General features: G+C 35.8%; 55 protein-coding genes, 1 tRNA gene and 1 riboswitch (2 of these 57 cut by a window edge). Of the genes, 27 read left to right on the top strand and 29 right to left on the bottom strand.

From position 1 onward, the window contains the following. From G532_RS14515 to G532_RS0100565, 5 genes are all read right to left on the bottom strand, one after another. Positions 1 to 390, bottom strand: partial view of an EAL domain-containing protein gene (locus G532_RS14515; RefSeq protein ID WP_051189000.1) — the beginning only. It extends 1,581 nt beyond the left edge of the window; 390 of the gene's 1,971 nt are visible here — the first part of the coding sequence; its start codon is at positions 388 to 390; its stop codon lies beyond the left edge, outside the window. A gap of 30 nt (positions 391 to 420) precedes the next feature. Continuing rightward, the gene (locus tag G532_RS0100580) at positions 421 to 1,797 is read right to left on the bottom strand and encodes a TrkH family potassium uptake protein (protein WP_035512338.1); all 1,377 of its coding nucleotides are present in this window, start codon (positions 1,795 to 1,797) and stop codon (positions 421 to 423) included. 176 nt (positions 1,798 to 1,973) lie between these two features. Then, complete coding sequence (locus G532_RS0100575) at positions 1,974 to 2,399, bottom strand: YwpF family protein (protein ID WP_027963022.1); 426 nt, start codon at positions 2,397 to 2,399, stop codon at positions 1,974 to 1,976. Positions 2,400 to 2,499: 100 nt separating this feature from the next. After that, the gene (locus G532_RS0100570) at positions 2,500 to 3,030 is read right to left on the bottom strand and encodes an HD domain-containing protein (RefSeq protein ID WP_027963021.1); all 531 of its coding nucleotides are present in this window, start codon (positions 3,028 to 3,030) and stop codon (positions 2,500 to 2,502) included. 122 nt (positions 3,031 to 3,152) lie between these two features. Beyond that, positions 3,153 to 4,505 (bottom strand): MFS transporter, encoded by a 1,353-nt coding sequence (locus G532_RS0100565; protein WP_027963020.1) that lies wholly within the window; start codon positions 4,503 to 4,505, stop codon positions 3,153 to 3,155. Between the two features lie 148 nt (positions 4,506 to 4,653). Between G532_RS0100565 and G532_RS0100560 the strand changes: the two genes are divergently transcribed. From G532_RS0100560 to nfsA, 3 genes are read left to right on the top strand one after another with little or no spacing between them, the layout of a single operon-like run. Further along, positions 4,654 to 5,271: a hypothetical protein gene (locus tag G532_RS0100560; RefSeq protein ID WP_027963019.1), complete on the top strand. Its 618-nt coding sequence runs from the start codon at positions 4,654 to 4,656 to the stop codon at positions 5,269 to 5,271. Then, on the top strand, positions 5,261 to 6,130 hold the full coding sequence (locus tag G532_RS0100555; protein WP_027963018.1) for a methyl-accepting chemotaxis protein: 870 nt from the start codon (positions 5,261 to 5,263) through the stop codon (positions 6,128 to 6,130). Before G532_RS0100560 ends, G532_RS0100555 begins: the two co-directional genes overlap by 11 nt. After that, positions 6,127 to 6,864, top strand: coding sequence for an oxygen-insensitive NADPH nitroreductase (gene nfsA, locus G532_RS0100550; protein WP_027963017.1), 738 nt, complete (start codon positions 6,127 to 6,129; stop codon positions 6,862 to 6,864). Before G532_RS0100555 ends, nfsA begins: the two co-directional genes overlap by 4 nt. A gap of 45 nt (positions 6,865 to 6,909) precedes the next feature. Here the strand turns inward: nfsA and G532_RS0100545 are convergent, their stop codons facing one another. After that, positions 6,910 to 9,294 (bottom strand): penicillin acylase family protein, encoded by a 2,385-nt coding sequence (locus G532_RS0100545; RefSeq protein WP_027963016.1) that lies wholly within the window; start codon positions 9,292 to 9,294, stop codon positions 6,910 to 6,912. Positions 9,295 to 9,444: 150 nt separating this feature from the next. Between G532_RS0100545 and G532_RS0100540 the strand changes: the two genes are divergently transcribed. Beyond that, positions 9,445 to 10,101 carry a hypothetical protein gene (locus G532_RS0100540; RefSeq protein ID WP_027963015.1) on the top strand — a complete coding sequence of 219 codons (657 nt, stop codon included), beginning with the start codon at positions 9,445 to 9,447 and terminating at the stop codon, positions 10,099 to 10,101. A gap of 277 nt (positions 10,102 to 10,378) precedes the next feature. Here the strand turns inward: G532_RS0100540 and G532_RS0100535 are convergent, their stop codons facing one another. The 6 genes from G532_RS0100535 to G532_RS0100505 all read right to left on the bottom strand — a co-directional run bounded on the left by G532_RS0100535 (position 10,379) and on the right by G532_RS0100505 (position 17,441). Next, positions 10,379 to 12,370, bottom strand: a complete 1,992-nt coding sequence (locus G532_RS0100535) for a methyl-accepting chemotaxis protein (protein ID WP_027963014.1) — start codon at positions 12,368 to 12,370, stop codon at positions 10,379 to 10,381. Positions 12,371 to 12,515: 145 nt separating this feature from the next. After that, the gene (thiT, locus tag G532_RS0100530; protein ID WP_027963013.1) at positions 12,516 to 13,085 is read right to left on the bottom strand and encodes an energy-coupled thiamine transporter ThiT; all 570 of its coding nucleotides are present in this window, start codon (positions 13,083 to 13,085) and stop codon (positions 12,516 to 12,518) included. Positions 13,086 to 13,165: 80 nt separating this feature from the next. Next, positions 13,166 to 13,266, bottom strand: a riboswitch (TPP riboswitch). Positions 13,267 to 13,666: 400 nt separating this feature from the next. Continuing rightward, positions 13,667 to 14,362, bottom strand: a complete 696-nt coding sequence (locus tag G532_RS15545) for a PepSY domain-containing protein (protein WP_027963012.1) — start codon at positions 14,360 to 14,362, stop codon at positions 13,667 to 13,669. Positions 14,363 to 14,502: 140 nt separating this feature from the next. Then, a complete protein-coding gene (locus G532_RS15540) occupies positions 14,503 to 15,333 on the bottom strand; it encodes a PepSY domain-containing protein (protein ID WP_156882502.1) in 831 nt (276 codons plus the stop codon). 73 nt (positions 15,334 to 15,406) lie between these two features. Beyond that, positions 15,407 to 16,756: a sensor histidine kinase gene (locus G532_RS0100510; protein WP_027963010.1), complete on the bottom strand. Its 1,350-nt coding sequence runs from the start codon at positions 16,754 to 16,756 to the stop codon at positions 15,407 to 15,409. Beyond that, entirely contained in the window at positions 16,740 to 17,441 is a 702-nt protein-coding gene (locus G532_RS0100505; RefSeq protein ID WP_027963009.1) for a response regulator transcription factor, read from the bottom strand. Before G532_RS0100505 ends, G532_RS0100510 begins: the two co-directional genes overlap by 17 nt. Positions 17,442 to 17,542: 101 nt before the next feature. Here G532_RS0100505 and G532_RS15735 point away from each other — a divergent pair, with 101 nt between their 5' ends. Both G532_RS15735 and G532_RS0100495 read left to right on the top strand, forming a co-directional pair. Next, the gene (locus tag G532_RS15735; protein ID WP_084500450.1) at positions 17,543 to 17,842 is read left to right on the top strand and encodes a TIGR04104 family putative zinc finger protein; all 300 of its coding nucleotides are present in this window, start codon (positions 17,543 to 17,545) and stop codon (positions 17,840 to 17,842) included. A gap of 14 nt (positions 17,843 to 17,856) precedes the next feature. Continuing rightward, on the top strand, positions 17,857 to 18,255 hold the full coding sequence (locus G532_RS0100495; RefSeq protein ID WP_027963008.1) for a thiol-disulfide oxidoreductase DCC family protein: 399 nt from the start codon (positions 17,857 to 17,859) through the stop codon (positions 18,253 to 18,255). A gap of 49 nt (positions 18,256 to 18,304) precedes the next feature. On the opposite strand, the gene G532_RS15535 is transcribed toward G532_RS0100495, so the two are convergent. The 4 genes from G532_RS15535 to G532_RS0100475 form a co-directional block, all read right to left on the bottom strand. After that, positions 18,305 to 19,042 (bottom strand): CAP domain-containing protein, encoded by a 738-nt coding sequence (locus G532_RS15535; protein ID WP_027963007.1) that lies wholly within the window; start codon positions 19,040 to 19,042, stop codon positions 18,305 to 18,307. An 88-nt stretch (positions 19,043 to 19,130) separates the two neighbouring features. Then, positions 19,131 to 20,330 carry a cystathionine gamma-synthase family protein gene (locus G532_RS0100485; RefSeq protein WP_035512337.1) on the bottom strand — a complete coding sequence of 400 codons (1,200 nt, stop codon included), beginning with the start codon at positions 20,328 to 20,330 and terminating at the stop codon, positions 19,131 to 19,133. A 76-nt stretch (positions 20,331 to 20,406) separates the two neighbouring features. Beyond that, positions 20,407 to 21,612 carry a M24 family metallopeptidase gene (locus G532_RS0100480; protein WP_035512387.1) on the bottom strand — a complete coding sequence of 402 codons (1,206 nt, stop codon included), beginning with the start codon at positions 21,610 to 21,612 and terminating at the stop codon, positions 20,407 to 20,409. 175 nt (positions 21,613 to 21,787) lie between these two features. Further along, positions 21,788 to 23,467 carry a PucR family transcriptional regulator gene (locus G532_RS0100475; protein ID WP_027963004.1) on the bottom strand — a complete coding sequence of 560 codons (1,680 nt, stop codon included), beginning with the start codon at positions 23,465 to 23,467 and terminating at the stop codon, positions 21,788 to 21,790. Between the two features lie 203 nt (positions 23,468 to 23,670). Here G532_RS0100475 and G532_RS0100470 point away from each other — a divergent pair, with 203 nt between their 5' ends. Both G532_RS0100470 and G532_RS0100465 read left to right on the top strand, forming a co-directional pair. Then, positions 23,671 to 24,669 carry a permease gene (locus tag G532_RS0100470; protein WP_027963003.1) on the top strand — a complete coding sequence of 333 codons (999 nt, stop codon included), beginning with the start codon at positions 23,671 to 23,673 and terminating at the stop codon, positions 24,667 to 24,669. 12 nt (positions 24,670 to 24,681) lie between these two features. Then, a complete protein-coding gene (locus G532_RS0100465) occupies positions 24,682 to 25,758 on the top strand; it encodes a TIGR03943 family putative permease subunit (RefSeq protein ID WP_027963002.1) in 1,077 nt (358 codons plus the stop codon). Positions 25,759 to 25,820: 62 nt separating this feature from the next. Here G532_RS0100465 and G532_RS0100460 read toward each other — a convergent pair whose 3' ends face one another. Further along, positions 25,821 to 27,215: a tyrosine phenol-lyase gene (locus G532_RS0100460; RefSeq protein ID WP_027963001.1), complete on the bottom strand. Its 1,395-nt coding sequence runs from the start codon at positions 27,213 to 27,215 to the stop codon at positions 25,821 to 25,823. A gap of 194 nt (positions 27,216 to 27,409) precedes the next feature. Between G532_RS0100460 and G532_RS16220 the strand changes: the two genes are divergently transcribed. Beyond that, the gene (locus G532_RS16220; RefSeq protein ID WP_027963000.1) at positions 27,410 to 27,874 is read left to right on the top strand and encodes a hypothetical protein; all 465 of its coding nucleotides are present in this window, start codon (positions 27,410 to 27,412) and stop codon (positions 27,872 to 27,874) included. Positions 27,875 to 27,947: 73 nt separating this feature from the next. On the opposite strand, the gene G532_RS0100450 is transcribed toward G532_RS16220, so the two are convergent. Then, on the bottom strand, positions 27,948 to 29,315 hold the full coding sequence (locus tag G532_RS0100450) for a dipeptidase (RefSeq protein WP_027962999.1): 1,368 nt from the start codon (positions 29,313 to 29,315) through the stop codon (positions 27,948 to 27,950). Positions 29,316 to 29,480: 165 nt separating this feature from the next. Between G532_RS0100450 and G532_RS0100445 the strand changes: the two genes are divergently transcribed. Continuing rightward, positions 29,481 to 30,422, top strand: a complete 942-nt coding sequence (locus G532_RS0100445; RefSeq protein ID WP_169513886.1) for a glycerophosphodiester phosphodiesterase family protein — start codon at positions 29,481 to 29,483, stop codon at positions 30,420 to 30,422. 89 nt (positions 30,423 to 30,511) lie between these two features. Here the strand turns inward: G532_RS0100445 and G532_RS0100440 are convergent, their stop codons facing one another. Beyond that, positions 30,512 to 31,042, bottom strand: coding sequence for a YceI family protein (locus tag G532_RS0100440; protein ID WP_027962997.1), 531 nt, complete (start codon positions 31,040 to 31,042; stop codon positions 30,512 to 30,514). A 137-nt stretch (positions 31,043 to 31,179) separates the two neighbouring features. On the opposite strand from G532_RS0100440, the gene G532_RS0100435 reads away from it, so the two are divergent. Both G532_RS0100435 and G532_RS0100430 read left to right on the top strand, forming a co-directional pair. After that, complete coding sequence (locus G532_RS0100435; RefSeq protein WP_027962996.1) at positions 31,180 to 31,491, top strand: winged helix-turn-helix transcriptional regulator; 312 nt, start codon at positions 31,180 to 31,182, stop codon at positions 31,489 to 31,491. A gap of 306 nt (positions 31,492 to 31,797) precedes the next feature. Beyond that, positions 31,798 to 34,218, top strand: coding sequence for a S8 family serine peptidase (locus G532_RS0100430; protein ID WP_027962995.1), 2,421 nt, complete (start codon positions 31,798 to 31,800; stop codon positions 34,216 to 34,218). A gap of 46 nt (positions 34,219 to 34,264) precedes the next feature. Here the strand turns inward: G532_RS0100430 and G532_RS0100425 are convergent, their stop codons facing one another. Both G532_RS0100425 and G532_RS14495 read right to left on the bottom strand, forming a co-directional pair. Continuing rightward, complete coding sequence (locus G532_RS0100425; protein WP_027962994.1) at positions 34,265 to 35,707, bottom strand: alanine/glycine:cation symporter family protein; 1,443 nt, start codon at positions 35,705 to 35,707, stop codon at positions 34,265 to 34,267. 26 nt (positions 35,708 to 35,733) lie between these two features. Then, positions 35,734 to 36,003: a GIY-YIG nuclease family protein gene (locus G532_RS14495; RefSeq protein WP_035512336.1), complete on the bottom strand. Its 270-nt coding sequence runs from the start codon at positions 36,001 to 36,003 to the stop codon at positions 35,734 to 35,736. Between the two features lie 136 nt (positions 36,004 to 36,139). On the opposite strand from G532_RS14495, the gene G532_RS0100415 reads away from it, so the two are divergent. From G532_RS0100415 to G532_RS0100400, 4 genes are read left to right on the top strand one after another with little or no spacing between them, the layout of a single operon-like run. Then, on the top strand, positions 36,140 to 37,339 hold the full coding sequence (locus G532_RS0100415) for a hypothetical protein (protein WP_027962993.1): 1,200 nt from the start codon (positions 36,140 to 36,142) through the stop codon (positions 37,337 to 37,339). Positions 37,340 to 37,357: 18 nt separating this feature from the next. Beyond that, entirely contained in the window at positions 37,358 to 38,521 is a 1,164-nt protein-coding gene (locus tag G532_RS0100410) for an ABC transporter permease subunit (protein ID WP_027962992.1), read from the top strand. Positions 38,522 to 38,536: 15 nt separating this feature from the next. Next, the gene (locus tag G532_RS0100405; protein WP_027962991.1) at positions 38,537 to 39,427 is read left to right on the top strand and encodes an ATP-binding cassette domain-containing protein; all 891 of its coding nucleotides are present in this window, start codon (positions 38,537 to 38,539) and stop codon (positions 39,425 to 39,427) included. A gap of 18 nt (positions 39,428 to 39,445) precedes the next feature. Beyond that, positions 39,446 to 40,132, top strand: coding sequence for a hypothetical protein (locus G532_RS0100400; RefSeq protein WP_027962990.1), 687 nt, complete (start codon positions 39,446 to 39,448; stop codon positions 40,130 to 40,132). A gap of 99 nt (positions 40,133 to 40,231) precedes the next feature. Here the strand turns inward: G532_RS0100400 and G532_RS0100395 are convergent, their stop codons facing one another. Next, positions 40,232 to 40,420 (bottom strand): hypothetical protein, encoded by a 189-nt coding sequence (locus G532_RS0100395; RefSeq protein WP_027962989.1) that lies wholly within the window; start codon positions 40,418 to 40,420, stop codon positions 40,232 to 40,234. A 90-nt stretch (positions 40,421 to 40,510) separates the two neighbouring features. Between G532_RS0100395 and G532_RS0100390 the strand changes: the two genes are divergently transcribed. Together G532_RS0100390 and G532_RS0100385 are read left to right on the top strand one after the other, a co-directional pair. Next, positions 40,511 to 40,582: transfer RNA gene (locus G532_RS0100390), tRNA-Val, on the top strand. A 177-nt stretch (positions 40,583 to 40,759) separates the two neighbouring features. Then, the gene (locus G532_RS0100385; RefSeq protein ID WP_027962988.1) at positions 40,760 to 41,116 is read left to right on the top strand and encodes a DUF4870 domain-containing protein; all 357 of its coding nucleotides are present in this window, start codon (positions 40,760 to 40,762) and stop codon (positions 41,114 to 41,116) included. Between the two features lie 87 nt (positions 41,117 to 41,203). Here G532_RS0100385 and betB read toward each other — a convergent pair whose 3' ends face one another. Next, on the bottom strand, positions 41,204 to 42,679 hold the full coding sequence (gene betB, locus G532_RS0100380) for a betaine-aldehyde dehydrogenase (RefSeq protein ID WP_027962987.1): 1,476 nt from the start codon (positions 42,677 to 42,679) through the stop codon (positions 41,204 to 41,206). A 243-nt stretch (positions 42,680 to 42,922) separates the two neighbouring features. Here betB and cudC point away from each other — a divergent pair, with 243 nt between their 5' ends. The 3 genes from cudC to G532_RS0100365 all read left to right on the top strand — a co-directional run bounded on the left by cudC (position 42,923) and on the right by G532_RS0100365 (position 45,331). Further along, the gene (gene cudC / locus G532_RS0100375) at positions 42,923 to 43,471 is read left to right on the top strand and encodes a choline uptake/conversion transcriptional regulator CudC (protein ID WP_035512335.1); all 549 of its coding nucleotides are present in this window, start codon (positions 42,923 to 42,925) and stop codon (positions 43,469 to 43,471) included. A 23-nt stretch (positions 43,472 to 43,494) separates the two neighbouring features. Next, positions 43,495 to 44,427, top strand: coding sequence for a glycine betaine ABC transporter substrate-binding protein (locus tag G532_RS0100370; RefSeq protein ID WP_027962985.1), 933 nt, complete (start codon positions 43,495 to 43,497; stop codon positions 44,425 to 44,427). A 181-nt stretch (positions 44,428 to 44,608) separates the two neighbouring features. Then, positions 44,609 to 45,331 carry a 3-ketoacyl-ACP reductase gene (locus tag G532_RS0100365; RefSeq protein ID WP_027962984.1) on the top strand — a complete coding sequence of 241 codons (723 nt, stop codon included), beginning with the start codon at positions 44,609 to 44,611 and terminating at the stop codon, positions 45,329 to 45,331. A gap of 82 nt (positions 45,332 to 45,413) precedes the next feature. Here G532_RS0100365 and G532_RS0100360 read toward each other — a convergent pair whose 3' ends face one another. The 5 genes from G532_RS0100360 to G532_RS14485 form a co-directional block, all read right to left on the bottom strand. Next, positions 45,414 to 45,680, bottom strand: coding sequence for a hypothetical protein (locus G532_RS0100360; protein WP_027962983.1), 267 nt, complete (start codon positions 45,678 to 45,680; stop codon positions 45,414 to 45,416). A 116-nt stretch (positions 45,681 to 45,796) separates the two neighbouring features. Next, the gene (locus G532_RS0100355; protein WP_027962982.1) at positions 45,797 to 47,146 is read right to left on the bottom strand and encodes an MFS transporter; all 1,350 of its coding nucleotides are present in this window, start codon (positions 47,144 to 47,146) and stop codon (positions 45,797 to 45,799) included. Positions 47,147 to 47,292: 146 nt separating this feature from the next. Continuing rightward, positions 47,293 to 47,967, bottom strand: coding sequence for a lytic transglycosylase domain-containing protein (locus tag G532_RS14490; protein WP_051188998.1), 675 nt, complete (start codon positions 47,965 to 47,967; stop codon positions 47,293 to 47,295). Positions 47,968 to 48,134: 167 nt separating this feature from the next. Continuing rightward, the gene (locus G532_RS0100345) at positions 48,135 to 49,019 is read right to left on the bottom strand and encodes a 3D domain-containing protein (RefSeq protein WP_027962981.1); all 885 of its coding nucleotides are present in this window, start codon (positions 49,017 to 49,019) and stop codon (positions 48,135 to 48,137) included. Positions 49,020 to 49,185: 166 nt separating this feature from the next. Then, positions 49,186 to 50,241, bottom strand: a complete 1,056-nt coding sequence (locus tag G532_RS14485) for an NAD(P)/FAD-dependent oxidoreductase (protein ID WP_035512380.1) — start codon at positions 50,239 to 50,241, stop codon at positions 49,186 to 49,188. An 87-nt stretch (positions 50,242 to 50,328) separates the two neighbouring features. Between G532_RS14485 and G532_RS0100335 the strand changes: the two genes are divergently transcribed. Continuing rightward, on the top strand, positions 50,329 to 51,060 hold the full coding sequence (locus G532_RS0100335; RefSeq protein ID WP_051188997.1) for a TspO/MBR family protein: 732 nt from the start codon (positions 50,329 to 50,331) through the stop codon (positions 51,058 to 51,060). Between the two features lie 62 nt (positions 51,061 to 51,122). Here the strand turns inward: G532_RS0100335 and G532_RS0100330 are convergent, their stop codons facing one another. Then, positions 51,123 to 52,103, bottom strand: coding sequence for a ring-cleaving dioxygenase (locus G532_RS0100330; protein ID WP_027962979.1), 981 nt, complete (start codon positions 52,101 to 52,103; stop codon positions 51,123 to 51,125). Between the two features lie 175 nt (positions 52,104 to 52,278). Here G532_RS0100330 and G532_RS0100325 point away from each other — a divergent pair, with 175 nt between their 5' ends. The 5 genes from G532_RS0100325 to G532_RS0100305 all read left to right on the top strand — a co-directional run. Then, a complete protein-coding gene (locus tag G532_RS0100325) occupies positions 52,279 to 55,122 on the top strand; it encodes a chemotaxis protein CheB (RefSeq protein WP_027962978.1) in 2,844 nt (947 codons plus the stop codon). Positions 55,123 to 55,152: 30 nt separating this feature from the next. Next, a complete protein-coding gene (locus tag G532_RS0100320; protein WP_027962977.1) occupies positions 55,153 to 55,665 on the top strand; it encodes a PAS domain S-box protein in 513 nt (170 codons plus the stop codon). 162 nt (positions 55,666 to 55,827) lie between these two features. Further along, positions 55,828 to 56,340 carry an RNA polymerase sigma factor gene (locus G532_RS0100315; protein WP_027962976.1) on the top strand — a complete coding sequence of 171 codons (513 nt, stop codon included), beginning with the start codon at positions 55,828 to 55,830 and terminating at the stop codon, positions 56,338 to 56,340. Then, positions 56,333 to 57,244: a hypothetical protein gene (locus tag G532_RS15530; RefSeq protein WP_027962975.1), complete on the top strand. Its 912-nt coding sequence runs from the start codon at positions 56,333 to 56,335 to the stop codon at positions 57,242 to 57,244. The genes G532_RS0100315 and G532_RS15530 overlap by 8 nt, the downstream gene beginning before the upstream one ends. A 201-nt stretch (positions 57,245 to 57,445) precedes the next feature. Then, positions 57,446 to 57,671: the start of a YncE family protein gene (locus G532_RS0100305; RefSeq protein WP_027962974.1), read on the top strand. Its footprint extends 692 nt past the window's final position; only the first 226 of its 918 coding nucleotides appear in the window; it begins with the start codon at positions 57,446 to 57,448; its stop codon lies beyond the right edge, outside the window.

Genomic DNA, 57,671 nt, shown 5'->3' with positions numbered 1-57,671 from the left:
GTCATGCATTATAATTCCTTCGTATGGACCATTTCTCACATGATTCAAAGTATAAAGAAGGGAATCTTTCTTTTCCTTCAGACCACCTTCTCTAAGAACGATACACATATACTCCTCAATTTGTTTACCCATCATAATTACTAATTTTTCTGGAGTGTGCTTTGTTCGAACGAGAACTTCTGTATTAGAATGCTTGGTTAATACTTTTAGATCAAGGTAATCATTCGCATCTATACTAGATGTTGTTTGGTTAAAATTTAGTAATTGAGAAGCCGCTTGATTAGCTGAAATAATTTGACTTTCGGCATCAACAAATATGATTGCATCCGATGCATTTTGATATAGCCATTCATTCACTGGGATATCTAGTTCATCAATTGTTTTAAGCACGGTTTCTCCTCCTAATTCTATTTTAACTCATTACCCGATATTTATTTTTTCTTTAGGATATCGGTAATTATGAGTTTTCATTCCTCGATTAAACGAGAACAAAAACGTTAAGATGCCAATACGCCCAATTAGCATTAGGGCTATCAATAACAGTTGACTAAAAGTGGATAATTCGTTGGTAATACCCATAGACAGTCCTGTTGTACCAAAGGCTGAACTCACTTCAAAAATAATACTCGTTAATGTTAAATGACTATCGATCGCTGTTATCATAATCACTACACTGAAGAACATCAACATCGCTAACAATGTAACTACTACTGCTTTAAATAAATCATTTTCTTCGATTTCTCTTCCAAAGATACTTACTCTACTTCTTCCACTTGCATAAGTAAGAATGAAAATGATTACTAATGCAAATGTAGTAGTTCGGATCCCGCCACCCACACTACTTGGAGAGGCACCTATGAACATCATAGCTGAAATAAACAAATTTGTTTGTTCCGTAAACTCGTTTACGTCCATCGTTGATAACCCACCACTTCTAGCTGTAGTTGATTGGAACAAACTATAGAAGAAGGTTTCATGCCAGGACTTATCTGCAAAGAAGTGGTTAAATTCTAAGATAATAATCACTACAAATGAAAAAGCTAATAATACAAAATAAGTTAGAGTAGTCAGTTTTGTAAATAAGGAAAAACGCTTTAGATTACGTTCCTCTTCTGTTGTTTGAAGATATTCCTTCACCTCAATTAATACGGGAAAACCAATGGCACCTGAAATAATTAAAAGCATGTGTACAAACTGAATAAAATAGTCATGCTGAAAGGATTGTAATGAGTTACCAGTTATATCAAAACCACCGTTTGTTGTAGCACTTACAGCAGAAAAGAAACCATGGTAATATGCTTCTAGAATGGAGTCATAGTAATTAAGATAATAAGTACCTAATATAAGAAACCCTATTAACTCAATTGCAACTACAACTAAAAACATTTCTTTTACTAGACGAACAATCCCAGAGATCGACTTTGTATTTTGATCTGTCATAATCAGACGACGTTCTTTAAATCCGATTTTTTTTCCTAGTACAATCCAAATTAATGTACCTAAAGCCATAACACCTAGGCCACCTATTTGAAGCGCGATTGCAATCATAAATATCCCAAACACACTAAACGTGTCCGCAGTAGTTACCACAGTTAATCCTGTAACACTAACAGCACTTACTGCCGTAAAGAAGACTTCCATGAAATTTAATTCCACACCATTTTTTTGTGAAATTGGCAATGCAAGTAAAATGGTGGCTATTGTAGCCGCAATTAAATAATACAAAGAAATCAGTTGCACTGGAGTAAGTTTGTCGATAATTGATTCATTCATTTTTAAGTTTTTAATTGGGTTCATAACGCGTTTCTCCTTCAAACAGATCGTACCTATGTACAGTTCCTATCAAAATTTACTTCCTAGAGAAACACGAAAAAGTGTTTAAAATGTAAGAATGTAAAAGACATCCATACTTTTATTATCGGCTAACGAAAGTATGGATGAATAGTTTGATAGGAATTTTATAAAAATGTCGATTAAAATAAACTTTCTTGATTCTTTTCTCTGAACTTCTGGAGTAGTGATTCTCCTTGATAACCCGCTTCGATCAAATCTTGAAGTGTTTGTTCGACTTGTTCTCTTTCACGATTTACCATATCACCTACTAGGACTACGTTCATATCGTCTTCTATCTCATGAACACCTTTAATATGAACTAATATAGTTGCCTTAGGGTTTGAATCTTTTGTAATTCTAACTTGAACAACAAATTCTTGGTTCTTTTCTTTCTTTTGCGTGAAATAATCATAATACTCTTTAGGCATGTAAGCTTCAATTAGCCATCTACCTTTTTCTATTTCGCGGTCTATAATTAATCCATCGAACATATTAATGGTTTTGTTGTTTAGGTCTTCTCCAGATCTTTCTAGAACTTCTAATGATACTAATTTAAACGTCTTCATCCAATCTTCCCTTCCTTCAAGAAGTGTTAGACTTTCAATACTATATATTATATAGGAAATACTAGGAAGACTAAAGGATATTTAAAAATCTTCTTCTTTTTTAAGAAGGTTCCAAAGGGCGTCTGGATTTTTCTAATTGCTGATCAATTTTTGATAATCGTCGATCAGCTTCTTGTTTACTCATCTTATGATTGTGGTGCTCTCCTCCAGGTAACTCATCCATTTCATCTGCTTCGAAGACCACTCTTTGTAATGGGGTCCTTAACTCTTCAGCTTTGAATGGTAGATAAGAATCCGTATGCAATAGAATGGCTATTGATATTTCTTTAGCAACCACTCTGTTCTCTCCTATGCGAATTAATAATTTATGAGCTCTTTCTGCTCCTTTTATTGCATGAATATCATGCTTTCGATACTCTTTGTAATCCCACTTCCCATCACGGTACCATTCATAATGGCCGATATCATGAAGTAAAGCAGCTTTTGTAGCTAATTCTGCATTCACTCTTCTCTCTTTTGCAATTTGAAACGCATTCTCTGTAACAGAAACTGCGTGGTGCACTCCAGAACGCCTCAAATATTTTTGAGTGATTGGATGATTAAATATATCAATTAGACGAACCTCTGTCATTTCTGCTCACCACCTCAGTAAATTTTATTGAATAATATAACATATTGTGTCTCATTCGTATAAAAAATTTATAAAATAAAAAAACATTAACTTAAATTGCGTTTAAGTTAATGTTTCCCCAATTATTTATATACCAAACGAAAGCTACCTAAAGCTATAAATATTATTACCATAAAAACTAAAAAGATATTACTATACACAGCACTCGTACCATTTATTGCAATTAAATTAGCAGCTTGATGTGGTTGAAAGATATCTAAAATCACTCCTACAACTGCAGCACTTAACGCACCAGAAACAAAGTTCATTAGATTAAATACTCCCATACCTACGCCTGTTTCATTGGATGGAAGTAAGTTAGCTAAAAGATCCGCACCTGAAGCCTGAACTAATGGGAAACACATCATCGGAAAGATCAACGTTAAACTCAGAGCAACAGGGTGTAGTCCAACAGTAGAAGATACTACGAGGAAACCACTACCAAGTAAAAGCAATGCTAGCATATAAATCTTCCGAGCACCTTTCTGATCAACAAGTCTTCCTCCCTTTCGACCAATAAGAGCTGCACTAATGGCTCCTGGAAACATAACCATACCAATTTGCATGGTCGATAACGCATAAACTTCACGTAGTAATATAGGTACAGTAAACATTAATCCGAATAAGCACGCGACTGCTAAGAAACTTGTAAATAAAGCAATTACGTAATTTCGTTTTTTAAACAAGTGTTTGGGTATAAATGGATTTTTTGCTGTAAACATGCGAACAATCACCAAAATAAAAAATACAAAAGATAGAAGCAATGTTTCCAAGTAGCCTAATGTAATTCCCATTATTAAGGAGATGATTGTAACTGCTACAAGAGCAGCCCCAAGATAATCTAGTTTAACATTAGTTGATTCTTCATCTGGTAGATTTTTTCTAAGGAATGGTAACGTAATGATAATAAATCCTGAAGTCAAAAACAGGTATTCCCAAGATAAATACCCCGCGATAATTCCCCCTAGGATTGGTCCAATACCAGAAGCAAATGCCATCACCGAAGCAATAATACCTAAAATTTTCCCTCTTTCTTTAGGGAAATATCTTAAAGGTGCGATAAATGCCAAAGCTGGAATCATAGACCCACCAATTGCTTGTACAACTCTTGCAGCTAACACAAAAAAGTAATTAGGTGCTAGAAAACCAATAAATGAACCAATTGCAAAAACGGTTAAACCAAACGTTATTAATGTCTTAAAGGCAATAGTATCTGCCAATTTCCCATAAATTAAAGCTCCAACAGCATAAATCATGATATACCCAGTCATGACCCAACTTACTTCGGAAGCTGATAGTTGAAAAGCTTCTGCAATATCAGGAATTGCAATATTAAACATTGTTCCATTCATGACCGAAAACATTAAAACAAAGCAAAGCGAGAACAATAACATTTTAGGATTAGCAATCTTTGATTGTTCTTCATTATGTACCATAGATTCACCTCTTTTATAACCTAATATATATTACCTGTAATATTAGCTGTAAACAACCATTCTGCTTATTAGAAAAATCAAATAATTGTATTCAGTTTACCAGACCAAAATGTTATAGTAGTAAATATATGGATGAGGAGGGTTTACATTGAACCATTATGAAACTATTGAAAAGGATCGTTTGAGTAAGAAAAATAGACTAATGTTTTGGTTTTTAGTTGCGATGACATTGATTAGTACTGCTGCAAATTACATACAAGGATTAGATACATCTGTACTTGCAACTGTCTTTTTTGGAGGTTTATTTTTTGTATCAATTATTGGGTTGCTACTATTTTTAAATAAAGGAGACCGCGTCATTCCCTACATAGCAATCTTAGGTTTAGCTAGTGTTCTTGCACTTGTGGTTTTAGAAGTAAGTGTTTCTACACATAATTTTGGCTTACTATTATTTTTAATTGTAGCTGCTGGGCTTTATATGAGTATTCCTTTACTTCTTACAGGTTTAATAACATCTCTGGTGATATTCCACGCATTTATTTATTTACATGGAGACGTTTTAGACCTAAATTATACAACGGCGCTCGCAAACATATTATTCGTTGCAATCCTTCTCTATGGATTACAATTAATCACAAAGGACAGTGATCAAAAAACTTTTAGAATTACAAACGTTAAACGAAGAGAGCTTAGAAAAAGAGGCCATCCAGAAAAAACATATCGAAAAACAAGTACATATTATAAAAGACAGTATGATGGCTATTGAATCACAGTCTTTTAGCAATCAAGAAGCACTTGATGAAATGAACAAAGCTATACAAGAAGTTGCCTCTAGTACGGAAACGCAAACTGCCGAAGTATTTAAAGTAACAGATGCTGCTACAGAGACAAGTTTGCAAGTAGATGCTATGATGGCTGAATTAGAAAATGTAAAACAAGAAACGGTTACATCAGCAAAACAAGCAAACATCGGCAAGGAAAATGCTAGTATACTTGAAAATAAAATAAAAATGTTCGAATCACAAATGAATGATATGCTAAAGACATACGACCAGTTACATGAAAACGTAGATCGTTCCGTAACTTTTATTGACTCTATTAAAAATATTACAGAGCAAACTGGCCTACTTGCACTGAACGCTTCCATTGAAGCAGCACGTGCCGGCGAACACGGAAAAGGGTTTGCTGTTGTAGCCGAGGAGATAAAAAAATTAGCAGACCATACCGAACAGACTGCCTCACAAATATCCAGTAACTTAACTACCATGCAGGTAACAAATCAGAATACAAATAAACAACTGGAAGGTTTGCTATTAGAGTTAAAAGAGAATATTGAGTTAACACATGATAATGAGAATAAGTTTGTTAACTTAGAAAACCACACGAACCAACTTCAGAAGCTTTTAGAGGACTTCTCAACATCTGCTGAACGCGTACGTAGTTTTACAAGCACAATCAACCAAGCTATGGATCAAATTAGTGGCAATATCGAACAGTCTACCGCTTCTGTTGAAGAGATATCCGCAACGGTTCATGATCAATCAACACAGAACAAACAATTACACCAAGAGATTGCTGCCACAACAAACGCTGTGCAACAACTCACCAAGGAGGAAGTCAATTGAATACCACCATCGAACAAATTTTAAATCATCGTTCCATTCGACAATTTAAAGATAAAAAACTAAGCTCAGAACAAATTGAAACAATTATATCTGCAGGACAAGCAGCATCTACTTCTAGTTATTATCAGGCGTATTCTATTATTGGTATTACTGATCCCGAAAAAAAACAAGCTTTAAAAGAGGTTAGTGGACAGCAATACGTTGAAAATAATGGTCATCTCTTTGTATTTTGCGCAGATTTACAACGAATCTATCAATCTCAACCAGATGAGATTCAAAGTGCCATGAGAACCAACTTACAAAGCACAGAGTTCTTTATGATGTCAGTAATTGACGCCACCTTAGCTGCTCAAAATTGTGCCCTTGCAAGTGAATCAATGGGCTTAGGCATCTGCTATTTAGGAAGTTTAAGAAATGACATACAACAAGTTAATGACCTGTTAGAACTCCCTTATTATGTTACACCACTCTTCGGATTAGCTGTAGGAGTTCCAAAAGAAGATACTGACAAAAAACCAAGATTACCATTTCAATCCATCTACCATGAAAATGTTTATGTAAACAACCAAGAGGCAGTTGAAGCATTCGATGAAACAACAAAAGAATATTATCAGTTGCGAGGAAGCAATACACGTGAAGATACATGGTCAAGTCAGATAGGAAGAAAATTAAAAACTCCTATGCGAATGGATGTAGCAAGTTTCATTCAGTCTAAAAATTTAAATAAACATTAATAAAAAGCAGTAACACTCCTAAATTGGAGCGTTACTGCTTTTGCATTATCTTGGTTGTAATATTAACTCAGAACCTTCATATTCATCCATACTTGTTTGATGATAATTTCCTTCTACCCAGTCAATGATTTGATCATCATACCATTCACTTCGATAATGACCTGATTGACCTGGACCTACAATATGAGATGCAGATTTTAAATCTTGTAAATCCGTCACAAACCTCCAGCTTGCCCCGTGGTCGACTATACCATCTTCTCTAAAAGAGGCAGCCATTACAGTTACATTACTTCCACCAACAGGCACTGGGTCCTGTTTATTGAAAAAACGATCCAGGATGAATGTACTCGATAGCGGGTGTTCAAAATACACTTGGTGATATTCACCCCACTCCCATTCATTCACATTCGAACCTTGCATATCATTAATTTCTTCGATTGTATTGGTGTAAGCATCTGTTATGACTGCTTCTAATCCACCATTTTTATCCATCCATATCACTTCTTCATCAGCATAAGCTGCTCGGATCATTTCATCCGTATTTTGACCGCTACCTTTAAACATAGACAATAACTCTTCAGGGATCTCATCTTCATATAAAATCTTTTCTATATTCGCCAATAGTCTATGGAATACTAAAGGTGCAGCTTCGTTCTTATTATCTTCATACTCCCACTCCAACAATTCATCTAAAGCTTCCTCTTCCATCTCAGTCAGCGATTGTTCTTCTAGAATAGTAAGAAAAATTGGAACGAACTCTCTTGCTTGTAAATTCATTTGATCCATTTGCAAATCTTGCATATCTTCTTTCGTTAAATTATTACGTGCATCTAAAAATTCATGTATTCTCGTATAACGATAAGGTTGTGCCCATACATGACTAATATGATAAGGGTATACATCTGATATAATTTTATTATTTGCTGTAGCTACAAATCCTTTTTCTGGGTTAACGACTGTTGGTAATTCATCAAAAGGGATGTAATCATTTAATGCATAAGATGAATCCCAACCAGGCATTGGCAATAAGGCATCTTCTGGCTGATCATAAATCGGTATTTTCCCATTTGCTTTGTAAGCTATGGTTCCATCATCTCCAGCAAAAACAAAGTTTTGAGCTGGAGCGTGAAAATCCTCTAAACTTGTTTCAAATTCCTCCCAGTTTGAAGATTTATTCATTTGTAACACTGCTGCCAATTCTTTCGTTGCATCTAGTGCTGTCCATTTCACAGATAATGCCGTATTAGATTCTAGGTTTTTTTCTTGATTTGCAAATTCTGAAATAATCGGACCATTAATCGTTTCAAGCACCTCATATTCCAATGGTTCTTCTCCATCGATCTCAATTGTTTCTGTTATTACATCAGCATCCACCCATTCCCCGTCGTACTCAAATTGATGGGGATCTGATTCATTTCTTCTTTCTAGGTATAACTGTTGTACATCCGGGCCGACATTTGTTACACCCCAAGCAACATGTTCGTTATGGCCCAGAATAACGCCAGGAATCCCTGCAAATATGACCCCGGATACATTATAATTATCTGACTTCAAATGAACTTGATACCAAATGGAAGGAGTCGCTAATCCCAAATGAGGGTCATCTGCTAAGAGCGGAGCACCAGATTCAGTCTTATCCCCACTCACTACCCAGTTATTACTTCCGTTAAATGGATGTGGCATTGGTGCTTTTGCTAGACTTGAAGTTATATCCACATACTCTTCATCTTGAATATTTGTTAATGCCCCTTCTGGATATGTAGGGAACAACTCATACGCTTCTTCTTCTTCAAACTGGTTCAAAGCATAATAATTAAAAGCTTGTCTTTCCCAGTGTCCTCCTAAGTCAAAAGCCATAAATTTCCCAATGGTTAAGGAGTCAAGAGGAGTCCATTCACTCATCTCACCAATTCCAATCAATGTAAACTCAATAGGATAGCTATTATTATCTTCTGCATGAGTAATAAACGCATTAACACCTTCTGCATATGCTTCTAAAGCTTGCATAGACTCTTCATCATATTCTTCCAAGGATTTCTCTGCAGCTCTTCTAAGACCAAGTGTACGGAAATATTTATCCGTTTCTAATGCCATCTCTCCAACAACTGCGCTAAGCTCACCAGAAGCTTGCCTACGAGCCATTTCCATTTGGAATAACCTATCTTGTGCAGTTACAAAGCCTTGAGCATAAAACAAGTCCTCATCACTATTAGCCTCTATATGCGGAACACCATGTTCATCACGAATGACTTCAACAGCTTCATCAATCCCGTCTAGAGTAATTTCCCCTTCCGTTTCAGCAATGGAACGATCAATGTAAGCGTTTGCATATAAAAGTGCAGAAACAACCCCTATCGCTAAGATCGTTACTAGAATTAAACTCCATTTCACCCATTTATTCATTCTTGATTTATTTTTGCTACCTTTCATCGCATTCTCCTCCTTATTATTATAATAATATAAATTTTCAATAACTTTAACAATTTCTTGTACTTTATTAAATTTTATTTACTTATAAGTATAGTTAAACTTATAATACGAAGGGATAGTATTGTGAATGTTTAAATTGAGGTGAACCCATTGAACACAAAAAAGAAAGCATTGATCGCTGGGTTAATCATCGTTGTTGTTTTATTAGGAATCGTTTTCTACCTTTCGTACTTGGGTCTGAGGGAAAATCCTGAAGAGGCATCTAAAGTTAAAGAGGAAGCTGAAGTCTATTTAAATGAAACGTATGATCAACCAATGGAAATAGTTGATACATTATTAGATAATACTGGCGTATATGATATATTTCGTTACGCTGCAATTGTGAATGTTCCTGATCACGATAATTATCGTGTTTTAGTATATAAACACAACCAAACGGGGGAATATACGGATAGTTATATTGCTGAAATGTTTGAATATGAACTAGAAGGACTACTACTTCCTGAATTAGAATCACATTTTGGTGAAGATGTAATCGATGATCTTTGGATTACTTATCCAAAAGATATAGGAGATCAACTTAACCTTAAGCCCGATGACCAACCTTCATTAATAGGCAAAGACGCCCACCCTGTCGTTAGAATTACGTTAAACAGAGGACATGAAAATTCGGATGAAGAAGATTTAGATTCTATAATAAAAACCATGCAAGAAGATTTTGAAATCCCATCAGGTAACGTAACCTTAACTTTCCAAGATAGTTCATTTATTTTCAAAGACAAAAATTTACGGGAAAGTTTTGATTAGCCTAGTTGCAACATAACTTTAAGATAAATTGAAGCTGGGGAAAAAAGTGTCTGTAGTCATGATTAATCCGAACAAAGCTCATAAAAAGCGGATGAAATAGACGGAGACTCCTGGTCGGCTACATTCGGTCACGTCCTGTAACCAACGCCGACACTTGAGCGTCCAGCTCTTCGCGGGAAATAGATATCTTAAAAAAGAATTAGAGGGTAATGTCACGTGTGGATGACATTACCCTCTAATCTTATTATGTTGCTTTAAACAGATACTACTTCTATACTTACGTATTAAATTTTTTCATTTCATTTTGTAAATTGCCTGACACTGTCTCTAAGTCTTCGGCTAATTGGTTCAACTGTTCCATCGAGGAACTCATCTCTTCTATAGATGCAGTTACTTCCTCTGTCCCAGCAGCTGTCTGCTCTGTAACGGAGCTGATTTCTTCCATACTATGACTCAATTCATCTTTCTTTGTAACCATTGATCGCATCGAATGAATTATTTCTTCAATCGCAGCATTGTTTTCATTTACTGTTTCATAGGTCTGCTTAAACGCTCCTTCAGTAGAATCTACTACATCACTTTGTTCAGTAACGATAGTATCTGTCTTCGTTACTAGAACAGCTATTGTATCCGTTTGTTCTTGCATACTATCTACCATTGTAGAAACATTTTCTAAAGACTGCTCTGTCTGCTCAGCTAGTTTCCTAACTTCATCAGCAACTACAGCAAATCCTTTTCCAGACTCTCCAGCCCTTGCAGCTTCAATTGCAGCGTTTAACGCAAGGAGATTAGTTTGACCAGCAATATCAGAAATGGTGTTTACAACCTGATGTATATTACTAGATCTTTCTTGCAGAGAATCGATCGCTACACGCATTTCAGATGCCATCTGGTTTGTTTCCTTAGAGTGATTTCTAAGCTTCTCAACTGCCTCCATTGCATTTTTAGACCTTTCAATTAGCTGATTTGAATTTGTTTGAATCGTTTCACTTTGGGAGACAACATCGTTAATCTGATTGTTCAACTCACCCATATGATTATGATTACCTTCTACCAATTCAGCTTGATTACTGGCACCTGCAGCAATTTGTTGAACTGTATGTGATACTTCTTGAGCTGCTGCACTATTTTCTTCAGCGTTCGCAACAACATTTTGCGCTGAATCACTTACTGATTCTGAGGATTTATTTATATTTTCTATTAAAGAACGAACATTATTGAGCATTGTTTGAAAAGAAACGCTTAACTTTCCTATCTCATCTTCTCGATCAAGTGCCGGGTTGACAGTAAGATCTCCTTCGCCTGCTTTACCCATATTTTCTTGTAGGTTTTGAATAGGTTTTGTAAGTCTTCTAGTAACAACTAATGCAATTAAAAATGCAACTATAATCACACCACCAAGTACGATTACGATTGGCAGTACGATTTGAATGCCTTGACTTCTTAATTCCTGTACCGGCATGGAACCAACCAGCTTCCATCCAGCTTCTTCATTGGTTACAAAAGTAATCATCTGTTCTTCCCCGTTCACATCTTCATTAATGGAGCCAGAATCTTGGCCCATTAGAGAGGAAAAATAAGAGCTATTTTCAGCTGACTCAAAATGGAGTTCCTCATTTGGGTGGGTTAAATAGTTACCTTCAGGGCTTACTACTGTTACATATCCTGACTCACCAATTGTTATCTCGTTAGCCAAGTCTAATAACATGTCTACGGTCAAATCAATTGCGAAAACTCCCTCAATTTGGCTGCCATTTGTACTCGCACGGCCCGCAGTAACAACCACTTCACCAGTAGCTGCGTCTACATAAGGTTCCGTCCAAATAGTTTCTCCTTCATTTTCTACTGCGGCTTCATACCAAGCACGATCACGCGGATCATAGTCATCGGGTAAACTAGTACGTGGATATAAAAGCATGTCTCCATTTTCTGATCCAAAGAAAACATTTAAGTAATAAGGGCTACTAAACTGCAATTCTCGAAATCTGCTATGTACTTCATCTTCCATGAATTCGTAGTTATTAAATAATGAACTTTCAGATACGCGATAAATATTATGTTCTACATTCGAAAATACCGCATCAAATGAACCGTCTAATGCCTGCATCTGGCTTGCAACATTTTCACTACTATTATCATAATTTTGATTCATCGCAATCCAGTAACTAGTTCCAGTTATAACCGCTCCTGTTAAAACAATTAAAGCAATCATTGGTATAAGGAATTGACGCTGGATACTTTTTGTGAAAAACCGTCTTACTTTCTTCAATTGAACACCCCTTTTGACTAAATAGTTTAATATTTCGATATATATTACTTATCGGATAGATCGTCTAGGATTTTAGTAGGATTATTCTAAAATTAAATACTTATAAAAAAATATCCCTCCTCTAGCTGGGTAGAGGAGGGATATTTTAAATTTCTTTAAATAACAGTTTTGGTCTTGTAATTAAGATAATAATGAGAATCACTGCTGACAATATAAACCCTGGAACTAAGTATGTTGAATTGTAAATTAGGGAATACATCCAAACAGATTGCCCCTCGGGAGCTAAATATCCAAAGAAGATGATTCCTCCTGTAAAGTGAGAAGCAAATCTTAGAGCAGTTCCTAAGAAGACACCCGCGATCACATAAGAGATAATTTTTTCGCGGTTTGCTTTACGAACTGCATCCCATAGTGGCGCAGAAAAGATTCCTGCAAGCCCTAATACCGCAAAGGCTAGGATGTAGTCTAGAAATGCTTGGAACCAATCGACAATATACCCACCAAAAAGCATATTCATGAACCCAAACAATAAACCACTAATTATTCCAGCTTTCATTCCCCATCTAAATGCGATAATAAAAATAGGAATCATCGCAAATGATACAGAGCCACCTTGAGGCCAAATAGTAAATTGTAGTCCTGGTATAGTATCAAGTAAAAATGCCAGTGTTGCGAAGACAGCTATTTCTACGATCATTAAAGTTCTTTTGTGCATGCTGTATTCCTCCCCTTTTTGTTTTAAAACACAAAAAAAGCAATACACGGGAGGCTCTATCATGGAATCCCAGCATTGCACCATCGATAAAGCCACATCCCTACGCTAGTACTAACTAACAGGTTCGAAGGGTTAAGAACAATTGTTCAATCTCAGCCTTTTGGCTCCCCTTGTGGACTTTTGTATTATACTTTTCTTGTAGTTATATATTAACAAACTTGTCGCCTATTGCAAAGCTCACTTCTAAGCAATATATTTTCAACTCTTGCATTATCATATATACTTTACTTATAAAAGGAGTGATCGTATGAGCATAAAGTCTAGCATTTACCGATTCCTTAGGATATGGAATGACGTTGATGCGGTCAAAAAAGGCAGAGTAGGAAAGCGTGTAGGAAGACGTGTCGCAGGAAGAGCCACTGGCAAAGCTCTCAGGAAACTTTTTAAATAAAATTGTTTATTAGTCTGCAATAATTATAACCGTACTAAATAAAAACTTCGAACTCATTCCAAGTATGTTTTGGAATAGCTCGAAGTTTTCTTGTATAGCACCTGATTACAACTCTAACTCTATGGTTTCATTAGTCATCATATTCTACATCCAGGACTTCACCTGTGTGCGCATCTAATTTAACTTCAACCTCTAAATCATTACCTTCTATCTCCACTTCGTATTCATACCGACCTTCGTCTCGATCCAGTTCCACATCATCAATGATTCCATCCCCATATTGTTTAGCGGTTTCTATTGCTTCGTCTTTTGAGATAATGCTATGTGGATCGGTACTTTCTTTTTGTTTCGTATTTTTATTTTTTTCATCTTCATTTTCTGAAGAAGATTGCTCTGACTTTTTTTCTACCTTAAATTCGGTTTTATTGTCAGTATCATCGTTGGTAGTTGTAGATGATTGATCTTCATTTTTTTTAGTGAAATTCAATACTTTTCCTGAGTATGCGTCTACATAGATTTCATGTTTCACTGAACCATCCTTAACTTCCACTTCGAAATATACGATACCATCCTCCTCATCCAACTCTATTTCATCAATCGATCCTTGAACTTGACCGTGAACGATCTCTTGTAATTCATCAAACCCTAACATTTTATTTGTATCCATTGTCACTTTTTTATCCATCTCTGTATCTAGATCTTTTGCGAAAACAGCATTTTTATTTTGGGGGTTTGTTTGTTGGTCACTGCTCATTGCAGAAGCGCCAATTGTCCCGCCTATTGCAACGGTGCTTGCCAGTGTGCCTAACATTATAGATTTCTTCATAGGAAATTCTCCTTTATTAAAATAATTGTTAACTACAATTTATCCTTTCCAGATGAGAAATCAACTAACATCAGATTAGAATTCGATGAGAAAAAGAAAAGATCTACAAGCATCAGCTTATAAATCTTCTCAGACTTCTATTAATCATCCCAAAGAATTGACTCGACTTCCCCAGTATAAGCGTTTATTTGGATATCTGCTTCCAGGTCTTGTTCATCGTTGTCAATTTCGATAATGTAAAACAATGTTCCATTTATTTCTTCCAATTCAACATCTTCCACTTCTCCATAAAATTCTTCCAAAGCAAGTTCTATAGCATATTCGCGAGTAATCATTGTATCAGTTAATACCTCTTGTCGATTCTCAGAAATCACATCTCCTGTTTCTGCATGAAGGACAAGAAACACATTTTCAGCCTCTTTTTCTATCTCTACTTCGTAAATGGGATTATCTCCCTCCGTAAATTCGATTGAAGTAATGTCTCCATCATAACGATCTACAATTAACTCTCTTACTTCCTCTTCTGTTAAAACCTCAACCTCTTCATTTTCATCTTCCATCTCGTTGCTTTCTGATGAAGAATCGTTACTTTCTTGTTCCTGTTCATCCTGGTTAGAATCAGTATCTTCCGCTTCATCTATTTGTTCTTCCGTTACCTCGTCAGATTCTACTTCTTCTTCTTCTGTTTCGTTCTGTTCCACTTGATGGATGGACCTTACTTTTCGATTCATTTTATCTACTTCTACTAAATATAGTCCCGAGCTAGTTTGCAGCTCAACAAAATACATTCTATCTTCCTCATTCATCTCCAATACATCACCCTCATATTGGCTCAAAACAAACTCTTCCGCCTCTTGCTCTGTAAGCGGCTCTGCACTTGAATTGCCAAACACGAACTGCTGGATAATGAAAAAGGCTACCACTGATAACAATGCTCCACCTAGCATCCATATAAGTCTTTCCTTTTTCACATGATCACCTAACTTTTCTGGGTATTTTCTTCAGTATAAGTTATAGAGATTAAAATTTACTGAGAAAAATTCATTATTCTCCAATTTCAAAAGTCAATGTCACCTTCGTGCCAATTCCTTCTTGACTATCGATTTTAATTTCTACATGAAGTGCCTCCGCTATTTCTTGTGCTAGAGATAATCCTAAACCAACTCCACCACTTTCTCTATTCCTCGCTTCATCTACACGATAAAACCGGTCAAAGATTTTCTTTTGTGCGTCTTCTGGAATTCCAATCCCATAATCAATAATAGTTAATTGGGGTTGGTTAACACTATTAAGGTAAACATCAATTTCTTTTTCGCTGTATTTACACGCATTGTCAAAAAAGATATAAAGTAATTGTTTTAATTTCTTTTCGTCACTTACTACTTCTACATTTTCTTCATAAGCTACATTTATCTTTCTATTATAAGCATTTTCAATATTTTTACTTATTTCTTGAACCACCATTGTTAAAGAGATATTCTCTATTTGTAAATTCCAATCTTGATCTCGCTTAGCTAATAATAGAAGTTGTTCTGTGAGGTCTTTCATTCTTAAGGACTCTGAATGTATTGCTTCTACAGCCTCTTCGATTACCTCAGGTCGTTCTAACCCTCTTCTTTTTATTAAGTTTGCATAGCTTTCAATGATTGTAATAGGTGTACGGAGTTCGTGTGAAGCATTTGAAACAAAAGCTTCTTGTTTATCATAGTTATCTTTTAATAAGTCCATCAGTTCGTTATACGTTTTTCCTAATGTGTACATTTCATCATTTGATTTCTTTTGAAGTGGAATATGTTTAAAGGTATTCTGTTGTCTACTTTCTTCCATAGTCTGAATAAATGATTTGATAGGTCTTACAATAAGATCTGATAATATTTTACCTGATATAATAATTGGAATTAATGAGATGAATACTACGATAAATAGAACGAGTTGAAGTGTATTTAGATTATCATCCACTGCTTGTAAATTCTCTACAACTTGAACTTGTACGACAGAACCATCAACCCATATAACCGGTCGTTGTATAACAGCAAGCTCTATACCTTGTTGAGATAATTGTACAGATTGACCTGTTTCAAAAGTAGGAATACCAATCTCTCTTAATTGTGATTGCTCACCAGCAGCTACTGTACGAATCGTTTCGCCGTTTTCATCTATAATACGAACCATTCCGCTAGAAGGAACTACCGCTCGTAATAGTTGATCAACAGAGGTGGAATCATTTGCTTCAATGATCGTTTCCATAATACTCTCCGCTTCAGACTCTAAACGATCTACCTCGCGATCATAAGTAATTTGTGAAAACGTAATATAGATGATGATTGCTAATAAACTAATAACCGTAATAAATAAAAGTGTGGAATAAGCAAAGATTTTATTTCTTAGCTTCATTTGATTCTTTCATTACATAACCAACGCCACGAACCGTATGAATAAGAACAGGTTCATTTTCTTGGTCAACTTTCTTTCTTAAATATCTTATATATACATCCACCACATTTGTATCCCCGACGTAATCAAAGCCCCACACCGTGTCTAAGATTTGTTCCCGGGTTAATACTTGACGATTATTGATCATTAAATAAACTAACAAATCAAATTCCCTTGGGGTTAGTTCTATAAAACGTTCCCCTCGACACACTTCTCTAGTGGACTCATTTAAGGTCAGCTCATTAAAAGAAAGAACGTCTGTCAATTCTTCTTCCTGATCAGATCGTTGTCTTAAAGCTGCTCGAATCCTAGCTAATAATTCTTCTATTTCAAAAGGTTTTGTTATATAATCATTCGCACCTAAATCAAGTCCAGTAACCTTATCTTCTATTTCATCTTTTGCTGTTAACATAAGGACAGGAGTTGCTTGATCATCCTTACGAAGTCTTCTAAGCAATTCAACCCCGCTCATTTCAGGAAGCATGATATCTAATAAAATTAAATCCCATTTTTTCATTCGGAATTGTTCTAATGCATCATAACCAGTCAAGGCTTTAGTTACCTCATAACCTTCATATGTTAATTCTAGTTCCAGTACACGGGCTATTTTCTTTTCATCTTCTACAACTAAAATGGAATGACTCATTTACTATGCACCCCTTTCACGCGAGTATAACGACAATTTATAGATAAATTATTACCTCTTATGATAGCATATAGTTAGAAGGAACAAAGGATGTGAGACTGATGTTTGTTTGTGAAAATTGCAATTATACATTTAGTTATAAAGAATCACTACCGTTCAGTTGGAAAACTCGAATAGGGTATCCGTGTCCTAATTGCAAAGAAACGCATTATTATACAGCTGATAGCAGAAGAAAATCAATGTACATCACACTTGGCGCAGTGGTTTTAATTATATTTTTGAATGCGATTGATTTACCTTTTGTTACTATTTTTGCAATTGGAGCTATTATGATTGCTTTTTTAATCTTACTATCGCCTTTTACAATGAAGATCACGCGTAAAGAAGAACGACTCTGGTAGAGGAGGTGTTTGAAATGAGGAAAATAATTCTATTTGATGGGGTCTGTAATTTATGTAACGGGATTGTCCAATTTTTAATCCGCAAAGATATGAATGATGAATTACGTTTTGCTCCTTTACAAAGTCATTTTAGTCAAAGGTTGCAAGAGAAAGTCGGAATTTCAACTAAGGAAGATTCGATTGTGGTCATTGATAATAATAAATGGTACACAAAATCTAGTGCAGCTTTGATTATTTGCAAATACCTCCCCAAACCGTGGAGTTATTTAAAGTTTCTCTTTATTATTCCAAAGCCTATTAGAGATCGTATGTATGAATATGTCGCCTACAAGCGTACCGACTGGTTTGGAAAACAAGATGCATGTATGCTTCCAACTCCTGAAACGGAGAAAAAATTCTTGGTAAAAGAATAATAATTGAAAGAGAGCTAACCATTTTCAATAAATGATTAGCTCTTTTTGTCTATCTTGCAATAAACATTTGCGTCCAATACGGGTTCATACTTCCGCTATCTTCATACCCTACTCCGATATGAGTCATATTCCCATTTAGAATATTAGCTCTATGACCTTCACTGTTCATCCAATTTCGAACCACTGATTCCGCTGATTGTTGTCCTGCAGCGATATTTTCAGCCGCTGTTGTATATGAAACATCGTACTGCTCCAACATATCAAATGGAGAACCATACGTTGGCGAAGTATGACTAAAATAATTGTTGTCTGCCATATCAACAGACTTACGTTGAGCGACACTTGATAATTTCGGGTCAAGTTGTAACTCAGATAACCCATTATTTTGACGTTCCTCGTTTGTCAATCGTACGACTTCTTCAATTACACTCTGATCTCCTTGCATTGCAGGATCATTAGTTCCAGGTGTCTCTTGTTCAGATTCATCTTCAGATTCCTCATTGTCATTATTACTTTGTCGCTCATCACGTTCTAAGATATTAGGAACTTGGTTTTGGCGATCTCGGTTACCTTCACTATAATCATCAAATAAGCCAGAACCATCTCTTTCAGAAAAGTATCCTTCACTTGATCCCTCTTCATTCTGTTCCACGTCACGTGGTTCTCCACCAAAGCCGATTCTTTCCACATTTGGATCCGTATCACCACTACCTTCAGGATCCATTTGACAAGCTGATAAAACAAATAAACAAATAAGCATTGCTATCATCCATTTACTTTTACTCATATAATACCTCCATCCTTTTCACCTAATAGGATGGCTGTAAAAAATCAAAATATAATCAGTAAAAAATGGTAAGGCAATAATTCAAATTTTATGCTTTTTGATATATTTCTTCAGGTAAGCTTTTGAATGCTTGATCCAAGTCTTCAATGAGATCATCAACATCTTCAATACCAGCTGAATACCTCACTAGTCCTTCAGGTATTCCCATTGCTGCACGTTCTTCTGGTGTACATTCCACGTGACTTGTTGTTCCAGGTGGCCCTATGATTGTTTGCACACAACCAAGACTAGCAGCTCTTTTTGCTAATTTCATTTGAGGAAGCAAATAATGAAGTGTTTCCAATCCACCTTTTACAGCAAAACTTAAAACTCCACCGAACCCCCTCATCTGTCTTTTCGCAATATCATGCCCTGGATGGTCTTCAAGGCCAGGGTAATAAACATCTTCGACTAAATCTAATGTCTTCAAATATTGTGCTACTCGCATAGCATTTTCATTTTGACGCTCTATACGTAAGTGTAAAGTCTTCATGCCCCGTAGTAACAAATAGGCTCCCATTGGATTTAAAGTAGCTCCATTGATTTCACGATAATGATAAACCTGCTCGATTAATTCTTTATCTCCACAAACAACCCCTCCTAATGCATCGGAATGGCCACCTAAAAACTTCGTTGCACTGTGAAGTACTAAATCGACCCCTAAATCTAAAGGAGTTTGATTTACTGGTGAGGCAAATGTTCCATCAATAATAACTAATGCATCGACTTTTCTCGCAGCTTTAACCATTCTTTCAATGTCTATAATTTTAAGTGTTGGGTTAGTCGGGGTTTCAATGTAAACAACTTGACAACCTTTTAGCACTTCCTTCTCTAACTCATCATGGTCTTCGGTTTCACAAAACACTACGTCTACGTTAATTCTTGGAAGAAACTCAGTAAATATTTTATTTGTTCCACCATACGTGTCCTTTATGCTAACCACTTTATCTCCTGGTTTTAAAAACGTATAAAGTGTATTGGATATTGCCGCCATCCCTGAAGAAAAACTGGTCGCAGCTTCTGCACCTTCTAATGCTGCCACCTTGTCTTCAAAAGCTTGAGTAGTTGGGTTCGTATTTCTGCCATAAATATGACCTTCTTTTTGCCCGGTAGCTACTTGATACCATTCTTCTAAATCATCATAATTATATGAAACACTGTGAACTACAGGGACTTGTGTAGCTCCATACCTGAGTTGCTCTGCTTCTCCGGCCCATAATGCTTTAGTACCTAGTTTGTGATCTGACATGATCATAACCTCCTCTATCAAATTCATTATTTTATCGATAGGAAGACTTGGCGTATGCCAAGTCTTCTGAACATATCTAACTTATAATTCCCTTCGATTGATCAGGCAGTTGGTAAGGGCTTTGAACAATCAATTCTCTAGATAAGTTTGTAAAAGATTTTGCCCCTGTTTTTGTTACATAAAATGATTCACTTGTTTCTATTCCGTCGTGATCAAACCATAATCCTGGAATAAAATGAAATGTCATGTTTTCTTCTAGTACTGTATGATCACCTTTTCTGATGCTTGCTGAATGCTCTCCCCAGTCAGGAGGATAATTTAACCCTATCGAATAACCAAGTCGCGATTCCTTTTCGATCCCATACTTACTTGTGGATTCTCTCCATTTCGCTTCTAGATCTTCTAAATAAGCACCCGGTTTCACTACTTCCATTACTTCTTCTATACCTTCCTTCACGATCTCTGATAAGCGATCGAGACGTTGGCTAGGTTGCCCAATAGACACTGTTCTTGCCAGTGGCACATGGTATCTTCGGTAACACCCCGCTAATTCGATAATTACTGCATTGCCATCTTTGAAATTACTATCTGACCATGTTAAGTGCGGTGCGTTCGTTTTTTCGCCTGTTGGTAACATAGGAACGATAGAAGGATAATCTCCGCCGAATTCTTCTGTCCCATGAATTAGTTCATAATATATTGCAGCTGCAGCATCACATTCACGTGAAGCAGTGTGAATAGCATTTACACCAGCGTGCATCGCATTTTCAGCAATAATTCCCGCCCGTTTCATAAACTCAATTTCCTGATCCGACTTAATTATCCTGATCCAATTAACTAAAGAGGTAGCATCAATGAAACTTGCGAAAGGTAACTTTTTTTGAAGTGTTAAAAATGCTTTTGCTGAGAAATAATATTGATCCATTTCTACACCTATACTTCTTCTACCTTGCCCAATTTCGTTCAAGATTTCTGCCATAAACTCCATTGGATGGAATTCTGTTGAGTGAACATAGTAATCAGAGTAAGAAATGATATTTTCATCATACATCCATGTTGTAGCTTTTGCACCACTAGCGTCCATTAAACGACCGATCCATATCGGTTGGGCTTCATCAATAATTACTATTAATGCTTGGTGTACATAAAAAGACCAAGCATCATAGCCAGATAAATAGTTAATGTTAGCTGGGTCGGTGATAAATAAAACATCAATTCCTTTGTTAGCCATGCTTTTCTTGGTCGCTTCTAAACGTTTCTGATACTCTTCAATATCGAACATAAACACAAAACAACCCCCTCTCAGATAAAACAGAATAATTATATATCTGTTCATACTATTATATTTGGAAACGCTTACAGGTGTAATGTACAAAGTGTATGAATATTCAAACTATTACACTGTACAATTTTTAAACCATTTCCTATCATTCGAGAAGGTTCTAGTTATTATGTTATTATTCGATACGCTGAAGTTTATACAGACGGACACTTAATTCTAATAAAAAGGAGTCATCCGCATTCACTAATGTTAAATTGGTAAGATTTTCGATATTTCTGAGCCGATAAAGTAATGATTGCCTATGCAAGTTTAAGGCCCTTGCCGTTTGACTGACATTTCCTTTAAATTGTTGATATGTCATAAAGGTTTCCATAAGATTTGTTTGTCGTTTAAAATCGTAATTCACTAATGGAGTGACAGTTTCTGATACCAATTCATTGATCTCTTCATGCTGATTAAGTTGCATGAGCAATCGATTGATTCGAGTTGCTTCAAAAAATGTTCTTGCACCAAAACCGTGTTGCTCCGTTTTAATATTTAATGCTGTTCTCGCTTGGTGATAACTATCGTAAAAGCTATTAAACCCTTGTTTTGCAAAGCCAATTCCCCAAGCAAAATCAAAAGTGGATAATTGAGCATGAATTCTTCTTTCCACCATATCCAAAAAATGATTAACTGTGTCACGGTAACTTCCTTCATCTACTTCTAAAAAGACTATAATTTCACCGCCATCAAAGCTTGATAATGTCTTTCTATTTAGATGGTGACTTGCATTAGTAATTTCCTTTTGTACATAGTAATTTAAACTGTGAAGGGAAGATTGATTCGACTGATCTTCTGTCCTTTCGAATTCGTCACGTCCTCCACCTTTCTGAAAATCTCCTACAATACATACATAGGCTAAGGATAAGTCATATCCCAAAAGTTCTCCTTTAGATAACCACTTTCCATCTAAGTTGGTAACGTCTTTTGCAAGAGATAAAACAAAATTATCTTTTAATCTTATTTCTGTTAATTCCACAGCATTTTCTGTTAAGAAAAATAGTGCAAAGGCCGTTAGTCCATGTTCTAATGCGTGCATTGTAAACCAGTCTAGTAACCCAGTCTCTGAAGGCATAAAGAGTAGGTATCCTTGTTTTTTTCCGTTTGAATAAATGACTAACTCATAGCATGTTGAATTATTAATTTTATATTTATTCACATGGTGATAAAGTGGATGGTCTGAAACGATTAATGATTTATCAGTTATTTTTTCAATTTCTAAATCGTTAAACCCATTTAATGCATCAATAATGGTGTCATCAAAATCATAGTTCGCCCTTACTTGTTGCCTGGAATCGCTAATTGCAATTGGGATTTTTATTGCATCATATAAAATCTTTACAAGCTCTTGTAGTGAGCCGCCGTTTAGTACTTCGTTCGTGAGGTGTTGTCGCAATGCCTCTGATTGAGCTCTTTTCTCATCATTAAATTGATTTACCTTCGCTAATATGTCATGAATAATATGAGAAAAACGAATGTTACCAGAAATTTCTAATATGATAAATTGCTGATCACGCGCCATTTCCTTTACTTGGTCGGAAATATTCAATATATATTGACCCGTAGCAACTACTAATGCAGAAGCTCCAGAGTCAATAATATCTTGAACAAAGCCTTCAAATGATTTACTTTGTTGGTGACAACCAGCACCAGTCGTTAATATAATTTCATGCTTCCGGTAAAAGTTTTCTACTGGTGCTTCCATGACAGAAGCCCATTCCACATCGCTTTCATGTACTTGATCCTCCCCAGCATGGACTATCGCCCCTTCAAGCGTTGGAAGTGACAAGATATCTTGAACATTTACCCCCATTAACAACACCTACTTTTTACTTATTCTTCTATATGTTTTATTATAAAGAACCCCATTAATGACAGTCAATTTTGAAAATTCAAACGTGATTTTGTTCATTGTTACAGTTACATAACAAATATCAAACTGTATTTACATTTACATCCTTTCTATAAGATAATAATTTATGAACAATGGCCAAATTAAAGGGGAATACATACATAATGAAGCGTTTTTTTAGAGAAGGAGCGATCTACGCCCTACTTTTCCTCATAGTTTTCGTTTTTCTATTTGCTGAATTCATCAACTTAGATGAACGGTTAACTATTTCATCTCGCGTTCTCGATTTTAATACGATTTTCTTAAGTATTTTTTTAGAAGCTATACCTTTTGTTTTACTTGGGGTATTTGTGTCGTCCATCATTCAAGTATTCGTTTCAGATGAAACAATTAAGAAGTACATACCTAAAAACCCAATTGGAGCCTTGCTTCCTGCAGTAATTGCTGGAGCTATCTTTCCTATTTGTGAATGTGCGATTGTACCAATCGTGAGAAGATTGATTCAAAAAGGAATGAAGCTTCATGTCGCAATGGTAATTTTGGTTTCAGCACCGATTTTGAATCCAATAGTCTTCCTGTCGACTTTTTATGCTTTTCAAACCAATATGGTTATTGTTTGGGGAAGAATGGGACTCGCTTTTCTCATTGCTATGTTGGTCGGCTTAGTAATTTACATGCTTTTCCGTAATCGATTGAATCCACTTCGATCTGAGTTCGGAGCAATAACTTCAGAATCTAGCAAAGACTTGCCTATGAAGCAAAAAATAAAAGATATCTTCTACCATGCAAGTGATGAATTTTTCACGATGGGAAAGTTTCTTTTAATCGGTGCAATGTTTGCAAGTTTCATCCAAACATTTCTTCCACGAGAATTGCTCGTAGGTTTTGGAATGGACCCTATTTTGGGACCAGCAGTTATGATGGTACTAGCTTATTTTCTATCGTTATGCTCAGAGGCTGATGCATTTGTAGCTGCTTCATTGAATCAAATCTTTTCCCCATCAGCGATTCTCGCATTTTTAGTTTACGGACCAATGATGGATTTAAAGAACACATTATTAATGTTAGCCTATTTTAAGACTAAGTTTGTACTAACTCTAATTGCTGTTGTAACAGCGATTGTTTTCCCGACAATATTACTGTTTCAAGCATTTTGGTATTAAGGAGGAGTTCATTTGAGTAAATCAGCACATATATTTTTAAGAGCAGTAATTCTACTTGGCTTTACCTTATTGTTATTTAAATTAATTGTAACTGGTGATATTAGTAGATTTATTGCTCCCCGTATGATGCCATATTTCTATTTTGCACTTGTCGTAATGGCAGTCTTAGGAACTATCCAGCTCTTTAGAATAGACAATGAAAAAGCTCATGACCACGATCACCATGAAGCGTGTAATTGTGCACATGACCATGACTTTAAAGGGTCTAAGAAGAAGTTCACCTTTGTTTATGGACTATTTGTCATACCTATATTCTCAGGTCTATTATTTTCAAACCATGCATTAGGTAGTTCTCAAGCAGAGATTATGGGTTTCAAGCATGAATTGCGTCAGGCGTCTGAAAGTGGAATCTATGCTCAAGAGGTAGTACCAGAAGATGAGGAAGAAATCGAGAGTGATACAAAGATTTCTGATAGCGAAATCTCAGATGGAGATATGGTAGAAGCCCATTCGGATGATGAGTTTGACGAATATCAATCAGAAGATGTGCATGGCTCCGGTGAAGAGGTTGGATATGAAGATGCAAACCTAAGCACTAACCAAACGAACCAAGAAGATCAAGATGACGTTTATGAAGAGACTGGCCTTCAATATTTGACTCCAAGCGTCATGTACCCTGAACTCGACCAGAGATTGCGAGAAGCCGAACATATTGAAATTACTGACGAAAACTATATAGGTGTGATTTCTCTATTAGAAGAAGATCCTTCCGCTTTTGAAGGTAAAACAGTATCTTATATTGGATTTGTGTTTCGTGAAGGGGATTTTAAAGAAAATCAAGTAGTAGCAGGCAGATTCGGAATCACTTGTTGTACAGCAGACGCTGGAATTTTTGGATTGATTGCTACTGATGAAAGATTTCAAGATATAACGAATGACACATGGGTAAGAATTACTGGAACCCTTGGAACAGAAGAATATCGTGGATGGCAATTAACGACAGTAGAGCCAGAATCAATTGATGTAGTTGAGGAACCAGATAACCCATATGTTTATGAACAATTCGACTATGAAGAGTTTTTTGAATAAGCAATACTGTTTTCACAGAGTAGAAAAAACGGTTGGCAATCCCACGCCAACCGTTTTTTAATTTAATTATGAATTAAACTAACTTCTTTAGGTGAGAAACGAGCATTGAAAAATCGTAAAGTCGGTGGCTCATAATCCATTTGTAGCCCTTTAATCTTTTCTCTTTTTTCATAAAGTGCTATTACGGAATCAGCTACCACATCCATATGATTATTTGTATACACTCTCCTTGGAATAGTTAAACGAATCATTTCTAACTTTGGTTGGTTATGCTCACCAGTATCTTTATTTCTTCCAGCAGAAACAATCCCTCGTTCCATTGCTCGTACTCCAGAATCTAAGTATAATGCTGCCGCTAGTGACTGTGCAGGGAATTCTAATTGGTCTAAATGGCTTAAAAAGGCTTTAGCATCTAAGAATATAGCATGCCCACCTATTGGACGCACCATTGGCACACCTGCCTCTTGCAATTGGTCCCCTAAATACCTTACTTGATGAATTCTATGTTCAATATAATGATCATCAACTGACTCATAGATCCCTTGCGCCATAGCTTCCATGTCTCTTCCAGCCATGCCACCATAAGTAGGCATACCTTCATATACAACTACAAGCTCCCTTGAACGAGTGTACAAATCTTCATCGTTCATCGCTAAAAATCCACCTATATTTACTAGAGCATCTTTTTTCCCACTCATCGTACATCCATCAGAGTATGAAAACATCTCTTTCAGAATAATTTTAATGGATTTTTCTGAATAACCACTTTCCCTTTCTTTAATAAAATATGCATTTTCCACACAACGTGTTGCATCATACATAACATCAATTCCATGATGCTGACAAAGTTCATAAACGTCTTTCATATTTTTCATGCTTACAGGTTGGCCGCCTGCCATATTCACTGTCACAGCTAAGCAAACATACGGAATATTATGTGCGCCAACTTCTTCAATTAAACTTTTTAATTTATTTAGATCAACATTCCCCTTAAAATCGACTTCTATTTGAGGGTCATGGGCTTCATCTATGATGACATCAACAAATGTTCCACCATTCATTTCTTGATGGGCACGAGTTGTAGTAAAGTACATATTTCCTGGTACGTAATCTCCTGGTTTTACTTTTAGCTGTGATAAAATATTTTCTGCACCTCTACCTTGGTGTGTTGGAAGTACATATTTATAACCATACACTTCACGAACAGCTTCTTCTAAGCGATACCAACTTTTACTTCCTGCATACGCTTCATCTCCTACCATTAGAGACCCCCACTGCTTATCGCTCATCGCGCTGGTGCCGCTGTCGGTTAACAAATCAATGTATACATCTTTGCTATCTAATAAAAATGTATTATACCCGGCACTTTTCAATGCTTCCTCTCTTTCTTGATAACTTAACATCGACAAAGGTTCAACTGCTTTAATTTTATAAGGCTCTGCTATTCGTCTTCTCATGTCATCCACCCCTTTTATTTTCTTAATTTTCAGTTTAGTTTAGGTGTAAAATTATAACAAGTACTTGAGTAAAACAATTAACGTGTTAAATTACTAAAGAGATAATCTATTCTAACGATTATAATACTTTTAGCACGCTTTCTATATTTATGATATTCTCTTAATGACTAAGCAAGGTAAAAGGAGATTCCTTTATGGATAATTATCAAGCTAAAAATCTTAAAACTGCATTAACGGAAATCAGAAATTCTATGGATGAGGGGGACCAATCTAAGCTTGATTTAGATTTATATGAAAAAGTCATAGATAAGGTGGCTTCCTATGCTGTTGAATGTGATGAATGTAAAGAATACTTAATAGAAATGGAAGTACATATAGCACAAATTCAAAAAGAGATCACATCGAAAAATGAAATTAATTTTAAACTTCATAAACAAAAAGTTAATGAGTTTACTTCTCATTTAACAAATCAGCACAACTTAGTTACAGAAGGTTATTACTTAAGTATTTATATGGCTATCGGTACTGGGATTGGATTACCGTTTGGACTACTTTTGTTCGATAATATAGCACTAGGTCTACCAATCGGAATAGGAATTGGGGTTGCAATAGGAGCTGGGTTAGATGCCGATGCTAAGGAAAAAGGGAAAGTAATCTAACTTCATACAAAAAAGGTACGTAATTTCACTTGAAATTACGTACCTTTCTAATATTACAACAAATATAGTCTTATTAATTTTTTAGTAAGTAAAAATAGTTAACCAGTGTTTGCATTCCCTGGTCAAAATTTTCTAGATGAAAATGCTCATTTGGAGCATGCAAATTCTCATCTGGTAATCCAAAGCCCATTAATACTACTGGGATGTTTAAAATCTCATCTAATTCAGCTACGATTGGAATCGATCCTCCACCTCTAATATAAGCCGTTTCACTCTTATAAACCGCTTCATATGCTTCCGCTGCTTTTTGAATGACTGGATGATCAAACGGGGTAACATATGGTTTCCCTTTATCGAATGGAGTAACTTCCACCGTAACACCCTTAGGAGTTTGAGCATGTACGTGATCAGTTAGTGCTTGTACAATCTTTTCTGGGTCTTGGTCAGGTACCAAACGACATGTAATTTTTGCTGTTGCTTCATTTGGTAGAACTGTCTTAATTCCTTCACCTTGAAAGCCACCAAACATTCCATTTACCTCTAAAGTTGGACGAGCAGAAGTACGTTCCGTATACGTGTACCCTTTCTCTCCATTAAAGCTAGGTACTTCTAGACTGTTTTTCAACTTTTCTTCATCGAATGGAACCGCAGCTAGAGCTTCTCGCTCTTCTTCAGAAAGTTCTGGAATATCATCATAAAATCCATCAACTAAAACTTTTTGTTCTTTGTCCTTGAAAGAAGAAACGATCTCAACTAAAGCATGGATCGGATTCATGACGCCTCCACCGTATTCTCCAGAGTGAAGGTCGCTATTTGCACCTTTCACATCAATTTGAATTCCAGCTAAGCCACGCAAACCATATGTTATAGTAGGTTTTCCTTTCTCCACCAACGCAGAATCCGATACTACTGCTAAATCTGCTTTTAGTAGATCAGCATGGTTTTGAGCAAAAGCAGGAAGATTAGGACTACCGACTTCTTCCTCTCCTTCGATTAATACTTTAAAATTAACAGGAGAAGTTTTTTCCATACTCAAAATTGCTTCCATTACTTTCAGGTGCATAAATACTTGCCCTTTATCATCGGTTGCACCACGAGCAAAAATTTTATTATCACGAATTTCTGGAGCAAATGGTTCTGACTCCCACAAATGTAGAGGGTCCACTGGCTGTACATCATAATGACCATAAATTAATACGGTTGGAGCCTCCGGGTTCTGTATGTATTCTCCATACACAACTGGTAAGCCTTCCGTTTCCATGATACGAGCTTGTTCAAAACCTATTTGGTGTAACTCTTGTTCTACCCATTTTGCAGCATTCAGAACGTCTTCTTTATGTTCGGATAGAGAACTAATACTTGGGATTTTCAAAAACTCTTCTAATTGTTTTAAATGTTTATCTCGGTTATCATGTAAAAATTGAATCACTTGATCTTTCATTGTTGGCCTCCTCTTTCATATAAGAATTGTTTCTATTATAAGCGAAAAATCTTATTTTTGCATAAAATGAATTGCATTTATTACAGATTAGCGTTATAAATAAGCTTTATAGAGGGTATCGATAAACATTGATAGAAATAGATGAGGAATATAAGGATGGTTCAGATGCACCTAGAAAGAAAAAAACATAGTGAATTTAGACGCTTTCTTACACTCTTTTTAGCAATTGGTGTACCTATTATTATTGCATGGGTATTTTATTTTGAACCCCAGCCTTCGGTTGAGCAACATGAATTTTTCGAACATGAAAATGAAGGACCACTTGTCATTTCACATCGAGCTGGAGATTTAATAGCACCAGGGAATACAATGACAGCGATTCAAATGTCTCATGATTTAGGGGTAGATATAGTAGAAGTAGATATCCACATTACTGCAGATGGTGAGCTCGTGCTATTACATGACCCTACAGTGGATCGCACAACAGATGGTGAAGGTGCAATAATAGATTTTACGTTAGAAGAATTTTTAAATCTTGATGCTGGATATACATTTGAAGACCAAGAGGGCGAGTTTTCTTTTCGTAATATTGGTATATATAAACCAACAGTTCGAGAAATGTTTGAAGAATTTCCTGATATGAAATATATGCTAGAAGTGAAAGATACAAATCCTGAAATGTATTATGAAGAAATTGTTGATCGACTTTGGGAATTAATTGTTGAATATGACATGATTGATAATGTCATGATGAGTTCATTTGACCAAAATTTAATTCGTATGTTTAATGAAAGAGCCGAGGGGCAAATAGCACTTGGTTCAGGACGGGAAACTGCCTTCAACTTTGTTATGACTCATAAATTCTTTGCAAGAAACTTCTTTGAACCTACTGGACAAGTGATGCAGTTGCCTAAAGAGAATCGGTACTTTAACTTTTTTGAAGACCGAATTATTAATGGAGCTCATAGACGAGGTATGGGCATACATTACTGGACAATCAATGATGAGCAAACGATGAGGGAAATGATCGATGCAGATGTGGATGGGATCATCACTGATCGACCAGATTTACTCATAGAAATATTACAAGAAAAAGGAATGCGATAGTCGAAATAAGTTTTCTTAATAGTAAAAAGTGCCTGAATTACTCCATAAACGGAATAATTCAGGCACTCTTTTTCAATACTTTTTATAGTTTATGATTCAATAGCAAATTCAAATGCAGCATTGATTTTAACTTCTTTACCTACTAGTACCCCACCAGTTTCTAATTGGGCATTCCAAGTAAGGCCATAATCTTCACGGTTTACCTTACCTTCTACGTCGAACCCAGCAACCATGTTACCACTCATTGGATCTTTAGCAACACCATTTGCTTCAACTAAAAACGTCTCTTCATTCGTTTTTCCACTAATTGTTAAATCACCAGTTACTTCATATTCAGATTCGCTTACCTTTTTAATAGACTTACTATCAAAAGTAATCGTTGGATATTGTTCAGCGTTAAAGAAGTCCTCTGACTTTAAATGTCCATTACGATCTTCATTATTTGTTTCAATCGAATCGACTTGAATAACTGCTTTTACACTCGCATTTTCAAGGTTCTTAGGGTCACCTTCAAAGTTTATATCAAAATCTTGAAATTCACCCTTCGCTTTTGAAACCATCATGTGCTTTACCTGGAAATTAACCCCGCTGTGTACTTTGTCTAAATTTACTTGTGTCATAATAAAATTCCTCCTCTTTTTTTATATACTTACTTTATGTAAGTAACTATATAATAGTAATTAAATAATGTCAAGTAAGTAAATATCTTTTCATACTTTAACTTTTTCGTTATACTATATGAAAGAGGTGAATGCTTATGACAGATCATTCTATTTGCCCAAAATTTGAAAAAGCTTTATCCATTATAAATAAGCGTTGGTCCGCTCTGATTATTTTTCAATTATTAGAAGGTTCCCAGCGCTTCTGTGAAATAGAATCGAATATAGGAATTAGTGGTAGGTTGTTGTCTGAAAGATTAAAGGACTTAGAAAAAGAAAAAATCGTAAAAAGAAAAGTCTATGATGAAACTCCTGTAAGAATAGAATATTCTTTAACCGAAAAAGGATATACTCTTCAACCTGCTTTAGCAGCTATTCAACATTGGGCAGAAAAAGAAATAGAGATTTAAACCCTTCCTTACATTTCTTCGTAAGGAAGTTTTTTTATGTTTTACAACTTATAGGATAAATGAACTCCTCCAAAAGTTTAATAAATTTATGTTTTATATCGTCGAATAATGAAATCGAACCGGCTCCTACCTTTACATATCAAGATTACTAACGTTTATACTTTTTTTTCTGAAAATTGGTACTTTTATCTCAAGGGATAACTACTTCTTATACCGAAATATAAGGGTAGTACATGTATTTTTAAATAGTGAACAAAAAGGGGGAAAGCTGTACGTTATTAAAAACATAATTGGAGGGAATTTATTTTGAAAAAGAAATTTACTAAGTTCGGATTAATTTTATTAGCGGTAATGCTCACCTTTACAACAATGGGCTTCTCGCAACAATCAAGCGGTGATCTTCAACGTTTAGCAACAATTGAAGGGGAATACAACTATGATTCTAGCGAAATCGTTTCAGTGATTGTTGAATTAGAGTCCCCTTCCTTAGTTGAAGCTAAACATACTGGACAAAGCCAATCACAAGGAGATCTTCAATCGAAGCGAGAACAGATTATGAATGAAGTAGAAACGAAGGCTCCTAGTAGTGATTTTCAATTTGAATACGATTATGTTTTTAGTGGGTTTTCTGTCGAAGTAAGACAAGATGAATTAAGAGGACTTGCTGCTGTTTCAGGAGTAAAAGCAATTTATCCTGATAAAGAGTACACTGCAACTGAAATGGAGTCTATCTTTGTTGATGATAATGAAGTATCACCAAACATGATGGATAGTGCACCATATATTGGTGCTCAACAAGTTTGGGAAGACTTAGGCGTAACTGGAGAAGGTGTTACAGTAGCAGTTATTGATACTGGTGTAGACTACACTCATCCAGACTTAGAACACGCTTTTGGAGATTATAAAGGTTATGATTTTGTAGATTTTGATGAAGATCCTCAAGAGACACCTGAAGGAGATCCAAGAGGCGATTCAACCACTCACGGATCACATGTTGCTGGAACAATCGCTGCAAATGGACTAATTAAAGGGGTTGCACCAAATGCTGACTTATTAGCATACCGTGTGTTAGGGCCTGGTGGAAGTGGTTCAACCAACGCAGTTCTAGCAGGGATTGAGCAAGCTGTTCTTGATGGAGCAGATGTAATGAACTTGTCGTTAGGTAATACTTCTAATGATCCTGATTTCGCAACATCCATTGCGCTTGACTGGGCTACAGCAGAAGGGGTAGTTGCTGTTGGAGCAAATGGTAACGCTGGTCCAGATGAGTGGACAATCGGAGCTCCAGGTACTAGCCGTGATGCCATTTCAGTCGGTGCAACACAATTACCTCACTTTGTATTTGACGGTAACCTAACACTTAGTAATGGAGAAACGTATAGTGGCGTAAATGTAATGGGCTTCCCATCTGAAGAAGCTCTAAATGCACTAAATGGTCAAACATATGAATATGAACATGTTGGCTTAGGCAGTGCAGAAGACTTTGCAAATGTTGATGTAGATGGCAAGGTTGCTTTAATTCAAAGAGGAGAATATCCATTTGTTGAAAAAGCAGAGAATGCTCAAGCTGCAGGTGCAGTCGGGGCAATTATTTATAACAATGTAGAAGGTACTCAACCTGACGTACCAGGTATGGCCGTTCCAACATTTAAGATGTCTCTAGCGCAAGGACAAGAGTTGGTAAGTGCATTAGAAAATGGAGAGAACGAAATCACTTTCTCTTTAAATGAACCAACTTTAGTAGAAGAAACAATTGCTGATTTCTCTTCAAGAGGACCAGTTACTGAAACGTGGATGATTAAACCAGACGTATCTGCGCCAGGTGTAGCAATTGTTAGTACGATTCCGAATCATGCAACAGGTGGACATGCTTATGCTTCTTTACAAGGAACTAGCATGGCAGCACCACATGTAGCAGGAGCTGCAGCATTATTACTAGAACAAAACCCTGACTGGGAACCACAGCGCGTTAAATCAGCACTTATGAATACTGCAGAATCCATTTCAGATCGTGATGGAAATACGTACCCATTCAACGCTCAAGGGGCAGGTAGCATTCGTGTAGTTGATGCCTTAACAACAGAAACTTTAGTAAATCCAGGATCTTATTCATTCGGAACTTTTGAAAAAGAGAATGGTAAGCAAGTGGAACGTCAACACTTTGAAATTGAAAACTTATCAAATGAACGTAAACGATTTAATATGGATGTTGAATTCTTTGACGGTGAAAATCACATTAAAGTGAATACAAGTAAAAACTTAAATGTAAAAGGAAACGGATCTCAAAAAGTTAATATGAACGTTCAAGTAGATGCTGGAAAACTCGAGCCTGGTTACTACGAAGGGCTTATTACATTAACTCATGGAGACGAAGTAATTGAAGTTCCAACTATCTTGTTTGTTCAAGACCCATATGAGGTTTTTGATATCGAAGATCTATTGGATTCAGGAAGCTTTACACTCACTGAAGATGGTGTATTTCAAGTGGAGTTAAATTTAAATAAAGATGTTGACTACGTAGATCTTGTAGTTTACACAGCTGACTTAGCTCCTGTTGCTGTACTTGAGTTATTCGATAACCTCCCTGAGGGACAAAATAACTTAGAGGTAGATGGAAAATGGTTACTCGACCAACTCCCAGCTGGTGATTACGCTCTTGTATCATGGGTTGGTAAAGAAGGATATGAAGAAGAAGGTTGGGTTTTAGGAGAATTTACACTTGAATAAAGGTACAAAAAAAACAGTTGATGGATATTCCATCAACTGTTTTTTCTTATTTATCCTTTTTGTCTTTCCTAATTACTTGATCATCTTGCCACCATTCTACATTTTTCAACCAAGGTAAGCTAGATGCTTTGAATGTTGGGTCAACACCCTGCTTCTTCTGCTTCACATAGTCTTTCAGTAGAGCGAATGCAATATTACCTAGTAACAAGATAGCAATTAAGTTGACGGTTGCCATCATTGCCATAAATAGATCAGCCATGTTCCATACAATATCAATGGAAGCAATGGAACCAAACATTACCATTCCTAATACAACGAAACGGAAAATGTTCTTTAATACAACTGAATTGTTCATAAACGCAATATTAGATTCACCATAGTAATAGTTACCAATAATCGAACTAAACGCGAATAAGAATATCGTAATCGCTAAGAAGATCGATGCCCATTCACCAATGTGAGAACTCAATGCAACCTGGGTTAATTGAATTCCATCTTCCGTCATATCCATGTAGTTATCAAACAGCATAATTGTAAATGCTGTAAAGCTACAAATAATTATAGTATCAACAAATACTGCTAGTGACTGGACAAGTCCTTGTTTTGCCGGGTGACTTACACCAGCTGTTGCTGCGGCATTGGGAGCAGAACCCATACCCGCTTCGTTAGAGAACAGACCTCGTTTAATACCTTGCATTAACGCAGCACCAATTCCCCCACCAACAACTTGTTCTAACCCAAAGGCATGTTGAATGATTAACATAAATATACCTGGCACTTCGCCAATGTTTGTCACTACAACATATAAAGAGATTAAAATATAAATTGCAGCCATAATTGGAACGATTGTACCTGAAACTACTGCAATTCTTTTGATTCCACCGAAGATTACAATTCCTGCAAGCACGACTAATGCTAAACCTGACCAAACACGATCAATGGCAAATGCCTCTTCAACAGCCATTGTAATTGTGTTAGCTTGTACCGCATTAAATATTAGACCAAACGTAATTGTGATTAAAATAGAAAATAAAATTGCCATCCAACGTTGACCTAAAGCACGTTCAATATAATAAGCAGGTCCTCCACGGAACCCATCTTTATCAGGAACTTTGTATAACTGAGCTAACGTACTTTCTATAAAGGCAGTTGCCATACCAATTAAAGCAATAACCCACATCCAAAATACTGCCCCTGGGCCACCAATTGCTACAGCTAAAGCAACACCTGCTAAGTTTCCAGTACCAACTCGAGAAGCAATACTAATACTAAAAGCCTGAAAAGCATTAGTACCTCTTCTTCCGCTTTGCTCTACTGCTTCTTCTCCAATAACTTTAAACATTTCCGGAAATAGCTTAAACTGAATAAATTTCGTTCTAAAAGTGAAGTAAATCCCAGTGAAAATAAGTAAGTAAACTAATAAATAATCCCAGAAAATTGTATTACCTAACCCTACTATTTCAGATAAAAAACTTTCAACTGCTCCCACATCTTACTCCCCTTTCATTTTCTAAGTTATTCTAAGTATGTGTGTACGAATTGACTTGAAAGTTGTATTAAAGATTCTTTTTCTCCTTTTGCAAACTTTTTAATTTCAACCTCTCTTTTCATTGCTTCGGATTTGGTTTCAAATATTTCCACGTAAACAAGTTCCACCGGAAGCTTGGCACGTGTATATTTAGAGGCTTTCCCCAATTGATGTTTATTAAAACGCGATTTTACATCATTTGTATATCCTGTATACAAGGAGTTATCTTTACAACGTAATATGTAAATATAAAACAAAATCCTTCTCCTACCTTTCCATTCTTTTCAAAAAAATATATTTCGACAAACTAAATTCTTTTCTTTACTTCTAATATTTGGTGGTATAAGATAATAGGAAAATTAAAAATATTAAGATTATTTAGGGAGAGCATGTATGTTTCGTACTCTATTGAGCCATGAATTCAAACTAACCTTTTTTAGTAAAAAAAATAATATATTTATTGGATTTCTTCTACTATTACTTTCTTTGTACATATTCATTTTACTACCAAACCAAGACCATGAGGAGTCCTTTTCTGTTGAGGAAGTAACTCAAGAGTTAGAAGACATTGAAGCATTACAGGATTATCGCCGTGACCAAGGATATACAGGAACTGGTGTGATGAGTGGTCCTCACTATGCGAGCCAAGAGTTTTACCTAGACATACATAATAGACAAATAACAGCTTATCAAAAAGATAATATTAGAAGGTATCTTCACCACCGGCTCTATTATTTAGATCAATTTGGAGAAGAAGAGTATATTCAAAGTGACTTATTCGCAGGAGAACCATTTCCAGGAAAAGATCGACTTCACTTATATAATCAAACATTATTACGCTTTCAAAGCTACCTAGACCAAGATCACACGATTACGATGGAAATGGTAGAGCAGAAAAGTACAATTCAACAAATGCAACAATTGATCAGTCAGTTAACGATCTACCTCTTATTCTTTAGTGTCATTTATTTTAACAATGACACACTTACGCGTGACAAAGAACACAAAACCCTTTTACAAGGGCTTCCACTCACGTGGTATTCGACTCTTAATATAAAGAGTCTAGTTGGTTTGCTCTATACTCTATGTATTCTTGGGGGTAGCTTCCTTTTCTTTATTGTAATAAATTCTCTGTTGAACGGATTTGGGCACTTAGAGTTGCTCCTACCTTTTAAAGAGCCCCTTGAACAAGTTAACATTGCTCATTACGATTATCTGTCTTTATTCCATGTTCTCTTGAAGGGCTTATCTTTAATTCCAATCATCGCATATATTTTTATTCGATTGAATATTATCTTAAGTTTAATTTTCAAAAATCCATGGGCTGTACTAATGGTAAATACTACTTTATTAATGTCAGGAACCTTTATATACTCTCGTGATCGCGAAACTTTATTCGGGTTTGATATTAGTTCTTTCCCTCAAATTTATTTTGAAGTAGGAAAAATAGCTTCAAGTGAAATGAACTATTTATTAAATATAGACGGCGTTACTTATTCAAAAGCCCTTGTGGTACTATGTATTACTATTTTAGCAGTTGAGCTCATTCTTTGGGTGACATCCAAACTAGTACCTAAACAAAGATTCTACTAGAAAGGAGAAGGAACTGCTATGTTTAGACGTTTTATTTCATTTGAGCTAAAACTAATAGTAAAAAATAAAAAACACCTAATGATTATGTTTTTAATGATATTAATTTTTCCATTATTTTATATTCAACAATTAAATGAAACAGAGCAAACTCTAGCAGAACAAAAAGAAATGGAAGCAGCATCCCTAAACGCCCAATTAGACAGAATGGCAAATTTGGAAGAAACGTTAACAGAGCAAGAAGAAGCTGTACAAGATAGTCTTCTAAATCAACTTTCACATGTGAATATGCAAGCGTATTACCTTAATAATGATCGTGAACTCTATATCGAAGAAGGACTTGCTTTAGTTGAAGAGCAGCGTCATGTACAAGAGCTTAACCATGCTGGGATGAGTGAACGATTTATTATGAAAGAAGATCAAATAAAATCTGAAGAAGAACGCCTTTTGTATATTCAAGAACATTCCTTACCCCTTACACAAGACAGTTCTACAGCAAGTAATTTCTTAGTAAATGCACTAAAAACTCTAAGCGGGTTGTTATTCACAATTATCATATTATTTAGTGGCAGTGAAATTATTTCTTATGAAAATAGACATAAAACCGTAATGAACGGTATTCCCGTTTCTACTTTCACAAAGATTCTTTCAAAACTTACAACTCATTCGATCTATTTAACGTTATCCCTTATAGTGGGTGTTTTCATCGGGGGAATCGTTTCTACTTGGTACAGCGGGATTGGTCACCTTAATTATCCAGTTATTATTTATCGTAATGGTACTTATACAGCTATATCTACCATCGAATACATCTTATTCGTGATAGGATTGTTGTTTCTAGTAACTATTTTCATCTTACTATTGTCGGTTCTACTAAATATGATATTTGACCATGCATTTATTAACCTCGTTGTTGGTACAGGAGTATTTTTATTACCCGCTCTTTTATCAAATATTTTTGGTGAAGTTTCGTTTTTGCAACCTCTACTTTTTGTAGATGTCACCTCCGTCTTATCTGGTGAGTTTGCAAATCAATTATCTAACCCTTCAGTAGATTATTATTACGCAATCTTATGGCTTATTGGGTTATGCATAATCACTTTCCTATGCATTTATATGAACAAGCTATTAAAAACTAGTAAGGGATTCAAAATGAACAAGCGACAAAATTCAGTCCATATGTAGAAAAGGAGTATGAATATGCTTGAAATAAAAGATATAAGTGTTGCATTCAATAAAAACAAAGTTCTTGACCGCGTTTCCTTCACAGCTGAACAAGGGAAAATAATTGGTTTAGCAGCTCCCAATGGAACAGGTAAAACAACTTTATTTAACGTGATTGCAAATTATACAAAACCGAATAGTGGCGATATCATTGTAGATGAAAACTATACCTACAGCTCGGAGAAAGCTCAGTTGAAAATACATCAACAGCTCACTACTTTTCCTGACCAAAGTGATTTGTTTGAAGAATTAAACGGTGTTGACCATATAAAACTATATAAACAGATGTGGAAAGGTTCAAAAAAACCGAATAAGATCATTCAATCATTAAAAATGGAAAGCTATGCAAAAAACAAGGTAAAAACCTATTCTTTAGGTATGCGGCAACGTTTGTGCTTCGCAATGATGGTTGCAGCAGACTCGAAAATTTTATTAATGGATGAAGTAATGAACGGTCTAGATGTTTCGAATGTTTCATTAATATCTACTATCCTGAATGAATTAAAATCAGAAAATAAGCTAATCTTTGTCGCGTCCCACCTACTTGAAAATTTAGACCTTTATGCAGACCGCGTCATCTTTTTGAAAGATGGGGGCATTATTGATGAGCTTCATCCCAATAATTCAGAGATGACTTATTTGAAAGTACCAATAACCACCCAAGATTATGAACAAATACAGGATTATTACAATCTTCCTAGTGAGCACGAGTTTATATCTAGTTATTTACTTTGTATCCCGCTCCATCAGATGAGCATTTCAGATCAACTTACATGGATTGAACGAATGCTAGCCTTTCAAAGTAAACAAATGACAATTGGTTCAATTGGAACGTTAGAATATTACGAAAAACACTATGAGATCTAAATCTAAGGAGTTTTCATTTTGAAATATTTTTACTTCTTCATCTTACCTTTAGGCCTTCTATTACTAAGTAGTTGCTCAGAAAATACTGACGCAAAAGTGTTATACCAACAAAACTTTGAAATCATTGGCGATGAAAAAGCTAGTCAACTCCAACACTTGAGTGATCATTTATATGAACCTAGTTATTCCGCTAACGAAACTACGGACGAAGCTCATTCTTCAATAGGGGGTGTATTCGACGAACTTTCTGTCTCCCAAGGACGTTATACGATTACCGGACAAGGATCTGGAAATGTGTTAATAACAGACGAAGAAAATGATGTTATTGTAGATGAAGTCGTAGGGAGCGCATACGGAGTGAATTCATTAACAGTCGATCTCGCTTCAGACCATACAGTGCGAGTGGATGGTTTTGATCAAGTATCCATTCTTCCTGCTGCCGCTGAACCCGAAGTAGAAAATGTTCTAACAGCAGGAGTGTGGGAAGTGGGAGTTCATATTGAGCCTGGCAACTATCAATTTAGTACATCAGCAAGCCAGATTGGTTATGTGAAAATTCTTGATAAAAACGACTCTGATTTTTTGTTCGAAGTCCTTGGTGGGGAATATAGCTCTTCTTCTAGTGAAATTGAATTACTAGAAGGTCAAAAAATAGTTGTAAGTGGCATTTCTCTCACGGAGTGGCAACAACTACCTGAGGAGTAAATATTGCTTGTATGGAGCCGCACCGCTTAATGATGAAATATAAAAATGCCCTATTGCAAAATAGGGCATTTCTCATATTCGTAGTTGCACATTCTAATATTATTTTCTTTCTTCTTTCAAAATCAATAACGTACGCTTGCCATAAATAAAAGCCAAATATCCGCTGACTCCAACGAATGCGATTCCAAATACTAACCATAAATATGTTAAATATGCTGGGAACACTAATGCAACAGCAACAATTAACAGCAATCCAATCAATAAATAAGATAATACTTTTGCTAACATCGCTCAACCTCCGAACTAAAAATAGATTGACATTTTAAGTATAAGCCATTATATTATTATTTGTCGATAATTTAAATTGAATTCTCATATGACTCCGTAGCTCAGCGGGAGAGCACTTGCTTGACAGGCAAGGGGTCGTTGGTTCAAATCCAATCGGAGTCACTGGGTGCCAAACCCCACTAGACCGCCTCGGCCATTTGGTCCCGGCGGTCTTTTTATAAAATAATATTTTTGCAATATTCTGATAAAAGAGATATAATAATGGCAACAACTAATGAATAAGGCTTATTCTTTCCATTTTTAATGTAACAATACGTCATTTTATTGGAGGGATTTGCATTGGAAAATAATGAAAAGGAACATGTAAACAAGAATAGTTCAACCGGTCTAACGGAGAATGTTGCTGGGGCATTAACTTATTTACTAGGATTTATTACTGGCATCATTTTTCTAGTTATCGAAAAAGAAAATCACTTTGTTAGATTTCATGCTTTTCAGTCGATTTTTATATCAGCGGTATTGCTGATCATTAGCGTCGTATTAAGTATGATTCCATTAATAGGCTGGTTATTATCTCTACTTCTATCTCCGCTATCATTTATTTTGTGGATTCTACTAATGTATTGGGCTTATCAAGGTAAGCGAACCAAACTCCCTTTTGTTGGGGATATTGCTGATCAGCAAGTTAATAAATAATTATTATTAAATAGGACCCAGGTTAAATAATAACCTGGGTACTTTATTGTATAAGGGGATTATACTCTTTAATAAATGCTCCGTTTTCTAGAACCAATTTAATGGCTCTGGACGAAGGTTCTGAAAAACATGTTTCGTTTCTTGATATTCTTCAATACCTAACTTCCCTAATTCTCTTCCTATACCAGACTGTTTGAAACCGCCCCATGGTGCATGTGGGAAATATAAGTTAAATTCATTGATCCAAACTGTACCCATACGCATCTTAGCTACACAACGTTCTGCTTTTGCGATGTCCTGAGTCCAAACGCCGCCAGCTAGTCCATAAATAGAATCATTTGCAAGTCTAATTGCTTCTTCTTCAGTTGAAAATTTTTCAACTGTTATAACTGGTCCGAAACCTTCTTCCTGCACAACCGTCATATCACTTGTACAACCAGTTAGAATAGTTGGTTCATAAAAGAAGCCGTTTTGAAGTTCTGGTGCATCCGGTCGTTTTGCTCCTACTTCTACCTTTGCACCTTCCTTTATACCTTGGTCTACATATGCAACAATTTTATCTAAGTGATCTTGAGAAATTACTGGTCCCATTTGTGTAGAGTCATCAAAACCGTCACCCATTTTAATGTTTTTCACACGTCCAACTAACTTCTCAACAAATTCATCATGAATACTTTCTTCAATGATTAAACGCGTACCAGCTGAACAGATTTGTCCTGCATGGAAAAATACGGCGTTCATTGCTTGATCTACAGCTGTTTCAAAGTCAGCGTCAGCAAAAACCACATTCGGATTCTTGCCACCCAATTCTAAGGCTAGTTTTTTAACGTTGACACTTGCAGCTTGCATAATCTTTTTGCCCGTTTCAATTCCACCTGTAAATGAAATTAAATCGACATCGGTATTACTAGAAAGTTCTGCACCGACAGTAGCTCCTGCGCCAAGCACTAGATTAGCAACACCTGCTGGCACTCCTGCTTCTTCCATTAATTCAAAGACTTTCACATGAGTAAGTGGTGTAATTTCACTTGGTTTAATAATTAGAGTATTACCTGTAACTAAAGCGGGAGCTAATTTCCAAGAAGCTTGTAATAGTGGATAGTTCCAAGGTGTTATTTGCCCACACACACCCACAGGTTCATGAACAACTTTGCTTATTGAATTTGGAATTGGAGAATCAATCAGCTCTCCCCCATTTTTATCAGCCATTTCCGCAAAATAACGAAAGACACTAGCAATATCGTCCATGTCTCCACGACTTTCTTCTACTGTTTTACCTGTATCTAATGACTCAAGTTGAGCTAGTTCTTCTCTATCTCTTTCAATATAATCTGCGACTTTATGAACGATTTGACCACGCTCAGTTGCTGGTGTGGTTGACCAGTCGCCTTGATCAAATGCTTTCCTTGCTGCATTAATCGCGGCTTGAGCATCTTTTTCATTTCCTTCTGCAGCAATTGCGATTACTTCTTGATTAAAAGGATTAATAATCTCTCTAGTTTCATTAGAGAAGGAATTCACCCATTTCCCATCAATATATTGCTTTTGCTTTTTTATATCCAAACTAAATCCCTCCGCTTCTTATTAATTTTGTTAAGAAAAAATTTAACGTTTTGAATAAATCTAATGTATCACTCAGAAAAAATTTTGTCAAAGTTAAATCTATCATTTGTTATTACTTCATTATATAGTATTTATATAACTTTTTATAATTGGATTTAGATTTGACAAATAAATTTGAAACGTTAACATTAAGTTTGTAAAGAAAAAATTTAACGTTTTAAATTCTCAGAAAGAAGGGTGGCAATGAACAAGGACAATCAAGCTTTAGAAAGAATGGAAAAAGCGAAAGATCAGGTGATTGGAGCTATTTCTGAAACAATGGATTTATACGGGGTGACGCCGAGTGCCGGTAACCTTTACGCAACTATGTATTTTGAAGGTGAAATGACCTTAGATGAAATGCGTGAAATACTTGGCATGAGTAAGCCAAGTATGAGTACTAGTATTCGTAAACTTCAAGAGATCGAGATGGTCAAAAAAACGTATAAACGTGGTTCACGTAAGCATACGTACATGGCTGAAAAGGATTTTTTCCATTCCTTCATGGCATTTTACTGCCAAATGTGGGACCGCGAAGTGAAAATGAACTTAGAAGCAATTAAACAATCTGAAAAAGAATTGAAAGCAATCATTTCAGATGATGCTGTTTCAGAATCTATTCGTAAGGAAGCACAAGAGCATTATGACATGCTCGAAAACTCTAAAACGTACTATCACTGGTTGGAGGATTTGGTTAAAAGTATTCGAAGTGAAGAGATTTTTGAATTCTTACCTAAGCCCCCAACAAAATAAAAAAACTTCAAAAGGGGTATTTCATGAATTTAAAAAAGTCAGCATTATTTCTCATTGGACTTGCGCTTATTCTAGTGCTAGTTGCATGCGGAGATGATAACGGAGAATCTACAGAAGAAAATGATGATAGCGAAACAGGTGAAGAAACGGAAGAAACAGAAGCAACAGATTCAGATGAAGTGAAAGAAATTGAAATTGGTCAGATTAATTGGGCGGAAAATATCGCAGTAACGAACATGTGGAAAATCATCTTAGAAGAACGCGGTTTTGATGTCACTTTAACACTATTAGACATGGGACCTACTATGGCTGCAGTTGCGAATGATGAGTTAGATGCAAGCCTTGAAGTATGGTTACCAGTTCAAGATGCGAACTACTTAGAAGAGTATGAAGACGATATTAATTTCTCTGATGAAACATGGTATGACAATGCAAAAGTTGGTTTAGTCGTTCCAGAATATATGGAAGATGTTAATAGCATTGAAGACTTGAATGAACACGCGGATAAATTTGATGGACAAATTACTGGGTTTGATTCTGGTGCAGGTACTATGGAAGTAGCTGAAGACATGATCGAAGAGTATGAACTGGAATTAGAATTAGTTCCAAGTTCTGAACCTGCAATGATTTCAGCAATTAATCAAGCAGTTGCCAATGAAGAGCCAATTGTAGCTCCTCTTTGGAACCCACACAGCATCTTTGCTGAACATGACTTGAAATACTTGGATGATCCTAAAGAATCGTTTGGTGGAGTGGAAAAAATTCACCATGCAACACGGCAAGGGTTTGAAGATGATTTCCCTGAACTGGATCAATGGTTGAAGAACTGGAAGATGGATGATGAACAGATCGGGGAACTAATGGCTGCTGTTGAAGACACAGAAGAGCCTATTGACGGTGCACGTGAATGGGTAGAAGAGAATGAAGACTTAATTAATGAATGGTTAGAAGAATAATTTTAATGTAATTCATGTAAATCACCGGTAACCTTTTACAATAAAAAAGGTTACCGGTTTCTTTTTGTGGGTTTCTTTAAAACTCCCAATAGTAGTTTCTATCCACAAATCACATCGTTTGTAATTCAAGGTGACCTTTTCTAAACTTAAAAAGTAGATTCATATAAAAGGAGATGAAATCATGGCTCAATCTTTAAAAGGTAAAATAGCTTATATAACTGGTGCAAGCCAAGGAATTGGAAAAGCAACAGCAATGGAACTTGCAAAAGAAGGTGCACATGTAGGGTTAATCGCTAGAACCGAAGAAAAATTAAAGAAAGTCGCAGAAGAAATAAAATCATTAGGGGTGCAAGTAAGTTACGCATCGGTTGATGTTTCCGACCTTCAATCTGTTGAAAATGGTATAGCCAATTTAAAATCAAATTTAGGACCTGCTGATATACTAATAAATAATGCTGGCGTAGGATCAAAAGGAAATTTAGTTGACGCAGATCCTGAAGAATGGAAAAAAACCTTCGATGTCAACGTGTTTGGAATGTTTCACGTAACGCGCACCGTATTACCTGATATGATTAAGAAAGACAAAGGGGATATTATTAACATTTCATCTAGTAACGGACTAAAAGCTACTGCAGGTGCTTCTTCCTATAGTGCATCTAAATTTGCTGTACAAGGCATGTCAGAGGCACTCATGCAAGAAGTTAGACCTTATAACATCCGAGTGTTCACGATGAATCCAAGCCTGGTTGCTACAGAACTAGCTTTCGGTGATCAATTAGAAGAAAAAAACGCTGATAAATTTATGCAGGCGGAAGATTTAGCTGAATATATGGTGGCCCAACTAAAATTAAACCAACGTATTTTCATTAAACAATCATTACAGTGGGCGACAAATCCATTTTAGTTTCTATAGCATAGGTAAAGATCGTTTAAAAATAGCGTCGCCTCAAATGTGAGCGAAGCTATTAGTCATACTTTACTTTTAATCACAATACAAAATTAATCATCACAGCACTTACAAAAAAGGAAGCAAAAAATACAAGATAGGCACCTGATGGTATTTTTCGAGTAGGAAAACGACTTATTCTAAGTATAAATTCTCTTATGAAATAAACACTGCCCCCTATAATTATGAAGGAAAGAATACCAGAAACCATATTATTAAACCCAATCACTTGTATCGTTAAGCTTATAATAAAGGCAAGTGCAATCCCGCTCATGATTAAAATAGCGACACTTGATGTACTCCTCATTCGAATCCCCTCCGAATTTAAAACCAATTTAAAATAAAGTCATTTTTACATTCCTATGGTTAAAGAGTTCAGAACATGCCTAATTTTAAGATTAAAATTTTCGTTTATCTTCTATTTTATTGTTTGTGCAAATAGGCCAAAACTTCTTCATACTCTCTATCAAGTCGGTAGAATAGCATGATCAAAATTTGAACCACCGCTAAACCGATTGGTACATAAATATTTAAAACTAAGATCATATCAAGGGCAAGGGTTGGCTGTGTATCTGCACTTCCAACATACCCTCCAAGGGCTAATAACCATCCGATTAAGGCCATGCCAATTCCTGTACCTACTTTCATTCCAAAGCTCGTTCCACTATTAATTATTCCAGGTGTTCTTACCCCCGTTTTATATTGTCCGTATTCAATTGTTTCATTTGTTAAAGCAAAGACAAATGCAATGGTAGGCATGTATCCAATTCCAACAAAAGCGGTTCCAATTAGAAAGATTGTTAAGTCATTTGTATCGATTAACCGAACAAATTGGCCTAAAATTAAAATGACGGAACCAGTTATAATAATATTTCTTTTTCCAAATCGTTTTACTAATGGTGCTAGAAAAAACAACCCTAAAATCATTGGTAAAATTAACGCTGCCCCAATGAATGAAAATACCGAAGAGTCACCAATAATCCAACTTGCATAATAAATCCCGGCACCTTGAATTAAAGCCATAATTGCATAAGATACAACACAAAACAATGTAATCATCAACCAGTATTTGTTTTTCAGTAATGCTTTAAAACCAACACTTGCAGGAACTTTATTCTCTCCATGAAAAGAAGATTGAGCTGCCCTTTCTTTTACTTTGGTAAATGTTATAAATAAAGCTATGATAACTATAACTCCATAAATGCAAGCCACAAACGTCCACCCTATGATTTGAGCAAGAGGCTCTGTTAATACCATAGTTAATAGCGTTCCAGTCAATATAAGAATTTGTGCGTAAATGTTCGTAACTGATCGACTATGTTGATCTTGTGTCATTAACCCCATGAGTGTTTTATGAGGAATAGTTACAGATGTATAAATTAAAATAAATAATATGTAGGTTACATACGCATAGGCTAGCTTACTCGAATCACCAAGATCAGGTACTGAAAATAACAACACGGTTGCTAATCCAAGCGGAATACTCATCCATAGTAGCCAAGGTCTTGCACTGCCATACTTTGATTTTGTTTTATCAACAAAAGAACCCATCCCAAGGTCTGTAATGCCATCTAATAACCTTGCAACTAACATTAAAGTCCCAACTGCTCCAGCTGCTAGTCCAACGACATCTGTATAATAATATGTAAGAAATGAGCCTATCAGCGTCCATATTGTAAATGTTCCAAAGCTTCCCATTCCCCAAGCCCACATCTCTTTTTTAGGTGGAGCTAATAAAGGGTCTCCATGTTGGTTCATCTCCTTTTCATTCATTCTCTTATCCTCCTTTTAAATTTTTAGAAAATTCTAACCTTTTTATAGTTTACCATAAGTTACTCATTACTATGTTTGAATTTATATAAAAAACGCTGGAAAACTCCTATAACTTATTGGAGTTTTTCAGCGTTCATTTATCATTTTTATTTAATAAAGGTTTTTATACTGACAGCAATCATATGGGACTCATCTACTTCTATTTCCTGATACCCTTCTTGGTACCCTTCATAGAGTTCAATAACATCATCAACATACCAATTAGCACGATTATATGCATATACAGCACTTTGAATATGTCCACGCCCCGCGCCATTCTGTTCTAAATAATTCGCAGCACTAAACACTGCATCTTCTATATCATAGGGATCAGCTATTCCGTCACCATTAGCATCAATTCCATAACCACCGTAGCGGGATATCGCGTCTGGACTTATTTTCGTTTCTTCCTCAATACTACCATCTCCTAATCCACTACAGCTTGGATGACTCCAGCCTGTCCATGTACAGGGCATGAATTGTAAATGCCCTTCTGCTCCAACCGGGCTAACTAATGTATCCATCGTTGAAAATTTTGTCTCTTTCTTATGAATAGCGGCTAATAATTTCCAATCCACCTCAAACTCTTCTTCAGCTGCTTTATATATTGGAATAAACTCAGCTGGAATTTGATCATCAGCAATGGAGAATGAATTGTTTTTATATATACTTGACCCTAACCCGCCAAAGGAAACCGTAATGTACGTAATTACAGTAAATGCAGCGAGCAAAACAAGCACAATTAAGAGAGCACTGTCATTCTTTCTTTTCTTTTTCGCCATAGTGTGCTCCTCCTAACTGTTTCTTTTCTTTAGTATACCAAAAATCCATTCATCACATCATAATCTACTTTTACAAATTTATGTATAAGAAAAACCCCAGCTAGATTATACTATCTTAGCCGGGGTTCCCTAGTTCTTATTAAATTTTTATTCAATTTATAATTGAATTAATCTAAGATTGTAATTTGTACGTCACGTACGCCCCAGCTGAATGCTTCTTCTGTAGTTGGTACGTGTAAATCAATCTTGTTACCTTTAATTGCTCCACCAGTATCTGCAGCGATTGCTTCGCCATAACCTTCAACGTAAACTTTCGTGCCCAATGGAATAACATTTGGATCAACTGCAATTACTTTTGCGTTGCGGTCATTTCTTAAGTCAGTTCCATTAGCTGTGATTCCTGAACAACCTTCACATTCTGCAGTGTAAGCAGTTGCTGTTACAGTGAATGTTTCCCCTGCTGGTTCTTCAGAATTTGAAGTTTCGTTGCTTGCTTGCTGTGTGCTTTCGTTAGACTCGTTTGATTGTTCGCTAGATTCAGATTGACTAGCTTGTTCGTTCGATTGTTCGCTAGATTCTGATTGGCTAGCTTGTTCACTTGACTCTGATTGATTACTAGAGTTTGATTCGCTAGCTTGGTTTTGTTCTGTAGCTTGCTCATTTGATGATTGAGCTGGTTGCTCTGCGTTAGCAGCATTAACTGCTAATTCTTGTCCGACGATAATTAGGTCAGAATTTAAGCTATTCCATCCCATTAATTCATCTACAGAAACACCGTATTCATTTGCGATCGCCCATAAAGTATCTCCTGATTTAACTTCATGAACTTCTTTTGCTTCATCTATTGTTAGAACTTGTCCTGGTAAAATTAAGTTTGAGTCTAGTTCGTTCTTTTCCTTCAGTTCACTTACTGAAGTACTGAACTCTTCAGAGATGCCCCACAGCGTGTCTCCTGATTGTACTTGATAATCCTCTGCTGCTGCAGTCTGGTAAGTTGCACCTGCGCCGGCTATTAGAACGCCTGCTACAAGTGATGTGATTGATTTTTTCATCCGGCATTCCCTCCTTTTTATTTATGCCAAGCATAGCGTAACACAGAAAGAAGGGGGTTGTGGTTACAGTGAATTTAAGCGTGTTTTACAAAGGTTACAAATAAGCACTTATTTATTACAACTGTCACACAATTACTATAAGTAAGTAACTTATCAATCATTAATTTTACTGATACAGGGCCATTTCAGCTAGTTTTAATCCTAAATACGGGCCACTAGTCATTCCTGAAGAACCTAAACCATTACCAATAATAATATTTGGATTTGATGGTAGAACTTGCAGTACTGGTTCATTTAAACTAGAAGAAGGTCGAAATCCGACGCGTGTGTCTATCCACTTTGCTTCTTTTAAACCTGGGGCAAACTTAAATATAATTTTTAATAAATCTAATACACTTCCAGCTGATAGTTGTGGCTCAAAGTCATTATTAGGTAAATGCTCCGCACCGATTGCAATCCTTCCATTATCAAATCCGACAATATATTTATTATTAGGTAGCATAATAACTGGCCATTCACCTGAGAGGTGGTCTTTTCCTTGCAAATAAACGATTTGAGTTTTTGTAGAAGTGATTTCAAAAGGAAGAACATCTTTTTTTATTAACTGATGAATCCATGCCCCATTTGTAACAATGAGTTTATGGTATTCCACGGGAGCTCCATTAACATAGAGTTGATGTTCTCCATTCAGAATTGCCTCTCCTTGTCTTACGGTTGCACCATTCATTTTAGCTGCTCTAATAAGACTGTCTTTCAATGTCTCACCATGAACACGCCCTCCTCCTTCCACTTGTACTGCGCCCATTCGATCGCTCATAAAAGGAATTGTTTCTTGTACATCCTTTCCAGTTAAGACATTCACCTCACCAATTTCAGGAGCTTCTTCTCTCCGCCCTTTAACATCTGTAATCATTTTAGATAACTTACTTTCATCTTTATGTAAGTGTATGGAACTAACTTTTCTATATCCAATGTCGTTTATTCCTATTTGATGTAACTCTTGTTGTAAATCTTCATAGTAAGCTGCTCCTTTTTGAAGAATCGAATACACTTCTGGGTTATTTTTTTGAGATAACCAAGGACTAATAATCCCAGCTGCAGCACGAGTCGCTTCTCCAAAGTGAAACTGATCTATTAATGTTACATCGACACCTTTTTTACTTAATTGATAAGCTGTAGAGGCCCCTAGAACCCCTGCCCCAATGACAACGTATTGACTCATAAAGATCCTCCTTTCATGATAAATTCAACAGAAGATCATGTTCGTTTTATTAATATAAGGTAATATAATGACAAAGAGGTGAAAGTAATGCAATCAACTCAAAAATTAGCTATTTTCAATGTATTTGCTTTACTTATTGTATTATTTATTAACTATTTATCAAACTCCTTACCTTTAAACGGGCAGACTGCAGGAGATATTTCTGATCGATTAAATGTCTTATTCACTCCAGCTGGATATGTGTTTTCCATATGGGGCATTATTTACTTTTTATTAATTGTATGGATGATAGGACAATTTGTAAGTATAAATGCGAGTAACGTCATTCAAACGGTAGGACCATGGTTCATCATTAGCTGTCTATTCAATGTTAGCTGGCTTTTTGCATTTCATTTTGAATATTTTTCAACTTCTTTGCTGGTAATGATTTTATTATTATTTAGTTTAATCGTGATCTATCGTAAATTACAAAAACAAACCACTCCAAGAGCGTGGCAAATACCTTTTTCTGTTTACTTAGGATGGGTTTCTGTTGCTACAATTGTAAATGTAGGTGTTGTATTTGCATCTTATGGGCTTGAATTTTTCGGGACATCATCTATCATAACGACGATTATTTTGATATTCCTAGCAACAAGTCTAGCTGTCTGGTTCACTATTTCCAAAAAAGACATTATCTATCCCCTCGTATTTATTTGGGCGTTTATCGGTATTGCTGTTGAAAGAGTAGATTATACTTCCATTTTCTATACTGCCTGGGCAATGGTTATTGTGTTAAGCGCATTCGTATTAACTCAATTTGCAAGATGGATAAAATAGATTCTTATACTTTTACTACTATAAAAAGGCGCTTCTACATAATTGCAGAAGCGCCTTCTCTGTTACCTATATTGAGTTAAATCTTTTGTACTTCTTACTGTGTCGATTGCACGAACCTTCTTCTCAATTTGTTCTCTTTGTTCTTCAAGGAATGGTGGTAAAGAAAGACTTTCTCCAAGTGTTTCATACGGCTCATCTCCCATAAATCCTGGGCCGTCTGTGGCTAATTCAAACAAAATTCCTGCTCCAACTCTAGCATATAAAGATTGAAAGAAAAATCGATCTACAACTCCTGAGTTAGGAAGTCCAATTTGTTCATAGCGATTTAACCAGTTCTTTAATTGTTGTTCATCTGATACGCGAAATGCAGCGTGGTGAACGGTACCATACCCTTGTGAGCCGCTAGGTAATAATTTATTGTGTTCTACAATAATTTGAGCACCATTTCCACCTTCTCCAACTTCAAAAAGATGATTTGAATCCTTATGATCTATTTCAGTAAATACGTAAACTTTCTCTAAAACTTGTTTAAAATTATCAAAGTCTGCAATGCGAATATGCAGAGGACCTAGCCCCACAATTGCAAATTCTTCTGGGACAGGGCCTCCCTGCCATGGCTTACCCGCCTTCACACCAATATTGTTTTCGTCTGAAATCAATTGATATTGTTGTTCATCAAAATCAACAAAATTGATTACTTTCTTGCCAAACTGCTCCTCCACCCCAAAATGTTTTACTTCCATGCGCTCAAACCGGTCTTCCCAGTATGTTAACGCTTCATCGGATGGTACTCGAAATGCCGTTCGGTAAATTTCATTTGTTCCATGTTGTCCTTTAGGAATACCAGGGAAATCAAAGAATGTCATATCTGTGCCTGGGTTCCCTTCGTCATCTGCAAAAAATAAGTGATAAGTTTGAATATCATCTTGATTCACTGTTTTTTTAACTAGACGCATACCTAATACATAAGTGAAAAATTCATAGTTTTTTTCAGCACTACTTGTAATTGCTGTTACGTGGTGAATACCTTTTAAACCTTCCATATAAATACCTCCATTTCTCTATTTCATATTTTATCAATAATGAGGGGTATAAATGAAGTAAGACCTCTCTACTAATTTTATATGTAGTTTTTTTAGACGGTTTGTCCTTTTATATTTCTATTTAAGTCTAACTCTTGTAGAATGAAAGGAAAGTGTGGATGAAGAGGTGGAATATTTGAAAAATCAAGGTGAACAATATTATGTAGGTATTGGAGCTTCTGCCGGGGGGCTTGAGTCTTTAGAAGCATTCTTTAAATCAATGTCTGAAGAGTCAGGGCTTACTTTCATTATCGTTCAACATTTGTCCCCAGATTTCAAAAGTCATATGGATGAACTTTTAAGTCGGGATACAAATATGCAGATTCATGTAGCAGAAGACGGAATGGAAACTGCTCCGAATACGATTTATTTAATTCCCCCTCGTAAGAATCTGGAATTAAAAAATCATAAGTTATATTTATCTGAACAAGACGAACAAAAACATTTAAACCTTCCGATCGATTTATTTTTTCGTTCATTGGCGAAGGATCAAGAAAAAAATTCTATCGGAATCGTACTATCCGGCACTGGAAGCGATGGGACGCTCGGAGTACGTGCTATAAAAGAAGCAGGCGGCATGGTGATGTCAGAGGATGAATCTACTGCAAAATTTGACGGAATGCCAAAAAGCGCTATTGCAACAGGTTTGGTAGATTATATTCTTCCTCCACAACAAATGGGAGAAGAACTTTTAAATTTCATCAAACACCCTATTAAACCAGAACAACAACAAGATTTAGACAATGAAGATAGTATGGATGTGCTAACAAGAATAAGTATCATCATGAAAAATTACTGTGATATAGACTTTCAAAATTACAAAGAAACAACTCTCATGCGAAGGGTTCATCGTAGAGTTAAAATTAATCACCTTCAGAGTGTGAACGAATATGTAGAATACTTATCTAATTCTAATAAGGAAAAAGATATTCTAAAGCGAGAGTTATTTATTGGCGTAACTAGCTTTTTTAGAGATCAAGAAGCATATGAAAGTCTAGAAAAAAACGTCCTACCGAATATAGATTATACTAAGGATCAAATTCGAGTTTGGTCTGCTGGTTGTTCAACAGGAGAAGAAGTGTATTCCTTAGCTATTATGTTTCGTGAATATATGGAAAAAAACGGTATAAAAGCCGATATTAAACTTTTTGCTACAGATGTAGATGACCGTGCGTTAGCTGTTGCGGGCCAAGGGTTTTATCCAGAAAGTGTGATTTCAGATATAGAACCCCATCTCATAAGCAAATATTTTGTAAAAAAAGAAGATGGATATCAAGTTTCGAGTTCTATTAGAAAAATGGTCGTGTTTGCTAAACATAACATTTTAAATGACCCTCCTTTTTCAAGACTTGACTTGTTGACCTGTCGTAATCTATTCATCTATTTAAAGAATGATTACCAGCGTACGGTCCTCTCAAAGTTTTATTATTCATTAAATCCAAGCGGCTTTCTCTTTTTAGGTAGCAGTGAGTCCCTAGGTGAAATGTCTGAAGCATACGAGGTAGTAGATCAAAAGTGGAAAATATATAAATATAAAGAAGGTTTCCAACCTAAAATAAGTACACCAAATTTAATTGGAGATAAAAAGAGTATTGATAAAAAAGAAGAGCCACAGTTAGATGAACAATCTGTTAAATTGGAGAAATTATTATCTGAAGCTGTTTCAGAACTCCTCCCACCTTCTTTACTAATCGATAAAAATGATCAAATTATTCATGTGATTAATAACATGTCTCCTTATCTAGCTACTCAACCAGGCCAGTTTTCAAATAATTTCAACACAAACATGACTCGTGAACTAACTTTATTTGTTAATAACGTACTAAGACGATTAAAACAAGAAAAAGATGAGGTGAAGATAAGTAATGCTGCACCTCACAATAAAGCCGGTAAGTCTTTAACCCTCAAAGGAAATATAATTAATGTGTATAAACAGGATTACTATCTAGTAAGTTTTGAAGAAGAAGATGCTGCTGAATTTTCCAATGATTCCGATGAAGTGGATATGTCTGAAGAAATGAGAGAACGTGTAAAATATCTAGAATCTGAACTTCAGTCAGCTAGAGAAGGTTTGCAAGCTACTGTAGAAGAGCTAGAGACTTCTAATGAAGAGTTACAATCTTCTAATGAGGAATTAACTGCTTCAAATGAAGAACTTCAAAGTACGAATCAAGAATTACAATCTGTCAATGAAGAGTTATATACAGTAAACAGCGAATATCAAGATAAAATAGATGAATTAACAAAAGCCAACAATGATTTATACAATTTACTGAAAAATACGGAAGTTGGCGCCCTTTATTTAGATAGTAAATTGAAGATCCGAAAAATCACTCCTGTAATTACCGAAATCACAAATGTAATGGATTCAGATATGGGAAGGCCTATTTCTCACATTACTGTAATGAAGCGATACCCTGATCTATCTCAGGATATTCACAAGGTCCTGGAAGAGCTTGTAGAAGTGGAAAAAGAAATACGTAGTACCGATGACAGGTTCTGGTTAGTAAGGATCCGTCCTTATCGAACCGAGTATTATTCCGTAGAAGGAGTAATCGTTACATTTGTTGATATCTCTTCCTTAAAAGATGAACGTGAAAAAGCAAAAGAAGGAAAAGATAAATTATCTCAAGCAATGAGGATTAATCAGATGGTTTGGTGGGAATACAATATTCAAGAAGATCAACTTGAATTCTCTGTTAATCATGCAGAAGTGCTCGGCTTAAAGAAAAATCAACCACTTGGCATCGATGAAATTAAAGAAATCATTCATCCAGAAGATGTCGATCAGTTTACTACTTCTTTTAATCAATGTATTAAAGGAGAAGCAACTATGATTGATATCAACTACCGCCTTCAGCATGAAGATGGTCATTTCGTTTGGTATAGCAACCAAGGAGAGGCAATTGATCTAGACAAAAATCAGCGACCTACGAGGTTAGTAGGTACAGTAATGAATATTAATGATTATAAAGATTAATTTAACATCACGTTTAAGGGAGAGGGACAGATGGATAATATTGATCAGGTTGTCGAGGAATTACTAAAAGAAGAAGAACAAAAAGATCATGAAAACAGTACGAAGAAAGAACTAATTGCGAAGCTTTCTACGTATCATGAAGAACTGAAAATGCAAAATGATGAGTTAAAGCAATATATCACGAACTTAATTTCTATGAAAGAAAGGTACGAAAATATTTTCTATGAATCACCAATTGCCTATTTAATTTTAGATAAAGACTTTAAAATCAAGGACCACAATCAAACTGCTGTAGACTTATTGGCCGCTGATGAAATTAACGGCAGACCCTTTAGCCACTTTGTAACAAAAGATAGTCAGGATGAGTTATATTTCCATAATCAACGTTTGATTAAAGGTGACCCATCAAATGATTGTGAAATAAAATTAAATTATGACGATCATGAAAAAGACGTGAAGATATTCGGTAAACAGTTATTTAACGAAAATGAAGCTGATTTCCAATACCAATTTGCTATTATTGATAAGGCGAAAGATTATTAAATAAAACAATGGAGTTTGCAGATCCCCCCTGCGAACTTTTTTATTTTATAATGTTTCTATCTTTACGTTTACTCTTACATATGGAAAGGTAACTTAATTAGTGACACATATTTTTAAGGTCTTCGTCTACTTAATGAATATTCGTTGCGGAGGAAATAAGACATGTCTAGAACCAAAATCATTTCCGACTGGTACAAACAGTATAACCATGATGTATATAATTTCTTAATATATTATACAGGGAGAAACGACCCAGAAGACCTTGTGCAAGAAGTATTTATCAAAGCACTTAAAGGGATAAAACGCTTTGATGGAAAATCAAGTCCAAAAACATGGCTATTTAGTATTGCCAGAAATGTGGCGATTGATGAAGCCAGAAAACGAAAACGTAAAGCAGCGGATCAAGCTGTACCGATAGATGACCATTATGAAATCGGACATATCGACACACCGGAATCAATTTTTCAAAAAGATGAAGAAAAACAAGAATTATATAATCTAATATGCACATTAAAGAAAAGTTACCAAGAAGTTATTATGTTACGTGCCATTCAAGATCTATCAGTAGATGAAACTGCAAGTGTATTAAACTGGTCGAATCAAAAAGTTCGTACAACTTATTCCAGAGCTCTGAAGGCATTAAAAGAAGCTCAAGGAGGAAAGCAAGATGAGTAACTATCATGAGGAAGATTTAGAAAATAAATTAAAAGAGTTCCCTAAGAAAGAAATGAATACTCAAAAGGCTCAAGAAATTCACCAGAATTTAATGCATACTGCAAACAAAATGGACAAAAGGGAACAAAAGGTTCGCAAGTTCAGACAAGTTGCAATCGGTTTATCTAGTGCTGCTGCTGTATTCTTAATTGGCTTCATTTTCTTTTTGAATATAGGAGATGATTATAACTTCGAAGAGTCTCATGATCAAAATATTACAACAGAAGAATCCCAAGAAGAGAGTTCTGACAGCCAGACGGAATCGAGTGATGGTGACTTTTCTGAAGACGCAGATGAAGAATCTGAGTCTAATGATCCCGCTAGAGAAGATGGCGCAGAAAGTTCAACGACGGATGACATGGGAGATCAAGACACACAAACAATTGTCCAAGAGCAGGCTAATGAGGTCATTCAAGCTCTTGCTGAAGAAGATTTCGAAGTATTAGCAGGTTTTGTCCATGAACAACAAGGACTACTCTTCTCCCCTTATGTAAACCTATCTGACGACGATTTAGTTTTCAGTGCTGAAGAAGTTCGAGATTTTAATGTAGATGACACGGTGTACGAATGGGGAGTTGAGGATGGGAGTGGCTTCCCAATTGAACTTACTCCAGCTGAGTTTATCCAAGAACACATTTATCAACGTGACTATCATAATGCCGATGAAATAACTTATAATGATTTTGAAAGTCGAGGTACAATGGAAAATAATCTAGAGGAATTTTTTACAGAACCAGAAGTAATTGAATTCTATGTGGCAGGTGAATCAGATTTTGAATGGAATAGCCTCTATGTTGTTTTTGAAGAATCCGAAGATGGTAGTTATCGTCTCGTTGCTTTAGTCAATGATGAATGGGCAACTTAAACACAAATAAAATACCAAAAGATCTGAGCGTGATATTGCTGCTCAGATCTTTTGGTATTTTAGAGCACATAATTTAAACGGATACTTATCATCCCATTTACATCCGTGGCAAATGCTTCGAAAGCCGAACCGTAATGTTATCGTTTAATTTTTCAAAATGTTAAAATGATTCTGAGATACATTATTAGGAGGATTGAATTTATGGAAAATTATTTGATTGTATTAAACAAAGATGAAGATACGATTTCTATTGTTGACTTAGCTCAAGAAAAAACAATTAAAACAATTGCAACATCTCATAATCCCCATGAAGTCATTGTTACGAAAGATAACAAAAAAGCGTATATTGCATGTTCATTAGGAAATAAGCTAGATGTATTAGATATTGAGACATTTGAAATTACTAACACAATCGAACACCCTGAAT

This window comes from Halalkalibacillus halophilus DSM 18494 (assembly GCF_000423105.1).
Classification (GTDB): Bacteria; Bacillota; Bacilli; order Bacillales; family Alkalibacillaceae; genus Halalkalibacillus; species Halalkalibacillus halophilus.
Note: the sequence above shows the minus strand (reverse complement) of the source record. Positions and strands in the feature narration are given on the sequence as shown.

Bases quoted from the DNA above. Each gene is read 5' to 3' on its own strand.
- G532_RS16220 (WP_027963000.1), top strand. From the start codon at position 27,410: ATGGATAATTATCAAGCTAAAAATCTTAAAACTGCATTAACGGAAATC.
- G532_RS0100555 (WP_027963018.1), top strand. From the start codon at position 5,261: ATGGCTATTGAATCACAGTCTTTTAGCAATCAAGAAGCACTTGATGAA.
- G532_RS0100450 (WP_027962999.1), bottom strand. From the start codon at position 29,315: ATGAAAGATCAAGTGATTCAATTTTTACATGATAACCGAGATAAACAT.
- G532_RS14490 (WP_051188998.1), bottom strand. From the start codon at position 47,967: ATGGCGAAAAAGAAAAGAAAGAATGACAGTGCTCTCTTAATTGTGCTT.
- G532_RS0100565 (WP_027963020.1), bottom strand. From the start codon at position 4,505: ATGGTACATAATGAAGAACAATCAAAGATTGCTAATCCTAAAATGTTA.
- G532_RS0100360 (WP_027962983.1), bottom strand. From the start codon at position 45,680: ATGAGGAGTACATCAAGTGTCGCTATTTTAATCATGAGCGGGATTGCA.
- G532_RS15530 (WP_027962975.1), top strand. From the start codon at position 56,333: ATGAGTAACTATCATGAGGAAGATTTAGAAAATAAATTAAAAGAGTTC.
- G532_RS0100415 (WP_027962993.1), top strand. From the start codon at position 36,140: ATGTTTCGTACTCTATTGAGCCATGAATTCAAACTAACCTTTTTTAGT.
- G532_RS0100440 (WP_027962997.1), bottom strand. From the start codon at position 31,042: ATGACACAAGTAAATTTAGACAAAGTACACAGCGGGGTTAATTTCCAG.
- G532_RS0100355 (WP_027962982.1), bottom strand. From the start codon at position 47,146: ATGAATGAAAAGGAGATGAACCAACATGGAGACCCTTTATTAGCTCCA.
- G532_RS0100395 (WP_027962989.1), bottom strand. From the start codon at position 40,420: ATGTTAGCAAAAGTATTATCTTATTTATTGATTGGATTGCTGTTAATT.
- G532_RS0100335 (WP_051188997.1), top strand. From the start codon at position 50,329: ATGCAATCAACTCAAAAATTAGCTATTTTCAATGTATTTGCTTTACTT.
- G532_RS0100510 (WP_027963010.1), bottom strand. From the start codon at position 16,756: ATGAAGCTAAGAAATAAAATCTTTGCTTATTCCACACTTTTATTTATT.
- G532_RS0100575 (WP_027963022.1), bottom strand. From the start codon at position 2,399: ATGAAGACGTTTAAATTAGTATCATTAGAAGTTCTAGAAAGATCTGGA.
- G532_RS0100445 (WP_169513886.1), top strand. From the start codon at position 29,481: ATGCACCTAGAAAGAAAAAAACATAGTGAATTTAGACGCTTTCTTACA.
- G532_RS0100410 (WP_027962992.1), top strand. From the start codon at position 37,358: ATGTTTAGACGTTTTATTTCATTTGAGCTAAAACTAATAGTAAAAAAT.
- G532_RS0100495 (WP_027963008.1), top strand. From the start codon at position 17,857: ATGAGGAAAATAATTCTATTTGATGGGGTCTGTAATTTATGTAACGGG.
- G532_RS0100405 (WP_027962991.1), top strand. From the start codon at position 38,537: ATGCTTGAAATAAAAGATATAAGTGTTGCATTCAATAAAAACAAAGTT.
- G532_RS0100370 (WP_027962985.1), top strand. From the start codon at position 43,495: ATGAATTTAAAAAAGTCAGCATTATTTCTCATTGGACTTGCGCTTATT.
- G532_RS0100365 (WP_027962984.1), top strand. From the start codon at position 44,609: ATGGCTCAATCTTTAAAAGGTAAAATAGCTTATATAACTGGTGCAAGC.
- G532_RS0100475 (WP_027963004.1), bottom strand. From the start codon at position 23,467: ATGGGGGTAAATGTTCAAGATATCTTGTCACTTCCAACGCTTGAAGGG.
- G532_RS0100570 (WP_027963021.1), bottom strand. From the start codon at position 3,030: ATGACAGAGGTTCGTCTAATTGATATATTTAATCATCCAATCACTCAA.
- G532_RS0100460 (WP_027963001.1), bottom strand. From the start codon at position 27,215: ATGAGAAGACGAATAGCAGAGCCTTATAAAATTAAAGCAGTTGAACCT.
- G532_RS0100545 (WP_027963016.1), bottom strand. From the start codon at position 9,294: ATGAAAGGTAGCAAAAATAAATCAAGAATGAATAAATGGGTGAAATGG.
- G532_RS0100320 (WP_027962977.1), top strand. From the start codon at position 55,153: ATGGATAATATTGATCAGGTTGTCGAGGAATTACTAAAAGAAGAAGAA.
- G532_RS0100315 (WP_027962976.1), top strand. From the start codon at position 55,828: ATGTCTAGAACCAAAATCATTTCCGACTGGTACAAACAGTATAACCAT.
- G532_RS0100485 (WP_035512337.1), bottom strand. From the start codon at position 20,330: ATGTCAGATCACAAACTAGGTACTAAAGCATTATGGGCCGGAGAAGCA.
- G532_RS0100345 (WP_027962981.1), bottom strand. From the start codon at position 49,019: ATGAAAAAATCAATCACATCACTTGTAGCAGGCGTTCTAATAGCCGGC.
- thiT (WP_027963013.1), bottom strand. From the start codon at position 13,085: ATGCACAAAAGAACTTTAATGATCGTAGAAATAGCTGTCTTCGCAACA.
- cudC (WP_035512335.1), top strand. From the start codon at position 42,923: ATGAACAAGGACAATCAAGCTTTAGAAAGAATGGAAAAAGCGAAAGAT.
- G532_RS14485 (WP_035512380.1), bottom strand. From the start codon at position 50,241: ATGAGTCAATACGTTGTCATTGGGGCAGGGGTTCTAGGGGCCTCTACA.
- G532_RS0100435 (WP_027962996.1), top strand. From the start codon at position 31,180: ATGACAGATCATTCTATTTGCCCAAAATTTGAAAAAGCTTTATCCATT.
- G532_RS0100505 (WP_027963009.1), bottom strand. From the start codon at position 17,441: ATGAGTCATTCCATTTTAGTTGTAGAAGATGAAAAGAAAATAGCCCGT.
- G532_RS0100330 (WP_027962979.1), bottom strand. From the start codon at position 52,103: ATGGAAGGTTTAAAAGGTATTCACCACGTAACAGCAATTACAAGTAGT.
- G532_RS15735 (WP_084500450.1), top strand. From the start codon at position 17,543: ATGTTTGTTTGTGAAAATTGCAATTATACATTTAGTTATAAAGAATCA.
- G532_RS15535 (WP_027963007.1), bottom strand. From the start codon at position 19,042: ATGAGTAAAAGTAAATGGATGATAGCAATGCTTATTTGTTTATTTGTT.
- G532_RS15545 (WP_027963012.1), bottom strand. From the start codon at position 14,362: ATGAAGAAATCTATAATGTTAGGCACACTGGCAAGCACCGTTGCAATA.
- G532_RS0100480 (WP_035512387.1), bottom strand. From the start codon at position 21,612: ATGTTCGATATTGAAGAGTATCAGAAACGTTTAGAAGCGACCAAGAAA.
- G532_RS0100580 (WP_035512338.1), bottom strand. From the start codon at position 1,797: ATGAACCCAATTAAAAACTTAAAAATGAATGAATCAATTATCGACAAA.
- G532_RS0100470 (WP_027963003.1), top strand. From the start codon at position 23,671: ATGAAGCGTTTTTTTAGAGAAGGAGCGATCTACGCCCTACTTTTCCTC.